Annotated in this window: 53 protein-coding genes and 1 tRNA gene (1 of these 54 running past the window's edge); 25 read left to right on the top strand and 29 right to left on the bottom strand. The window is 38.6% G+C overall.

Features of this window, described 5'->3' with window-relative positions; translation table 11 throughout:
* Window positions 1–696, top strand: partial view of a sodium-dependent transporter gene (locus tag JEP36_RS05505; RefSeq protein WP_198620140.1) — the 3' portion only. Its footprint begins 621 nt before the window's first position; only the last 696 of its 1,317 coding nucleotides appear in the window; its start codon lies beyond the left edge, outside the window; the stop codon is at window positions 694–696.
* Between the two features lie 87 nt (window positions 697–783).
* On the opposite strand, the gene JEP36_RS05500 is transcribed toward JEP36_RS05505, so the two are convergent.
* From JEP36_RS05500 to JEP36_RS05485, 4 genes are all read right to left on the bottom strand, one after another.
* Window positions 784–2,154: a class-II fumarase/aspartase family protein gene (locus tag JEP36_RS05500; RefSeq protein ID WP_198620141.1), complete on the bottom strand. Its 1,371-nt coding sequence runs from the start codon at window positions 2,152–2,154 to the stop codon at window positions 784–786.
* 11 nt (window positions 2,155–2,165) lie between these two features.
* The gene (locus tag JEP36_RS05495; RefSeq protein ID WP_109374183.1) at window positions 2,166–3,722 is read right to left on the bottom strand and encodes a PTS transporter subunit EIIC; all 1,557 of its coding nucleotides are present in this window, start codon (window positions 3,720–3,722) and stop codon (window positions 2,166–2,168) included.
* Between the two features lie 334 nt (window positions 3,723–4,056).
* On the bottom strand, window positions 4,057–4,797 hold the full coding sequence (locus tag JEP36_RS05490; protein ID WP_109374182.1) for a MurR/RpiR family transcriptional regulator: 741 nt from the start codon (window positions 4,795–4,797) through the stop codon (window positions 4,057–4,059).
* A gap of 198 nt (window positions 4,798–4,995) precedes the next feature.
* Window positions 4,996–5,241, bottom strand: coding sequence for a DUF2543 family protein (locus tag JEP36_RS05485; RefSeq protein ID WP_198620143.1), 246 nt, complete (start codon window positions 5,239–5,241; stop codon window positions 4,996–4,998).
* A gap of 125 nt (window positions 5,242–5,366) precedes the next feature.
* On the opposite strand from JEP36_RS05485, the gene JEP36_RS05480 reads away from it, so the two are divergent.
* A complete protein-coding gene (locus JEP36_RS05480; RefSeq protein ID WP_198629960.1) occupies window positions 5,367–6,083 on the top strand; it encodes an RluA family pseudouridine synthase in 717 nt (238 codons plus the stop codon).
* 10 nt (window positions 6,084–6,093) lie between these two features.
* Here JEP36_RS05480 and JEP36_RS05475 read toward each other — a convergent pair whose 3' ends face one another.
* Both JEP36_RS05475 and JEP36_RS05470 read right to left on the bottom strand, forming a co-directional pair.
* A complete protein-coding gene (locus tag JEP36_RS05475; RefSeq protein ID WP_109374180.1) occupies window positions 6,094–6,576 on the bottom strand; it encodes a cold-shock protein in 483 nt (160 codons plus the stop codon).
* 101 nt (window positions 6,577–6,677) lie between these two features.
* Window positions 6,678–7,211 (bottom strand): DUF2058 domain-containing protein, encoded by a 534-nt coding sequence (locus JEP36_RS05470; RefSeq protein ID WP_196533887.1) that lies wholly within the window; start codon window positions 7,209–7,211, stop codon window positions 6,678–6,680.
* Window positions 7,212–7,393: 182 nt separating this feature from the next.
* Here JEP36_RS05470 and yajD point away from each other — a divergent pair, with 182 nt between their 5' ends.
* Entirely contained in the window at window positions 7,394–7,741 is a 348-nt protein-coding gene (gene yajD / locus JEP36_RS05465; protein WP_006534437.1) for an HNH nuclease YajD, read from the top strand.
* 97 nt (window positions 7,742–7,838) lie between these two features.
* Window positions 7,839–8,201 carry a YibL family ribosome-associated protein gene (locus JEP36_RS05460; RefSeq protein ID WP_198620146.1) on the top strand — a complete coding sequence of 121 codons (363 nt, stop codon included), beginning with the start codon at window positions 7,839–7,841 and terminating at the stop codon, window positions 8,199–8,201.
* A gap of 183 nt (window positions 8,202–8,384) precedes the next feature.
* Here the strand turns inward: JEP36_RS05460 and JEP36_RS05455 are convergent, their stop codons facing one another.
* From JEP36_RS05455 to JEP36_RS05395, 13 genes are all read right to left on the bottom strand, one after another.
* On the bottom strand, window positions 8,385–9,419 hold the full coding sequence (locus tag JEP36_RS05455; protein WP_198620147.1) for a virulence RhuM family protein: 1,035 nt from the start codon (window positions 9,417–9,419) through the stop codon (window positions 8,385–8,387).
* A gap of 1,413 nt (window positions 9,420–10,832) precedes the next feature.
* Window positions 10,833–10,988: a hypothetical protein gene (locus JEP36_RS05450; RefSeq protein WP_198629959.1), complete on the bottom strand. Its 156-nt coding sequence runs from the start codon at window positions 10,986–10,988 to the stop codon at window positions 10,833–10,835.
* Window positions 10,978–11,205, bottom strand: a complete 228-nt coding sequence (locus tag JEP36_RS05445) for an ogr/Delta-like zinc finger family protein (protein ID WP_198629958.1) — start codon at window positions 11,203–11,205, stop codon at window positions 10,978–10,980. The genes JEP36_RS05450 and JEP36_RS05445 overlap by 11 nt, the downstream gene beginning before the upstream one ends.
* A gap of 287 nt (window positions 11,206–11,492) precedes the next feature.
* Complete coding sequence (locus JEP36_RS05440) at window positions 11,493–14,195, bottom strand: DUF927 domain-containing protein (protein ID WP_198629957.1); 2,703 nt, start codon at window positions 14,193–14,195, stop codon at window positions 11,493–11,495.
* Window positions 14,192–14,422: a hypothetical protein gene (locus JEP36_RS05435; RefSeq protein WP_198629956.1), complete on the bottom strand. Its 231-nt coding sequence runs from the start codon at window positions 14,420–14,422 to the stop codon at window positions 14,192–14,194. The genes JEP36_RS05440 and JEP36_RS05435 overlap by 4 nt, the downstream gene beginning before the upstream one ends.
* Entirely contained in the window at window positions 14,419–14,907 is a 489-nt protein-coding gene (locus JEP36_RS05430; RefSeq protein ID WP_198629981.1) for a host cell division inhibitor Icd-like protein, read from the bottom strand. The genes JEP36_RS05435 and JEP36_RS05430 overlap by 4 nt, the downstream gene beginning before the upstream one ends.
* Before the next feature lie 91 nt (window positions 14,908–14,998).
* Window positions 14,999–15,532, bottom strand: coding sequence for a GPO family capsid scaffolding protein (locus JEP36_RS05425; protein WP_196728487.1), 534 nt, complete (start codon window positions 15,530–15,532; stop codon window positions 14,999–15,001).
* The gene (locus JEP36_RS05420; protein ID WP_072068656.1) at window positions 15,529–16,545 is read right to left on the bottom strand and encodes a P2 family phage major capsid protein; all 1,017 of its coding nucleotides are present in this window, start codon (window positions 16,543–16,545) and stop codon (window positions 15,529–15,531) included. The genes JEP36_RS05425 and JEP36_RS05420 overlap by 4 nt, the downstream gene beginning before the upstream one ends.
* A 17-nt stretch (window positions 16,546–16,562) precedes the next feature.
* Entirely contained in the window at window positions 16,563–17,429 is an 867-nt protein-coding gene (locus JEP36_RS05415) for a hypothetical protein (protein ID WP_198629955.1), read from the bottom strand.
* A 50-nt stretch (window positions 17,430–17,479) separates the two neighbouring features.
* A complete protein-coding gene (locus JEP36_RS05410; protein WP_135092153.1) occupies window positions 17,480–17,689 on the bottom strand; it encodes a helix-turn-helix transcriptional regulator in 210 nt (69 codons plus the stop codon).
* 115 nt (window positions 17,690–17,804) lie between these two features.
* The gene (locus JEP36_RS05405) at window positions 17,805–18,725 is read right to left on the bottom strand and encodes a hypothetical protein (protein WP_198629954.1); all 921 of its coding nucleotides are present in this window, start codon (window positions 18,723–18,725) and stop codon (window positions 17,805–17,807) included.
* Window positions 18,726–18,888: 163 nt separating this feature from the next.
* Window positions 18,889–20,100: a tyrosine-type recombinase/integrase gene (locus JEP36_RS05400; RefSeq protein ID WP_198620151.1), complete on the bottom strand. Its 1,212-nt coding sequence runs from the start codon at window positions 20,098–20,100 to the stop codon at window positions 18,889–18,891.
* Window positions 20,101–20,274: 174 nt separating this feature from the next.
* Window positions 20,275–20,369: transfer RNA gene (locus tag JEP36_RS05395), tRNA-Sec, on the bottom strand.
* Window positions 20,370–20,610: 241 nt separating this feature from the next.
* Between JEP36_RS05395 and prlC the strand changes: the two genes are divergently transcribed.
* Complete coding sequence (gene prlC, locus JEP36_RS05390) at window positions 20,611–22,653, top strand: oligopeptidase A (protein ID WP_198629953.1); 2,043 nt, start codon at window positions 20,611–20,613, stop codon at window positions 22,651–22,653.
* 3 nt (window positions 22,654–22,656) lie between these two features.
* Window positions 22,657–23,403: a 16S rRNA (guanine(1516)-N(2))-methyltransferase RsmJ gene (gene rsmJ / locus JEP36_RS05385; protein ID WP_198629952.1), complete on the top strand. Its 747-nt coding sequence runs from the start codon at window positions 22,657–22,659 to the stop codon at window positions 23,401–23,403.
* A gap of 76 nt (window positions 23,404–23,479) precedes the next feature.
* On the opposite strand, the gene gdhA is transcribed toward rsmJ, so the two are convergent.
* Together gdhA and uspA are read right to left on the bottom strand one after the other, a co-directional pair.
* A complete protein-coding gene (gene gdhA, locus JEP36_RS05380) occupies window positions 23,480–24,820 on the bottom strand; it encodes an NADP-specific glutamate dehydrogenase (protein ID WP_198629951.1) in 1,341 nt (446 codons plus the stop codon).
* Between the two features lie 257 nt (window positions 24,821–25,077).
* Window positions 25,078–25,509: a universal stress protein UspA gene (gene uspA / locus JEP36_RS05375; protein WP_023583131.1), complete on the bottom strand. Its 432-nt coding sequence runs from the start codon at window positions 25,507–25,509 to the stop codon at window positions 25,078–25,080.
* Between the two features lie 406 nt (window positions 25,510–25,915).
* On the opposite strand from uspA, the gene uspB reads away from it, so the two are divergent.
* The gene (uspB, locus tag JEP36_RS05370; protein ID WP_160230819.1) at window positions 25,916–26,248 is read left to right on the top strand and encodes a universal stress protein UspB; all 333 of its coding nucleotides are present in this window, start codon (window positions 25,916–25,918) and stop codon (window positions 26,246–26,248) included.
* Window positions 26,249–26,314: 66 nt separating this feature from the next.
* On the opposite strand, the gene pitA is transcribed toward uspB, so the two are convergent.
* Window positions 26,315–27,814, bottom strand: a complete 1,500-nt coding sequence (pitA, locus tag JEP36_RS05365; RefSeq protein WP_198620170.1) for an inorganic phosphate transporter PitA — start codon at window positions 27,812–27,814, stop codon at window positions 26,315–26,317.
* A 309-nt stretch (window positions 27,815–28,123) separates the two neighbouring features.
* Here pitA and JEP36_RS05360 point away from each other — a divergent pair, with 309 nt between their 5' ends.
* A complete protein-coding gene (locus tag JEP36_RS05360; protein WP_198629950.1) occupies window positions 28,124–29,332 on the top strand; it encodes an NAD(P)/FAD-dependent oxidoreductase in 1,209 nt (402 codons plus the stop codon).
* Between the two features lie 542 nt (window positions 29,333–29,874).
* Window positions 29,875–30,576 carry a pirin family protein gene (locus JEP36_RS05355; RefSeq protein ID WP_198629949.1) on the top strand — a complete coding sequence of 234 codons (702 nt, stop codon included), beginning with the start codon at window positions 29,875–29,877 and terminating at the stop codon, window positions 30,574–30,576.
* Window positions 30,577–30,748: 172 nt separating this feature from the next.
* On the opposite strand, the gene pckA is transcribed toward JEP36_RS05355, so the two are convergent.
* From pckA to umoB, 4 genes are all read right to left on the bottom strand, one after another.
* Complete coding sequence (gene pckA, locus JEP36_RS05350) at window positions 30,749–32,368, bottom strand: phosphoenolpyruvate carboxykinase (ATP) (protein WP_198620156.1); 1,620 nt, start codon at window positions 32,366–32,368, stop codon at window positions 30,749–30,751.
* 204 nt (window positions 32,369–32,572) lie between these two features.
* On the bottom strand, window positions 32,573–33,457 hold the full coding sequence (gene hslO / locus JEP36_RS05345) for an Hsp33 family molecular chaperone HslO (protein WP_198629948.1): 885 nt from the start codon (window positions 33,455–33,457) through the stop codon (window positions 32,573–32,575).
* A gap of 26 nt (window positions 33,458–33,483) precedes the next feature.
* On the bottom strand, window positions 33,484–33,897 hold the full coding sequence (hslR, locus tag JEP36_RS05340) for a ribosome-associated heat shock protein Hsp15 (RefSeq protein WP_100158535.1): 414 nt from the start codon (window positions 33,895–33,897) through the stop codon (window positions 33,484–33,486).
* 71 nt (window positions 33,898–33,968) lie between these two features.
* Complete coding sequence (gene umoB, locus JEP36_RS05335; RefSeq protein WP_109374168.1) at window positions 33,969–36,077, bottom strand: flagellar biogenesis regulator UmoB; 2,109 nt, start codon at window positions 36,075–36,077, stop codon at window positions 33,969–33,971.
* A 353-nt stretch (window positions 36,078–36,430) separates the two neighbouring features.
* Between umoB and nudE the strand changes: the two genes are divergently transcribed.
* The gene (gene nudE / locus JEP36_RS05330) at window positions 36,431–36,979 is read left to right on the top strand and encodes an ADP compounds hydrolase NudE (protein ID WP_109374167.1); all 549 of its coding nucleotides are present in this window, start codon (window positions 36,431–36,433) and stop codon (window positions 36,977–36,979) included.
* Between the two features lie 51 nt (window positions 36,980–37,030).
* Here the strand turns inward: nudE and mrcA are convergent, their stop codons facing one another.
* Complete coding sequence (gene mrcA / locus JEP36_RS05325) at window positions 37,031–39,565, bottom strand: peptidoglycan glycosyltransferase/peptidoglycan DD-transpeptidase MrcA (RefSeq protein WP_198629947.1); 2,535 nt, start codon at window positions 39,563–39,565, stop codon at window positions 37,031–37,033.
* Between the two features lie 115 nt (window positions 39,566–39,680).
* Between mrcA and JEP36_RS05320 the strand changes: the two genes are divergently transcribed.
* From JEP36_RS05320 to trpS, 11 genes are all read left to right on the top strand, one after another.
* Entirely contained in the window at window positions 39,681–40,505 is an 825-nt protein-coding gene (locus JEP36_RS05320; RefSeq protein ID WP_198629946.1) for a hypothetical protein, read from the top strand.
* Complete coding sequence (locus JEP36_RS05315; protein ID WP_198620159.1) at window positions 40,493–41,062, top strand: fimbrial assembly protein; 570 nt, start codon at window positions 40,493–40,495, stop codon at window positions 41,060–41,062. Before JEP36_RS05320 ends, JEP36_RS05315 begins: the two co-directional genes overlap by 13 nt.
* Window positions 41,059–41,589 carry a hypothetical protein gene (locus tag JEP36_RS05310; RefSeq protein ID WP_198629945.1) on the top strand — a complete coding sequence of 177 codons (531 nt, stop codon included), beginning with the start codon at window positions 41,059–41,061 and terminating at the stop codon, window positions 41,587–41,589. Before JEP36_RS05315 ends, JEP36_RS05310 begins: the two co-directional genes overlap by 4 nt.
* A complete protein-coding gene (pilQ, locus tag JEP36_RS05305) occupies window positions 41,586–42,689 on the top strand; it encodes a type IV pilus secretin PilQ (protein ID WP_198620161.1) in 1,104 nt (367 codons plus the stop codon). The genes JEP36_RS05310 and pilQ overlap by 4 nt, the downstream gene beginning before the upstream one ends.
* Window positions 42,690–43,268: 579 nt before the next feature.
* Entirely contained in the window at window positions 43,269–43,790 is a 522-nt protein-coding gene (aroK, locus tag JEP36_RS05300) for a shikimate kinase AroK (RefSeq protein ID WP_129586866.1), read from the top strand.
* A 54-nt stretch (window positions 43,791–43,844) separates the two neighbouring features.
* Window positions 43,845–44,939, top strand: a complete 1,095-nt coding sequence (aroB, locus tag JEP36_RS05295; protein ID WP_198620162.1) for a 3-dehydroquinate synthase — start codon at window positions 43,845–43,847, stop codon at window positions 44,937–44,939.
* A gap of 170 nt (window positions 44,940–45,109) precedes the next feature.
* A complete protein-coding gene (locus JEP36_RS05290; protein ID WP_109374160.1) occupies window positions 45,110–46,051 on the top strand; it encodes an SPOR domain-containing protein in 942 nt (313 codons plus the stop codon).
* An 82-nt stretch (window positions 46,052–46,133) separates the two neighbouring features.
* Window positions 46,134–46,949, top strand: a complete 816-nt coding sequence (gene dam / locus JEP36_RS05285; RefSeq protein ID WP_160230824.1) for an adenine-specific DNA-methyltransferase — start codon at window positions 46,134–46,136, stop codon at window positions 46,947–46,949.
* 44 nt (window positions 46,950–46,993) lie between these two features.
* Window positions 46,994–47,665, top strand: coding sequence for a ribulose-phosphate 3-epimerase (rpe, locus tag JEP36_RS05280; protein WP_109374158.1), 672 nt, complete (start codon window positions 46,994–46,996; stop codon window positions 47,663–47,665).
* The gene (locus JEP36_RS05275; protein WP_198620164.1) at window positions 47,665–48,354 is read left to right on the top strand and encodes a phosphoglycolate phosphatase; all 690 of its coding nucleotides are present in this window, start codon (window positions 47,665–47,667) and stop codon (window positions 48,352–48,354) included. Before rpe ends, JEP36_RS05275 begins: the two co-directional genes overlap by 1 nt.
* Before the next feature lie 21 nt (window positions 48,355–48,375).
* Window positions 48,376–49,404, top strand: a complete 1,029-nt coding sequence (gene trpS / locus JEP36_RS05270) for a tryptophan--tRNA ligase (protein WP_196533871.1) — start codon at window positions 48,376–48,378, stop codon at window positions 49,402–49,404.
* Between the two features lie 110 nt (window positions 49,405–49,514).
* Here trpS and yiiM read toward each other — a convergent pair whose 3' ends face one another.
* The gene (yiiM, locus tag JEP36_RS05265) at window positions 49,515–50,189 is read right to left on the bottom strand and encodes a 6-hydroxyaminopurine reductase (protein WP_198629944.1); all 675 of its coding nucleotides are present in this window, start codon (window positions 50,187–50,189) and stop codon (window positions 49,515–49,517) included.
* A 115-nt stretch (window positions 50,190–50,304) separates the two neighbouring features.
* Entirely contained in the window at window positions 50,305–50,928 is a 624-nt protein-coding gene (sodA, locus tag JEP36_RS05260; protein WP_075672604.1) for a superoxide dismutase [Mn], read from the bottom strand.
* Between the two features lie 372 nt (window positions 50,929–51,300).
* Here sodA and acs point away from each other — a divergent pair, with 372 nt between their 5' ends.
* The 4 genes from acs to JEP36_RS05240 all read left to right on the top strand — a co-directional run bounded on the left by acs (window position 51,301) and on the right by JEP36_RS05240 (window position 57,399).
* Complete coding sequence (gene acs, locus JEP36_RS05255; RefSeq protein ID WP_198629943.1) at window positions 51,301–53,259, top strand: acetate--CoA ligase; 1,959 nt, start codon at window positions 51,301–51,303, stop codon at window positions 53,257–53,259.
* Between the two features lie 158 nt (window positions 53,260–53,417).
* Entirely contained in the window at window positions 53,418–53,729 is a 312-nt protein-coding gene (locus JEP36_RS05250) for a DUF485 domain-containing protein (protein ID WP_196533867.1), read from the top strand.
* Window positions 53,726–55,381: a cation acetate symporter gene (locus JEP36_RS05245; RefSeq protein WP_198629942.1), complete on the top strand. Its 1,656-nt coding sequence runs from the start codon at window positions 53,726–53,728 to the stop codon at window positions 55,379–55,381. The genes JEP36_RS05250 and JEP36_RS05245 overlap by 4 nt, the downstream gene beginning before the upstream one ends.
* 434 nt (window positions 55,382–55,815) lie before the next feature.
* A complete protein-coding gene (locus JEP36_RS05240; protein ID WP_198629941.1) occupies window positions 55,816–57,399 on the top strand; it encodes a phosphoethanolamine transferase in 1,584 nt (527 codons plus the stop codon).
* Window positions 57,400–57,671 lie beyond the last annotated feature (272 nt).

Genomic DNA, 57,671 nt, shown 5'->3' with positions numbered 1-57,671 from the left:
ACCCCTCAAGGCGTATTAGATGCGTTAGGGTTAGCCTTCTTCTCACTGTCTATCGGTTTAGGTATTCACATCACTTACAGTGCTTATTTAGCGGATAATAAAGGTATCGCTAACTCCAGTATGTGGGTGGTTATTCTGTCTTGTATGGTATGTGTACTTGCCGGATTAATGATTTTCCCTGCATTATCTGCCGCAGGCTTAGAGCCTAATGCGGGCCCAGGTTTAACCTTTATGACCATGCCAGTTTACTTTGCTAACTTACCTGGTGGCAATATTTTAGCCGTGACGTTCTTTGTCTTGTTATTAATGGCAGCGTTAACTTCTGCAATTTCATTACTGGAACATATCGTCGCTTACGTACAGATGCGTTTTCAGTGGACACGCCGTCGTGCAGGGTTAGTCGTAACCGCATCGATTATGTTGATGGGTATTCCAGTGTCATTATCTTTTGGACCGATGAGTGACGTGACGCTGGGGGGCAAAACAGTCTTCGATTTGTTGGATTACCTGACTTCTAATATTTTGATGCCACTGTTTGGTATTGCAATGTGTTTAATCTTTGGTTGGTCACGTAGAGCGAATGCCTTTATTCCTGAAAATATCACAGGATTAAAACGTCAAAGCTTATTATTGGTATGGCGTTATATTGGGCCAATTTGTATCGGGATTATTTTAGTGCATGGTTTGATTGGTTAGTCATCAGCAAAAAGAGCCACTCAAAATGAGTGGCTCTCGACTTAACTGATAATGATTTATTGATGGATACTTGATAACTTTTACGACTTATTTATAGCTTTGCTTAATTTCTTGAGCCGCCACTAATCCACGTTTTGCTTCTTTTTCAGCAAGTTCAACAGATAAACCGATATAAGAACGAGGATCAAGCATTGCCTTAATTTCATCTGCATTAAATGCCGCTGTAATGGTTTCATTCTTCATCAGATTAGTGTAAAAATCTTCACCATCTGCCGCCGTTTTAATGGCTTCTTCATATAACAATGAATGCGCTTTATCTTTGCCTAATTTTTCTGCCATTTTCATCATAACGTATTCGGTATTATCTAAACCCTTATTTCTCATCACGTTATGTAGCATTCTCTCTTCATGAGGAACGATGGTTCTTGAAAGCTCTTCCGTTCTTAGCAAAATTTCTGTTGTTAATTCTAATGCTTCTTCAATTAAGCCATCGAATAACATATAAGAGCTGCTATCGCCCTCGTATGGTCTTACTGCGGAATACATGCCCACATTCGGTAATGAGTAAAGTTTTTGTGAGTTAGCGATAATTCCTTTGGCTAATTTTGGATTAATTTTATGAGGCATCGTGCTACTACCCACAGTGCCTTTTGTAAATCCTTCAGAAACTTCAGCAATTTCTTCTAACGTGGTGCTATACACTTCTTCACCCATTTTATGGCAGATATTTGCCATCAATGCCAAATTCATCATGTACTCTAATTTATGCGTACTTAGGTTACGTGATGGGACTTCCATTGCTTGCATACCCACTAATTCAGCAACGCGTTTTTGTACTTTCATCCCCACTTCAGGCATGGAGTTAAAAGCACCTACTGCGCCCCCCATCATGATAGTGAATACACGCTTTTCACACTCTTTCATACGCTGGTAGCAATCAATAAAATCACTGATCCAAACAGACACTTTATAACCATAAGTAATTGGAATAGCATGGCGACCGTGTGTTCTACCTGCCATCACCATATGTTTGGTTCTTTCAGCGAGATTTGATAAGTTTTCGATGATCTCGCTTAACAACAACATAAATTTGTTGTGTACCGTTTTCATCATATACAGCTGTGAACTTTGCTGTATATTTTGAGTGGTAATGCCGTAGTGCACATATTTACCACTCTCTTCAGAGCATGCATTCACCAGTACTTTTAAGAAAGGCACAAAGCCATGACCGATTTTTTGATAAATACGGTTCATCTCTTCGAAATCGATATTCTCAATAATCGCCTTTTCTTTAATTTCATCTGCGGCAGACTGTGGAATAAAACCGTATTCAGCTTGTGCTTGCGCTAACATGGCTTCAAACATCAACCAAGTTGAATATTTCGCTTCATTGGACAGCAGATTTTTTATACCGCGATCGTCGATTGTTTTACTTTTAGAATCGTATAACGCTCTCATCATGTATCCTTTTATTTCTTCATTGCTTCATCAACAGCATTGCGAACAAATTCGACTTTAGGGCCATAAACGACATGGACATGGTTTGCTGCCGGAAAGAAGAATGCTGTACAGCCAGACTCTAACATTAACTCTTTATCTATTTGATTAACTTCATTAATATCGATACGTAATCGTGTAATACAGTTATCAACATTACGAATATTTTGTTTGCCACCTAACGCTTGAATAAGAATTTCTGCAATTTCGCCATAACGTTTTTCTTTGATTAACGTATTTTTCATATTGCTTGATTCTTCTCTACCTGGTGTTTTGATATCAAATTTGACGATAGCCCAGTAGAAAATAAAGTAGGTCACAACAGCCAGTGCGCTACCAATCAACACTAAGAAGATCCAGTTAGTATGTTCGTACAGTAAACCAAAGATGGTGAAATCAAAGACTGTGCCTCGAATATAACCAATCGCAACTCCCGCAAAAGAGAGCAGAACAGCGCCAATACCGACGATAATCGCGTAAATTAAGTAGAGTAACGGCGCGATAAAGACGAAAGTAAATTCAAGTGGCTCAGTAACGTTACCTAACATTGCCGTTAAGACCATCGTCACCAGCATCGATTTAACTTCAGCGCGATTTTCTTTCTTCGAGGTTTTATAAATTGCTAATGCAATCGCAGGGAATAGGAACAACGTAACCAACATTTGTTGTTGAGCCATAAAGCGCGTTAGGCTTGGCATCATTGCCCAATATTCACTACTTGGCCCTTGATTAAACAATACTTCGGTCATTGCTGGCACAACACCCACATAGGTTTGACCTTCAATAACATAAGAGCCACCCGCTTCGGTAAATCTAAACAGAACGTTCCAAACATGGTGTAAACCAAATGGAATAAATAGACGTTCACCACCCGCGGTAAAGAAAGGCCCGACAGGGCTTAAGAAGACAGCCGAGAGCTTAGTTAAGCCCATGACTAATACTTCCCAAATAAATGGCAATAATGCGCCTACGCCTATCATCAATCCGACCATAATAATGGCGACAGATTTTTTCCCTGAGAAGAAAGCAAATGCAGTTGGTAATTCCAGGTTATAGAATTTATCCGTTGCCCATGCGGCGATTAATCCCGTGATAATCCCCCCTGCTGCACTGATATTCATGGTTTGGATACCAAGCACCTTGATTTGCCCCACTTGCGTCATAATCGCAGGATCAGCCAATTTTCCTGTCAATACCAGCCAGATATTGATAGTACTTATCAAGGTTAAATAGCCGACAACAGAGGCAAAGACCGCTATCCCCTTATCTTTGTGGCTCATACCATATGCCACACCCATTGCAAATAAGAGAGGGATATTGTCAAACACAACGCCCGCAATAGAACGGATACTCACTAACAATGCGTTGACGGTTTCATTTCCTAAGAAAGGAAAGCGTGCAATCATATAAGACTGAACTAAAGCACCACTGATCCCCAATATCATACCGATTGGTGCCAATACGCCGATAGGTAGAAGTAGGGTTCTACCAAAGCGCTGAATAGATTCGCTGAACTTTTTCCTGGCCATATTTTTTTCCTTATGACTTCTCGAATATAAAAGAATTACAGAGGTACTCTATCTTAGGGATTATAGGAAATGAATGACGCGCTGGTTTTAAATATTATCTCAGGTCATATTTTATGACTTAGGTCTTTTTGTTAATTATCGATGTAATAAAGAACAATGAATAAATCCTTTTATTCTATTAAATAATATTTATTTTAGGGTTGAGAAGTAAGATTGAAAAGAAAAGCTATTTTAGAATAAATAACGATTAATCTAACAAGATATATTAATATTATTCACGCTTTAATAATTAAAAAGAGTATTTAATAAATCATATAAGCTCTATTATCCCTTTTTAAAGTAGATTTTCTAACTCATTAATCAGTAAATCCACCAGCATAAAAAATCCAATTCGTGATTTGGTATCATCTTTTTTAGTATCATGATTATCAGCAAAACAAAATAGAGCATGAGTTGCATAAGTGGTTAATTCATTGGTATTAAATGCTGTCATACTAATGATGTTAGCATCTTTTAGCTGCACGATTTTTGCTGTCTCGATGATTTTCTTAGTGCCACCAGAAAGAGAGATAAAGATAACCGTGTCATCTTCATTAACAAGACGTGTAAACGAATCAGATAAGTTGTAATCATTAATAAAAAAGCAATGCAGACCTAATGCAAACAATAGGTGTTCAAGGTAATACCCTACGGCTTTGCTTGTACCTCTTGCAACAATAAAAATATTTCTAGAATGGCGTAAGGTTTTTGCACACTCCTGAATTTGTTCTTCATTAATTAAGGTAAATGTTTTATGAATATTTTTTTCTAATTGTTTTTTATAAGATGCCGCATTCGTTTTTTCGACTTTATTTTTCGTCAAAATATAATTATTAATTTGGAATTTAAGCTCTTTAAATCCACTAAATCCTAATTTTTGCGATAAATTAATGATAACCGTTTTTGATACAAAGGTTTTGGCGACTAAATCATTAATATTTAAATACGGAATATCCGCAATATTATCGGTGAGATATTTTAATACTTTCTTTTCGCTGATCGTCAAATTGTCATAATTTTTTAAAAAATCCAGCATATCTCACCCAATAAATTAATCTAAAATATCTAATGAAAACAGCAAACATCAAAAAAGCAGTTCGGTTATTTTTTACGAGTTTATGTGAAATAAAGTGCATAACGAGTATACGTTAAATCATACAGTTATGTAGGATCAGAGTGACATTTTGTGAATTAGGATAATATTGAGCCCATTTTTTAATGAGCCCAATACGTATTATTCGTTACCCCAGCGATTAAGAAACATGGCGATATCATCAATGCGTTTTTTATCAATACCCGCTTCTTTTGCCATCTCTTGCTGTGCGTTTTCGCTAATTTCTTCGTTATTCATTAATCGTGTAAGTAGTAACTGGAAGTAGAGAGCCAGCGCATCTGCTTCAGCCTCAGCAACAGGCTCTATCGATTCCATCGCATACTCTTCTACCATGTCATAATATTTAAAATGAATGTCATTGTTCATCGGTTGTCCTCAGGGATTAACGTTTATACTCGTCGTATTCAAATTACTAAGAGTATATCTCTACATTCGCCTGTTAACCTAAAATTCGCTATCATCCATTTCCTTCTTTTTCTGCGGATAAGCTGATGTCTACGATTATCGATACTTTTATTGCCCCACCTTGCCATGATGAAATCGAGATCCTTTATCAAGACGAGCACTTAGTGCTTATCAATAAGCCAACAGGGCTACTCAGTCTGTCAGGAAAGAATCCACAAAACATCGACTCAGTACACTATCGATTAGTGAAGCTATTTCCGGGTTGTACGCTTGTTCATCGACTTGATTTTGGTACATCTGGATTGATGGTTGTGGCACGCAATAAAACAATCAATGCTCTTTTGTGTCAGCAATTTAGCCAGCGCAGTGTAACCAAAGTATACAGCGCGCTACTGTGCGGGCATTTAGATGATAATGAAGGAATAATCGATGCGCCGATTGCAAAAGATACGGCTCTGTTCCCACGTATGTCGATTAGCCCCATTAATGGCAAACCCGCGCGCTCTCGCTACCACGTTATTGAACGTTTTTATCATACGTTAGAAGATGGAACGTTATTGCCTTTAACGCGAGTACAATTTATGCCTGAAACAGGGAGAACTCATCAACTTCGTATTCACAGCCAGTTTATAGGGCATCCTATTTTAGGTTGTGATTTATATGGTGGGTGCGACGGAGATTTAATTGAAGGAATAGAAGGAACTGAACGGACTCCGCGACTTATGCTTCATGCGAGTGAACTTCATTTTGTTCATCCCATTAGCCAAGCACCCATAAAAGCGCGCTGCGAGAGCCCGTTTTAAATATCGATATTTACAGTTTAAGTGCTTTCACAGTTTCATCGATATCAAGTTCATCTTCAGTAAAAACTATTTCTGTTCCGTGCATTGTGGTGATTGCAAGCTTTCTCAACGTACGCATATTATTGGCGTCATCCGCTGATTTTGGTCTGATGCTATTCATTAAAGTACCGACAGAAAGTACGGTGTTTTCTTTATTGATATGCGTATCTGCGGGCACATCTTCACTATAAATTCGAAATGATTTAATGGATGTCAGTTTAACTCGCTCACCTGCAATATAGACATATTTGCTGTCTGGGATCACTTTCACAGCGTAAGCAGATAAACCTTTAGTATTTGTGGTTGGTTCAAACGTGACATTTGCATCTGTTTTTATCAAAGCAGGGTTGGCAACTTTAATCACATGAAAATAACGGTTATCACCGTTTTCATCTTTAATAAATCCAAAACCTTTATCTTCAAACCACTTTGTGATTATTCCGTTCATTGCCATTATCGCCTACTTAATCGTTTATCTACAAAAATTTCCAGATGCAGTATAAAGCACAATGCTTATACAGACTATGTCTTTGAGGTAATAAGCTACTTTGCTTATTACCACATCAAATCATCTGGGATTTTAAAATCAGCATAAGGATCGTCTTCATCTTGTTCTGTTTCGCTAAGTGCGTTATTTAACAAGATACAGTCCACATCTCTTTGTGTAATTTTATCCGCAACACTTGCTGGAATAATCGCATATTCCGTTTTATCTGCACTATCCAGACGCGCAATGGCGAGACGTCCATTAATCAATTGAGATTGTGTCAGTTTGTCCACCACGATATTTTTAATCACATTATTGTCAGTGAAGTTAAAATCAATATCGCCTTTTGCTGGCGTAACTCTATTCATCTCAATAAGTTGCTTAACTTGCGCTTTATACTCTTTAGATAAAGTGGCTTGTTTTTGTTGCTCACTAAGCAGTTTATCGCGTTCAAGTTGGGCTTTTTTATTTTCTTCCACGGCTTCTCTTGCTTCTCGTGCCTGAACGCGTGATTTTTTCGCCGTTCTTTGAACTTTCGCCATTTTTTTACTGGTCACAAGCCCTGCTTTTAACATTTGTTCTTGTAAGGTAAGTTTTGCCATTTTTATGCCTAAATCTGCTAAATAATTTTTGAAATTATACCTGTAATTTCCAAGAGTGCATCAGATTGTGAGTGTGGTTGTTTATTAGAAGAAATAGGCCTTGTGAGATTTGAACCAATGAGTGCATTCAGAGTATATTGGAAAAACTATCGTCAAACTTTCTCTTATAACAGGTAATAACAATGGCTCTGATCCCCAAAAACTATGCACGGTTGGAAAGTGGCTACCGTGAAAAAGCGCTGAAAATCTATCCGTGGGTATGTGGGCGTTGCGCTCGTGAGTTCGTTTATTCCAATCTACGTGAATTAACCGTTCATCATATTGATCACGACCATACCAATAACCCAGAAGATGGCAGTAACTGGGAGTTATTGTGTCTGTTTTGCCATGATCATGAACACTCGAAATATACAGAAGCAGACCAATACGGTACAACCGTTGTCGCGGGTGAAGATGCACAAGACGATGTAGGCGCAGCCACTTATAATCCGTTTGCTGATTTAAAATCGATGCTGAACAAGAAAAAATAATGAATGTGATGTCTGCTTTAATTCGTCCCCCTTTTCATGCTCCTATGCAGAATGGTGTATACTTGCCAACAAGAAATTTGTTCACGGTTAATTAATAATGAAAGAAATCGAAAAAGCAAAAATCAAACTCCTTAGCGACCGTTTAGATCTTATTCGTCACAAAATGGCAAATATCTCGCTGACAGACGAAGCAGAAAAATACGCAGAGTTTGAGAAAGAAAAAGTAGAACTGGAAACTGAAATCGTTCGTTTGAAAGAAGTACGTAGCAATAAACTAAGTAAAGAAGCGCAGAAATTAGAAGATATGCCATTCAAACGCCCCATTACTAAGAAAGAACAAGCTGATATTGGCAAGCTGAAGAAAGCCGTACGAGGCTTGATCATTGTCCATCCAATGACAGCATTAGGCAGAGAAATGGGGCTAGATAGTATGACTGGTTTTTCTAAGACTGATTTCTAGTTAGAAAATTACTCCGACTAAAACCTGCAAAGATCGACTAATACTGGCTGGTTCTTAATATACTTTTCGTTGTTATGAACCGTCAGTAAATAATTCGCCTTCAATATTCGCTACCTCATCTTCTGCCATAAAACTGATCCTGACAATTTAGTTAATATAAAAATTAATAGAATGACTGCTTTTTTATTTACCTCTTTTTAGCAAATCTTTCAGTGCCGCAATATTCGCTCTTGCCCCTTCGATTTCTTTTAATCGACGACGTTTTTGGGCAAAAATATCAAATACTTCTTTAGCTTTTTCATCAGCGGCTTTTTTACTTATTTCACCTGCGCCTTGTAATACTTCACGGTCGTTGAAACTTAAAAACTGATCCAGCTTGGTATCCCAATCCTGTAAGAAAACTTGCTTACGGCGCAGTGCTTGGTCTTCAGCAAAATCGAGCCACATATTGACAATACGGTTTAATTCTTTAAGTTCATTTTCACGCAGATAGTTCTTCGCAATCGTTACATCCGTTTTACGTACTTCATCAAATTTATAGCTGGTTAATCCCATATCTGGCTGACTCGCATCTGCACGGCTGGCAATAAGCTCTGCGGCAGTCATTCCCGTACAGGCAAAATGCAATTTGTTTTGGATGGTTTGGAAGAATCGATTGGTTTCTTTATTTGAAGGTTCGTAGTCTGCTGCCATGGTGAATATCTCTTTCACCCGTAGATAAACTCGTCGCTCACTGGCACGAATATCACGGATACGTTCGAGTATCTCATCAAAGTAATCTGGCACAACAGACTGACCGATAGGCGGGTTCTTTAGCCGTTCATCATCCATCACAAACCCTTTGATCAGATACTGCTCCAGCGTTTGCGTTGCCCATTGGCGGAACTGAGTACCGCGAACTGAACGAACACGGTAACCAACAGCAAGAATGGCGGGTAAACTATAGTGGTCTATATCTCTGGAAACCTGACGATTTCCTTCTAATCGAACTATCCGGAATTTCCGGATGGTTGCATTTTGAGCAAGTTCTCCTTCAGAGAAAATATTAACAAGATGCTCATTAATTGTACGAACATCTTTTCCATACAGCTCAGCAATTGATGATTGAGATAACCACAGCGTATCCGACTCAAAGCGGCATTCGACGTGAGTCTGACCATCTTCACTGCGGAACAAAACAAATTCGCCCTGTGGCGCTTCAGGAAGATTTTTGCTCATCAAATTATCCCCACTCTCTATACGTTATGAATAAACTGTGAACAACAATATACCATGTTTAATAAAAAAATAAGGGCATCAGCCAATAGATAACAAACGTACTATTTTGCTGAAAAACAATATGATAAGAGAATAAAAAGAGGTTTTATTGGAAGATCAGTTAATACAAAGTGGCGGAGATCACAGGAGTCCATATGGACTCCTATTATTTGATTTAAAAGAAAATATAAAATATTAAAATAAGAGTTACACACAATTCTACTCACACGATTAAATCCATGACTCTAAATATGAAGCATTAAAGCCTGTCTTTTATTAAATATTTTCCGTTCTTAATTCATACTCTTTTATAAAACAAACATTGTATAGATAGTCATCAATTAGGCTATTGCTTATCCTTGAATTATCATTTTGTACTGGTTATAATGACAGTGTTCGTTTAATGAAAATATCGGATTACAGAAAAGCCCAACCTTACCAGTTGGGTTTTTCTGTTTTTAAAACATAATATTACAATATTGAAAATATAAAGAATGATCATATAATAATCACAGTCAGTGAGTTGTATCGAGATAATGTCTTACAAAGAAAAAGGATTTTCGTCTTTTCGTTTTCTAAACGAGAAGAGTAGTAAACCCTGAACAAATAACATGTGGTGGTGATTTGTAGCCTAGGACATGAAGCCCGATATTTTCATTAAACGAACTGACTAATGAAAAATCTAACTGGACAGGTAATGTAAAGGCAATAGTTAGATTTATCGGTCTTCCCTTACAGTCAAGGAAGACAACGTATGAATGAAGCTATAAAGCTATTGCAAACTTCAATCATGGTTCTTATTGCGATTAAAGCAAATTTAGAACTGGTTCTACACATTCTTAATCTTATGAATGGCTAATGAATCCGTAATTAAGGCTATCTAGTTACCGCTGGGTAGCCTTTAATAAATCTTCTTAAATTTACTTCTCTCTACGCCTCTCTACAACGTTATTTTCCTCTAACACCACCTAATAGCCATACTTAAAACGCGCTTGTCTACATTCATTACAGCGCCAGCTAGAGCCACGACGTAAAATAAAATATGACGTAAAATGCACTACACCGCACCCGCCTGCACAATTTGGATCTTAAAATTATTTCAGTTTGAATTTTTTACAAAACATATCGCGAGAGCGCATGGTGACTGGGTTCTTTGCGTCAGAGTCAAACTGAAATGATTGAAAAGGATTTCAGGTTATTTCAGTTTGACGAAAAAAAGAGAGAAGCAAGTAGACTTGTAATACTATGAAAATAAAAGAGTTTTCATACTTTACGTGAGAATTATTTTTAATGTAAACCCCACATGAAAAACTGAAAAGCCCAATTCATGCGGGTTCACAGAAAATTCAAACTGAAATCGAATGAAAAAATAAATCAAGGGTGGTATGGTAACAATGGATGTTTTACTCGCTCTGATACAAGAGCCTGAATAATTTTTATTGCATCTTCAGCACTAAATCCAGATAAATTAATCACCATTGAATTTTGATTTACTTCGACAGAAATAGACGGTGTTGTTTTAAATAACATGACTATTTTCTCCTTGTTCAATGGAAGGAAGAGATTGCGTTAATTTACTGGGATTCAATGTGTGTGAAAAAGTGACATCTAAAACAAACGTCATGCCACACTCCAAGTCATTACAAGCACAATACAATTCAGGGTCATTGTTTTCGCCTTTCATTTTAATGTAATGGATCTTCGCTTTTGCTGAACATGCAGGACAAAGCACTTTTATTAATTTCACCTTGTTTCTCCTTATCGGGCGTTATGCCCGCCAGAAAAAAGCCAATTAAATACATCTCTTGCTATTTTGAGGTGTAACAGGTGTAACAGGTGTTACACCGTTGAATTATAAGACTTTATTTTGTTACACTTTCAAAAAACAGAGGTGTAACAGGTGTAACAAATCGGCTGTGTTACACCTTGTTACCCATTTAAAAACAAAAGGTGTAACAGATAAAAACCTTTAAAATCAATCTTGTAACACCTGTTACACCTGTTACACCAAAAACATAAGACGGTCAGTTTTTCTTACTCTATTTCGGAACAGCCTAAAACGTCGCTATTAAAGACATAAACCCGTTTAACGCCTATTTCTGGCAGGCGAATACTGGTTTGCGTTTTTCCATCCTTACCCGTTTCAAGCCACCCTTTTTCAACACACAAACGCACTACTTTACGAGCATCAAATCCTTTACATATTTCTTTCCATGCAGTGGGTAACACATAAAAGGTGATACTGCTTTCACCATTACCCGTGTCTTTTTCAACACGCCTAAAACCCATCATGCTTGCAGGTCGGCTGTATTCATCGTACCAATCCGCAAAACGGCTAAACTGATGTCGAGAAATAAAATCACTGACTTGCTCCAATGCGGTCATATCTTCCTGATTGGCCGTGTGCCCGCGTTCTTTCATCCATGCAGATAAGCATTTCTTAGCCGATATAAACGCTTCGCCTTCTTTCCAGCCTGTAATACCTGCACGTGTGGCCATTTCTCCCGCCATAGCGACTAACGCAAAGCGTGTAATAGCGCGACCCACTTGATTCCCTGCATTTTCAGGCATCAATTTTGTGGTGTACTCTTTCAATAAGGCTTTAGCGGTATTCGACACATCAGATAAATTATTAGTAATGTATTTGAGCCAGTCGCGAAATGGCGTACCGTGATAACGCGTGACCGCATGTTCAAGGTATTCGGCAATCGCTTTACCACTGGTAAAGTGGTGTAAGTCTTCAAAAACACCGTATTTACCGGAATCACTCGGAATTTGTATCATCCGCACTTCAACCCCTGCATAAGTGCGTTCGCCTGCGTTTGAAGCGTGTTCAACAAGCGAGAGTTCCCCTGTTGATAGGAATAAGAGATTCCAACGGTTAGTCTCTCGGACACTGCCGTCCGTTTTAGCGCGGGCTTTTCCTTGTCCGTTTGCCAGCATATAAGCAATGTTACCCGCTTCACGTCCGTCTACTTCCCTGATTTCATCTAACATCAATGTAGCATCATTACGACGGCAAGCTGTTCCTTCAAGGGCATTGCCTGTGGCGCGCCATGTATACCAATAATCCGTACCGCCACACACTGACGATGCCACTTTCATCGTGGTTGTTTTACCGTCTGTGGATTCACCTTTTAAGTGATAACCGCCACCGCCTACACCTGCTAACCGTAATAAAGGAGAAGCAAAGGCAAGGCTCACCGAAAAGGCAAGGCGGGCATTACCGACACAATATTTGCCAATATGTTCACGCCATTGTTCGCTTGTTCCTGAGACTCTAAAGTCTTTACCTTGAACGCTGGATGTTTGTAAAATTACCGAGTCCGCCCCGTTGCCGACCACTTCATCTTGCAGAACGTACACATTGCCATGCCAACCCGTTTTATTTACACAGGTGACTTTTCTTTCTGGACGACAAAGGGAGATATACTCCATTAAATGGGCGCGCGCCTGTCCTGAGATATTGATATAAGATAATCCGTTCACCAAAAGCACACGGCGTAACTCTTCACCACTTCCGCTTAGCATCTCCATCGGCATTGCCCATTTACGGCAATTACCGTAAGTGTCTTCCCATTCCAATAAACGCCCGTAGTTACTCCCATCCGCATCACACGTAATCGCGGTAACTTTTATTGGACTGCTGATTTTGATGTTTCTGACTTCGATATCACCGTCTGACTTGGTGATTTGTTTATCAAACCACAGATATTCTTGCGTGAGACGAAAACCTTGCGGTAAACGGGTACGGTCTTTGCCGTAATACGTCATTTCTTCAAAGAACGCTTCTTTGAGTTTTTGAAGGCTATTTTCTTGTCGGAAATCATCCCAATCGGCTTTATAGTGCGTTGGTGGCAATGTCACCCATCCGTCAACCGCTTTACCTGCACGCTCCGCCCACATTTTGCCCGTGTTGTCTTTACCATCCACAAAGTCATTATCCCCTGCGATAATTATCTTCGCGTCAGGGTATTGCGCCCGTAGCTGTTGAGCGACTTTCACTAAGTTAGTCGCGGAAACACTCGCCACAATCAACGCATCAAGGCATTTTGAGAGACTTAACCCCGTGGCAAAGCCTTCTGTGATAACGATTTGCTCTAAAGGCTTCTTCTCTGGCTGGCGAACGATAATAAAAGAGCCTGAAAGGGTTGAGCCTGATAACAGACTTTTTTCACCGTTTAGGCTAATCAGTTGCCCGCCTTTAATCAGCGAATCAGTACCAACCAACGGAAGCAATAAAGAGCCCACTGGAAAGCTAAACTCACCCTGTGTATACTGTTGGCGAGTTATTAAGCATTGATGGTTGGCTAACCCTTTATTGATTAAATATTGGCTTTCGCCCAAAGAACAAAAGGCTTTTATTTTTTCATAATGTTCAATGCCTTTCTTAGCGCTAACTTTTTTAATCGGGGTTGGCGCTATTTCTTTAAATGCGGGTAATAAAATAATTTTATTCACTTCCTGACACGCTGTTTTCGTCTCTTTCCCTGTTACCAATTTGACTAAATCTAACCCGTCACCGTGCCCACATTGGTTACAAAACCATGTGCCTTTGCCGTTCTTATCATCAAAACGAAATCGGTCTTTACCGCCACATTTAGGACATGCACCGTGTTTATGATTATCAGGTACGGTAATACCGAGATTCGCTAGGATATAGAGCCAGCGCCCTTGTGACGCTTTCACAATGTCGCTGACAGAGGGAGTTTCTACTGAAAAATGAGTCTGAGTCATGACTTGATCTCCTCCGTAATTAAACTGCTTTCTTGAATAATGGATTCCATTTGCTCAGAAAGGCATTCCATCAGTGCGCCCATACCTTCACAAGACACAACTTCGCTTCCTGTCATGCTGTGGCTGACTAAAAGTTCAGAAATAAATGCGGTAACTTGTGCCGTGCGAATGAGTTGCTTTTCACCCGCAGAAGACAGCGTAGTCAATTGAGATAAGCCGTTTTTCATTGTGCATTCCCTCTTGTGTCATGTAAGGGAATTTGTCCTGCAAAATACAAGGCATAATCGGAAGAATATTGTGCGCGGGCCTCTTGCTCGTTAACCGCTGTAATTTCAAGACGACAAGGTTTAGCCTTGCTATCTGTTCGATTAACGCTCAAAAATAAGAATTTGATTTGAATAGAGGTAGGGATAGCCATCATCATGATGATCTCCAGTAACTTAGTTAAGGAGTCACCACCAGAGTTCTCACGCTCTAAAGGGGTGGTGACGCTGACAGGGGTGAGAATACTGGAGTTACTGGAATCCAGCCAACCTTCCGGTTGCCCTATCAACGCCACCATTGAATAAGGACGGTATAATACCGTATTTTTTATCGGTGCGCAGATATGGACACAAAAAAAGACGCTTGGCGCGTCATGTGTCGCCAGTAACTGATTCAGGTTCTCACGCCTGACGTTAGATTTTGCTAACGCGCCAACAATATAGCCCATCCATTTGAAGAGATGCAACACTTTTATGCTCCTTAGAAAATAACCCAAGACGAATAGAGGGGATATTGCCCAGCCGAAACTGGGCATCGTATTAACCCGCAGAGATAGCGGAAAACCAGAGGTTTTTGGCTTGCTTCAAGCCTTTATCTAAATGAAAAACGGAAGGTGAACTTAAACTCAACTTACGTTTTCTTCGGGAAAAATGTGCCCGATTGATACTAAATTGAAGCCTATCCGTTCCTACACTGGCGGGGCTATCAGTGACGGCAAGTCCACCTAAATAAAAAATCCCTCTGCCTTGAAAATCGTCTTCTACTTCGATTGAACAAAAGAGCTTTTGTCCTTTTTCGTTGTAATTCAGTAGTTTTCCATTTGGTCTTAAACGAACATAGAGTTTTGTTTCACCGTCAACGATATCCACTTTGGCATCGAGCACTTCGCCTAGATTATCCAGATTACGGTTATGCTCTTCCCAAATTAACGCGGTGTAATAACTGGGATCGTAATACTCGGCAATATCAGTTAGCCATTCCGCCTCAATTTCACGGTCATCCATACTCGTGAGTCCCGCTGTTGCGACACAAATCCAACCGGTTGTTAATTGTGATGTGCTTTTATCACTCATAAGGAATAGACTCCTTCCTCAATCTCAATGGCACTTTCATCAATCGAAGCATACAAATTGATATCACCTAAGCCATAACCCTCGTTACGTAAATAGCTATGCTCATAGGCTGAACGGTCATCAACAAACTCAGCTCTAAAGCGACGGCTTCCTGTTTGTGTGTAGATATGCAAATTATCAAGACGAGTAACAACAATGCGTCGCCCAGGCATAAAGGGGGGAACAATAGCAAGACGACCTGCAACGGTACTGAGCATTTTTTGACTGGCATTTAAATCGGATGGGCTGTTAGCACCATTAAATAAGGATGTGCGATACATGCCTGCTAATTCAGCGCCCACAAGTACCACTAAGCGAGGGTCTTCGCGGTATTCTTCGGGAATTTTTTGCATAATGAGGTAATTCACCAACGCATCTAAATTAGGAAATTTTCCATCCTTACCTAAGGTAATTTTATCAGTAATAATTTGAGCACCATCATTCGTGGTTTTGGCGATTTCATGCCAACCGATATTGACATCTTGCCCTTTAGGGAATTTTTGCGGATTGGTCGGATAGTTACAAAAGTGACCATTAAAGCCAATACGTAACATATCTAAAGCAACCGCTTTTGACATATAATCGGACATGGATTTATTGATATGGTCATCATCTCCACTGCCACTATTGCAAATTAAAGATAATTGTTGATACGTGAGCGAACAGCAGGTATCCACTTCTTCTAACGCAAAAGGTGTTCCCGCAAAGGCGACATTTTTATAGAAACGGCTTTCAACTTCTCGCCCCGTATGCAGTGAATTATCCCCTAAATTAACGGTATCCCCTTTAGCTTCATCAACATCAGCAAGCGTTAATTGATTAATTAACCAATTGGAATCCATTAACGCCACACGAATTAAATTCGTTGACGGTTCTGATAATGAAAAATAACGACGTGATGAAGATAAATACTTTACGCCACGGGTAAAATTCTCGTGAAAAACCCTTGCGCCTTGAGGTACAATATAAGACATAATTAATTTCCTTATTATTAAATAAATGATTTAGTCATTAAGTATTTTTTATCGTGAACTTCTTTCTCTTGAGTGAGAATATAATTCACATAATCATCTGCACTCAAAATAGTTTTTATAATCCAATCCGTCTGACTGTAATAATATTGATATAACTCAACGCCTCGTTGGTTCTCCCACATTCGCAGTTTGTATCTATCATTAGAGGGTGTGCAGGAATTAAGAATGCGTAAGATATTTTCATTCAGTTTTTCAAAAGATGATTCAATATATTGATACGCATCTTTATATTTCATCGGTTTTCCATAATATACATTTATACGAAATTTATTCCCTTTATATATTTCATCAGGAATGATATTCATCTGTTTTTTGTTAATGTTTTTTATATTTTCTTGTGGAAGAGATTGAATGATTATTCTCAACAATCCAAAAATGCCATTAAAATCATTTAATTGCTCTTTAGCAATAAGTAAATTACTTTCATGCTGACTTACTCTAGCAGAAAGACTTTCTTTCCAAGCCTTTACTGATGGGGCGCTATCAGGTTTTTTAAGTCCACCTTCTTCGGCTTTTTCTTTTATATTTTTAGCTAAATCATAATTCTTTGATAATTCAGTAACGATTTCTTCATTCCGCTTTGAAATAGCGTCCCCTCGTTCAATTAATGCAATAACTTCATCTATTGAAGGTTCGATATTATCTAACGTTAACCCTGTAAGCTTTTGCAATTGTATTAATTGATTTTTAATTTGAGTAAACTTAAATAGTTCAATAACACGAATAATAAAACCATTGTCCTCATGTTTTTCATTAAATGGAATGGCTTTGTAATTTGCAATGGCGTGTAAGTTTTCATCTTTATAAAAAGAAATATTATCCATAATATTTACCTAACATAATTTAATTAATAATAGAATTAATTGAAAAATAATTAATTCATTCTCGAATCAGCAATTTTATTGGCTACCCATGTATCTATTTCTGATTCAATAAAAGCAACCGCACGAATACCTGTTTTTACCTGCTTTGGAAATTGACCACGTTTAATTAATCGGTATATCCACGCCTTGCCGTAACCAGTACGACGTTGAACTTCTGGTAATCGAATGAGGGTTTCTTTTTGTGTTTGGTGAGTAGACACATTTCCTCCTGTTATTCATTCCTTAATACGCCTTAGTAGACGTTCGTAGATGACAGGAGCAATGTACCGATATTTGATAGGCTATATTGTAATATTACAAAAATAGTTCGTAATATTACGAAATAATATCTTTTATCCAGCCAGAAACAGTATTCCCACTCGGCAAAGATAATCCTTCTTTCTCAAAAGCGAGACGTATCACGCCTGCTTTCCCTTCAATATGTCTTCTAGGATTTTCTGCAACATCAATACCGTATTGAGTACGGATTAATCCATAAATAAACTCAGATTGAGCATTTGCTGTTTTAGATGATATTTTCTTCTCTGGCTGGCACCATGAATGAATAAAATCATTAATATCTTCTCTTTTTAACGCTAAATAAGCATTAGGAGGTAATGAAATGCAGGGCATCAGTGATTCATAAGCGCTATTTGCTTCTAATTTATCCCTAATCTCTTTCAATTTAGCAATATGACCATTCAAAAAACCATTATCCGTGATATTTTGCGCTTTAGTCAGTTGGACGAGTTCCATCAATTCTCGCTGAACATCAAAAGGCGTGACGATTTGATAGTATTTATCTAAATCACTCACAATGATCCCTTTTACATCGTAAAGAGAACGACAAGGGGATGATAACTGCTCTTCTTCGCTATATATTCTCTCTGCTTCATGAAGCGTAATACCTACGGGTAATACTGACCATACATCTTTTATACGGATAATATTTTGATTAATAGGTGTGGCGTGTGTGACCAGCGTTTCCGCAATAATGGTTTCTTCACTCAACAAATGGCGATTGCAGGATAATGCCGTTTCTATTTCGGCTAATAAATAGGAAAGAGGTTTTTCTTCCAGTTTGACTTCTCTGGCAAAAACAGGTGTACGGAAGAAAATAGAGGGCTTTATATCCTTATCTGCAATTAACCTTGCCACATCAGATAAGCGGATTGACGCATCCACTTTTTTTTGAAGTAATCGAACAGTTTCCTTTAAATTTAGCCACTTCCTATTTTCTAAAATATCTAAACTCATACCCTTGAGTATCCTCCAGTCCATTGACGTCTACAAAAGCTATTTTAAAATAACTAAGTCAAATAAACAAATAGAAGATAATCATATTTTGATTGAGTTATTGTCACGCAAACAAGAAAAACCAACTATTTACTAACTTACTCTGATTATAAATACTGGTGACTTAAGCACGTTTAAAATTACCATGAACAATATTCTCACCATTCTCTAACGCATCCATATAATCCGCATACCATTGAAGCATCTCTCTGCGACCTTCAATATACTGAGCATGATTATATGTTCCTCTAATCGAGTTTTTATCTATATGAGCAAGTTGGGTTTCAATCCACGAACTATTATAACCTTGTTCATGTAATATTGTGCTCATGGTATGCCTAAATCCATGCCCTGTTAATCTTCCTTTATATCCTAATAATTCAATAACTTGATTAATACTTTCTTTACTAATAGGCTTATTGTGATCGTTCCTACCAATAAATACTAATGGGTAACTTCCACTGATTGGTTTTAGGGATTGAAAAAGTTCAATACATTGAAATGAGAGAGGTACTACATGTGGGCGTTTCATCTTCATAATTTCAGCAGGAATTTCCCATATTCCATTTTCTAAATCTATATATTCCCACTTAGCAAATCTGAGTTCCTGCGTTCTCACAGCAGTTAACATTAATATTTTTGTGGCAGTCTTAGTAATAAAACTCCCCGTATAACCAGATAGATCACGTAAAAAGAAAGGTAGCTCTTTAGCGCTTAAAAAAGGGAAATGTTTTTTCTTTGGCGGGGTAAGCACACTTGCTAAATCTGGTGCAGGATTATACTTTGCACGTCCAGTCACTATGGCAAATTTAAAGACTTCACCGCATCGCTGACGCACTTTTCTCATTTTTTCTAGCGCCCCTCTTGCTTCAATTTTTTTGAGCACTTCCAGTAATTCCAAAGGCTCTATTTCTGCAATTTCTTTGCCACCAATAAATGGAAAAATATCTTTTTCAAATGTATCTATTATTTCATCACGGTACTTTAACGACCATCTATCAGATTTTGCTTTATGCCATTCCCTAGCTACGTTTTCAAAAGAATGAGTTACTTTCCTTTCAATTTTTTCTTTTTTAGCTTTTCTTTCATCGCTGGGATTAATACCTTCCATAAGTAACTTTCTAGCAGCTTCACGTTTTTCTCTAGCCATCAATAAAGTCACTTCTGGATAAATGCCAAAAGAAAGCATTTTAGCCTTACTCTCAAAACGATAACGAAAACGCCAACCTTTAGAACCATTAGGCTCAATTAATAATGATAACCCTTTTCCATCAGCAAGAGAGTATGCCCTATCCTTAGGCTTCGCCTTCTTGATTACCATATCCGTAAGCTTCATAAATACCTCAATTGTGTATAGGAAAAAGTGTATAGAAAATTCTACTCACAAAATTATACACAAATGGTCGTATATTTGGGTAGTCCTCAGAATACCTCAGTATACTTGAATTAGACTAATAACATTGATTTTAAAGGAGAAAGTAGACTTTAATAGACGTTGGTAAACTAGGCGTGGCGGAAGATCACAGGAGTCGAACCTGCCAAGGACCGCTGGCGGCCCCATCTGGATTTGAAGTCCAGCCGCCCCACCGGGGACGATGATCTTCCATTTTTGAATGGGTCAAAAGGAAATAACGGGATGATTATACGCTGAATTATTTTTAATCCCAAGTGCATCAAATCAATAAAAGCTCTTTCAAATAAAATAATCCCATTTTTGAGTAAAACCTCGGATAATTACCGCGATACTATTGAACTTATGCGGTTTCATCCTCATCTTACTCTCTATAACGAATAAACTCAGTGGTGTGTTTTACGCCACTGCAAACCTAAATACAGGATGTTTTTTATGTCAAATCCATTACTTAGCACAACGGGATTACCTGCATTTTCCCTTATCAAACCAGAACACGTTGTTCCCGCTCTTAAAGAAGTCTTAGCAACTTACCGTGAAACAGTTGAAAAATTATTGGCTGATAATGCTCAATTTAACTGGGATAACCTTTGCCAACCGTTAGCAGAAGCTGGCGATAAACTGTCTCGAGTTTGGTCTCCTGTTAGCCATTTAAACTCAGTTAAAAATAGTGCAGAACTGCGTGAAGCCTATGAACAAAGCTTACCGCTATTGTCTGAATTTAGTACTTGGATGGGGCAACACGAAGGTTTATATCAAGCTTATAAATCCATTAAAGAAAGTGCAGATTTCAACACATTAACTCAACCTCAGAAAAAAGCGGTTGAAAATGCACTGCGTGATTTTGAATTATCAGGTATCGGTTTACCAAAAGAGAAACAACAGCGTTTTGGTGAAATTAGTGCGCGTATGTCAGAATTAGGTGCGAAATACGGCAATAACGTATTAGATGCCACAATGGGTTGGTCTAAATTAATTACCAATGTAGACGATCTATCTGGTATGCCACAAAGTGCGATTGATGCAGCAAAAGCAATTGCACAAGCTAAAGAGCAAGAAGGCTATCTGTTAACACTTGATATGCCAAGCTATCTACCAGTTATGACTTACGCAGATAACCGTGAACTGCGAAAAGAGATGAGCATTGCTTATAGTACTCGCGCCTCTGATCAAGGTCCAAATGCTGGTCAGTGGGATAACAGTGAAATTATGGCGGAAATCTTAGCGTTACGTCATGAACTCGCTCAACTGCTAGGCTTTAAAAATTACGCTGAAAAATCCCTTGCTACTAAAATGGCAGAGTCTCCTGAGCAAGTAATTAGCTTCTTAACTGATTTAGCCCAACGCGCTCATCCACAAGGTGAAGAAGAATTAGCAGAACTCACTCAATTTGCAAAAGAACACTATGGTGTTGATAAACTCGAATCGTGGGATCTGGCTTATTACAGCGAAAAGCAAAAACAACACCTATTCTCAATCGATGATGAACAGTTACGCCCTTATTTCCCTGAACAACGTGCTTTAAGTGGTTTATTTGAAGTCGTTCATCGTATCTATGGTTTAACAGCCAAAGAACGTAACGACATCGAAACTTGGCATGACGACGTCCGTTTCTTTGAGCTTTATGATGAAAGCAACACTTTACGTGGTAGCTTCTATCTTGATTTATATGCACGCGAGCACAAACGTGGTGGCGCTTGGATGGATGATTGCGTAGGAAGAATGCGTCATGCTGACGGTTCACTACAAAACCCCGTTGCTTACCTCACTTGTAACTTCAATAAGCCAGTAGGCGATAAACCAGCACTGTTTACTCATAATGAAGTAACCACTCTATTCCATGAGTTTGGTCACGGCTTACATCACATGTTAACTCAGATTGATACGGCAGATGTTGCAGGCATTAATGGCGTGCCTTGGGATGCTGTTGAATTACCAAGCCAATTTATGGAAAATTGGTGTTGGGAGCCAGAAGCGTTAGCCTTTATTTCGGGTCATTATGAAACTGGTGAACCATTACCACAGGCAATGCTTGATAATATGCTTAAAGCAAAAAATTATCAGTCAGCGATGTTTGTGTTACGTCAACTGGAATTTGGTCTGTTTGATTTCCGTTTACACGCTGAATATGATCCATCGAAAGGAGCGCGTATTATGGAAATCTTAAACAGTGTGAAAGAGAAAGTTTCCGTGGTTCCTTCTACACCTTGGGCGCGTTTTCCTCACGCCTTTAGCCATATTTTTGCAGGTGGATATGCAGCAGGTTATTACAGCTATTTATGGGCTGATGTACTGGCAGCAGATGCATTCTCTCGCTTCTCTGAAGAAGGCATTTTTAACCGCGAAACGGGTCAATCATTCCTTGATAATATTTTAACTCGTGGTGGTTCAGAAGAGCCAATGGAGCTGTTCAAACGCTTCCGTGGTCGTGAGCCGAAACTTGATGCTATGCTCAAAGGCTACGGCATTAAAGGATGATATGTGAATATCTGTTTACTTTGTGAAGAAGGCGCTGATAACAGCGCCTTATCTGATTTAGCGCAACGTTGGGGCTTAGTTCACGATGAAACGCAAATTATGGCATTAGTGTTAACACCTACTCACCTTGAATTACGCAAACAAGATGAACCTAAATTGGGTGGTATTTATGTCGATTTTGTGGAAGGCACCATGGCGCATCGTCGTAAATTTGGCGGTGGTCGAGGTGAAGCTGTGGCAAAAGCGGTCGGCATTAAAAAAGACTACCTACCTGATGTAGTTGATGCAACAGCGGGACTTGGTCGTGATGCGTTTGTATTGGGCTCTATTGGTTGTAAGGTGAGAATGGTTGAACGCCACCCTGTTGTCGCGGCGTTGCTTGAAGACGGCTTAAAACGAGCTTATCTTGATCCTGATATTGGTAAATGGATGCAAGAACGTATGACACTGATCCACGCCTCTTCAGCTCAAGCACTGACAGAAATCACACCCGCACCCGATGTAGTTTATCTTGATCCTATGTATCCACATAAAGCGAAAAGCGCATTAGTGAAAAAAGAGATGCGAGTATTTCAGTCTTTAGTAGGTGCCGATGAAGATGCAGATGCACTATTAGAACCAGCAATGACGTTAGCTAAAAAAAGGGTTGTGGTAAAACGCCCTGATTATGCAGAACCATTAAATAATCAGCCCGCACACGCCAATGTAACTACAAAAAATCACCGTTTTGATATTTATCCTTGTGTGTAATCACTTACACATTAGGAAAAAATAAATAAATTTTAAATCTGACGGGTGTTAAACACCCGTTCAGAATAGATAAAATTTACAGAACGCCTTGTGCCAGCATTGCATCAGCGACTTTAACAAAGCCTGCGATGTTCGCGCCTTGGATATAATTAGTTTGCTTACCTTCACCACCGTAATTCACGCAAGCATGGTGAATATCTAACATAATGTGATGTAAGCGAGCATCCACTTTCTCTGCTTTCCAGCTTAAACGTGCCGCATTCTGTGCCATCTCTAAACCAGAGGTTGCAACACCACCAGCATTAGCAGCTTTACCTGGCGCAAACAGGACACCCGCTTCAGTAAAGGCATCCGTTGCAGCAATCGTTGTTGGCATATTCGCGCCTTCAGCAACGGCTTTCACACCATTTTTGATAAGTATTTTAGCCGCTTCCAAATCTAACTCATTTTGTGTTGCACAAGGCAAAGCAATATCAACAGGAATAGCCCAAGGTTGTTGCCCTTCAAGATACGTTAAGCCAAATTCTTTTGCGTACTCTTCAACACGACCATAATTATTTTTAATTTCAGTGAGTCGAGCGAGTTTTTCAGTAGTAAATCCAGCTTCATCAACCACAGTACCACCTGAATCCGATGCTGTTATTACTTTAGCGCCTAACTCTAAACATTTTTCGATAGTGAACTGTGCAACGTTACCCGCGCCAGAAACCGCTACACGCATTCCCTCAAGAGACATACCATGACGTTTAAGCATCGCATTAGTAAAGTAAACTAAACCATACCCAGTAGCTTCTGGGCGGATTAAACTGCCACCAAATGAAAGACCTTTACCTGTAAATACACATTCATTGCTATTAGACAGCTTTTTCATCATGCCTGCCATAAAGCCGACTTCTCGTGCACCCACACCAATGTCACCAGCAGGAACATCCGTATTAGCGCCTAAATGGCGATAGAGTTCCGTCATCAGTGCCTGACAAAAACGCATGACTTCCCCATGACTTTTACCTTTAGGATTAAAATCGGAACCGCCTTTGGCTCCTCCCATCGGCAATGTAGTTAATGCATTTTTAAATGTTTGCTCAAAACCTAAGAATTTTAGGATAGAAAGATTTACTGATGGATGAAAACGCATACCACCTTTGTAAGGTCCAATGGCTGAGTTAAATTGGATACGCCATGCACGGTTAACTTGCACTTGCCCTTTATCATCTAACCAACAGACGCGAAACTGGATAATACGTTCAGGCTCAACTAAGCGCTCAAATAATGATTGTTCACGATATTGTGGGTTTTTCTCTAAAAAAGGCCACAAAGTGGTAAAAACTTCACGAACCGCCTGATGATACTCAGGTTGATGAGCGTTATATTTTTCTACCCCTTCTAAAAACGAAGATAATGAGCCAGATATATTCATTCAGCTATTCCTTTTTTGTGTAATGTGATGTTGGCATAACCTCATTTATTCGGAATATTTTTGGGTTTTGTGAGGTTGATGTTGTTTTGCTTCTTGAATATATCATTAAAATACATTCACACTTCAAGACATTTTTTTCATAATTAGACAAAAAAAAAAGGTTGACTCGGTTTAAAAGCAGGAAAAATAGGAATTTTAGGCAAAAAAAAATACCTGCATAAGCAGGCATTTTTTTTGCTTAAACAAGCAATCGATTATTATTCATCATCTTTCAGAGGAACAATTAGCATATCAACATGCACAGTATTAATTAGTTGGCGTGCTGATGACATCAATTTGCTCCAGAAGTCTTGGTGATGACCACAAACGACTAAATCCATATCGTATTTCTTAATCGCATCAACCAGAACTTGGCCTAAATCACCACTACCACTCAGGGTTTCCTGAATTTCATAACCTGATTTATCAGAGAGGTCTTTTAACGCGTTACGGGTTTCATCAGTAATACGTTGCTGCATATCACCGAGGTTGACATCAATTAGACCGGTATAAAGATCAGAGTAGTTAACATCAACGTGAATTAAGGAAACTTTGGCATTATAGGGTTTTGCCATAGATACAGCTTTCTGTACTAAGACGTTACTCTCAGGGGATAAATCAACTGCCACTAGAATATGCTTATAAGCCATCGTGAACTCCTTCCATAAGCTGATTAATCGGTTGGAAAGGCTGTTAAGCCTAAATCCTATGTATTAAATATAACGTTTTAAGATGAAAATTAGATGTCGCCTTGATCACAACTTATGTCAAATTCATCAAGAAAGCATCTATCGATAAATAACAATATACACCATTTTACATTAGCACGATGTCATTCACCGACAATATCATCATAATAATGAGAATTGAGTATAAAAAACAACAAAAACACCCTTTTAGAGTTATTTTTTATCTTTTTTTCTGAAAAAGGAAACAACTTGAAAAAGTCACTTTTGTTTATTGCTTAATTTCACCTAAACTTAAATTAGAGAAAAAAGTAACCTTTATTGGTAAAGGTTTTCTCATCTCAGAATCTATTATTCTAGGGAGGGGATTATGTTTAATGTCATTGTTGTCTTTTGGGCGCTATGTATTCTTTGCCTGATTAATATGATGCGTTATTTTTCATCTATTCGGGTATTGCTCACGATATTGCGCCAATCTGATCCTTTGCTCTACCAATCTGTGGATGGCAATGGATTTTTTACTATGCACGGACAATTTTCAAAACAACTAAGACTAATTCGCTATATCAACCAACGCCAATACGTCAGTCATCATAATCCTGAAGTCATTATGCGTTGTGAGCGGATTTATCGGCAATTTTATCTTGTTAGCCGTTTTTGTATTTTGGCTGTCGCAAGTTTAATTGCCATGCTTTTTTGGTAGGTAACAAAAATAAAAAACGGTGACTAAAAGTCACCGTTTATAAACAAACTTAGGTAATTATTGTTATCAGCTATTCACAATAAATGTAAGTGATATCCAATAAAGTAAACCTGATAAACCAATGCTAACTGGTAATGTTAAGATCCAAGCCAGTGCAATATTTTTCACCGTCTTCGATTGAACACCACCACCATCAACAATCATCGTACCTGCAACTGCAGATGACAGAACTTGTGTTGTTGATACAGGCATACCCGTATAACTTGCTACACCAATGGATACCGCTGCTGTTACTTGCGCAGAAACCCCTTGAGCATAAGTCATACCTTTCTTACCAATCTTCTCACCAATCGTTACTGCAACGCGTTTCCAACCTACCATTGTCCCGATAGAGAGCGCTAATGCCACTGCGATAATGATCCAAATCGGAGCATATTCCACGGTGTTTAGCAGGTCACGACTCAATGTTTTTAAGAACCGTGCATCTTGGGCGCTAGTTTCTGGTAATTTAGCCACTTCTGTTGCGGTATCAGCGATACACATAAGTAATCGACGCATTTGAGCACGTTGGTCTGCAGTTAGCTCATCATAAGAGCTAATATTTGCAAGCATCTGTTCTGTTTGATTCAGAACAATTGGCGTTCTTGCGCTATTACAATGGAAATCTGTATCACTAGCATCAGCTTGTACTGGTACTACTGGTGTATTATCAATAGCATGCTGTAGTGCTGGCTGATGTTTCTCATAATATTGTTGTAAGTGCACAACTGCATCATGAGTTTTGGTGATATCGTATCCGCTCGCACTCATATTGACGACAAAGCCCGCAGGCGCCACGCCAATTAATACCAACATGATAAGACCGATACCTTTCTGCCCATCATTTGCACCATGAGAGAAACTCACCCCAACTGCAGATAAAATCAGTGCAGTACGAGTCCAAAATGGCGGCTTACGCTTACCATCTTGCTTCTCACGTTCAGCAGGTGTCAGGTGAATACGACGACGTTTTTTCGTACCACTCCAGTAACGGCGCAGTAAGAAAATCATCGCGCCTGCAATAACCAAGCCGATAATTGGTGAAAGAATGAGTGATAGAAAGATACTGATCATTTTTGGTATGTTTAATGCGTCAACGATAGACGAATCTGTCACGATAGCATTTGTTAAACCAATACCAATGATAGCACCTATCAGCGTATGTGAACTTGATGCTGGAATACCGAAATACCATGTACCTAAGTTCCAGATAATGGCGGCTAACAGCAACGAGAAGACCATGGCAAGGCCATGAGCTGAGCTCACATTCAGCAGAAGATCTGTCGGTAACAAGTGAACGATAGCATAAGCTACGCTCAATCCACCGAGCAAAACTCCAAGGAAGTTAAATACACCCGCCATCACGACCGCAAATTGCGCACGCATAGCACGAGTATAGATAACAGTTGCTACCGCATTTGCGGTATCATGGAAGCCGTTAATAGCTTCATAAAATAGCACAAATAACAGTGCTAAAACCAACATCAAACCTGTGTGAAATTCTAGGTCAGTAAACAAATGTAGCATAGACGTTAAGCCAGTTAGTTGGACATGAACGCGGCGCATTATCAGCGACAAATGCGAACGGTGGAAGCGAAATTTAACCTTTTTTTGATTTGATAACCAAGAAAATTAGAACCTTTTTAAGATAATTCCTTATATATCATTTAATTAATAAAAATAAAAAAAAAGTAAATTTCTGACAATTTTTTTCCTTGCTAATAAGAATTTAGGTGAAAAATGCAGATTTCTCCATATAATTTTACAAAAATACTCTGATCTTACGCGAAAATCATTGATTAAGTTGTCAGAGAAAACCAAGAACGAGACATCATTGTGGGATCATACGATACAGTAATTATAGGTGCAGGTGCCGCGGGGCTTTTTTGTGCGTCTTTAGTAGGACAAGCAGGATTATCTGTTTTAGTCCTCGATAATGGCAAAAAAGCGGGCCGTAAAATTCTAATGTCAGGTGGTGGGCGTTGTAATTTCACCAATATGTATATCGAACCTTCAGCGTACTTATCAGAGAATCCTCATTTCTGTAAGTCAGCACTTGCTCGCTATACACAATGGGATTTTATTGAATTAGTGCAAAAACATAACATTGCCTACCATGAAAAAACGCTAGGACAGCTATTTTGTGATGATTCAGCACAGCAAATTGTTGATTTATTACTCACTGAATGTCAAAAAGGGAAAGTAAGTGTTCGCTTACGTAGTGAAGTCACGCAAATCGAGAAAACGGATGTGGGCTTTGCTATTTTTGTTGATGGAAAAACGATCACAACACCTTCGGTGGTCATTGCCAGTGGTGGTCTTTCTATGCCTGGTTTAGGAGCTACTCCTTTTGGCTATAAAGTTGCAGAACAATTTGGACTTTCTGTTTTACCCACTCGCGCAGGTTTAGTGCCTTTTACTCTGCATAAACCCCAACTTGAGCAATTAAGCCAACTATCTGGTGTAGCTGTACCTGCCATTGTGACGGCAAAAAATGGGACAAGCTTTAAAGAAAATATTCTTTTTACACACCGTGGTCTTTCAGGTCCCGCGATTTTACAAATTTCTAGTTATTGGCAAGCTGGAGAGTATGTAAGTATTAACTTACTTCCAAACATTGATCTTGAAAGCCTTCTCCAAGAAAAACGTCAAGAGCATCCGAATCAATTATTAAAAAATACACTTTCTCGCTTATTACCAAAGCGTCTTATTGAAATAATGATAGAAAATAAACAGTTACCTGATATTTCCCTGACCCAACTTAGTAATGAACGTATTACGCAAATTGCAACGTTATTACAAGAATGGCAAGTTCAGCCTAATGGTACTGAGGGATATCGCACCGCAGAAGTCACACTAGGTGGCGTAGATACCCGTGCCCTTTCCTCTAAAACAATGGAAGCCACAAAAGTAAAAGGACTCTATTTTATTGGGGAAGTGGTTGATGTCACAGGTTGGTTAGGTGGATATAACTTCCAATGGGCGTGGAGTTCGGCTTATGCCTGTGCGCAGAGCCTTATTTCAGCACCAAAATCAACAAACTGATAAATTACACATAATAAAAGCCAGCCATCATCAATCAGTGATGGCTTTTTCTTCTTGTATTTCTCGGTAGAGATTAAAAATACCTTATATCCCTTCCTTTCCTCTGGTTCTATGCCACATTTTCTCTTCTTTTTCCTATAAATGACCCCATAAAGAATATTGTTAACTATTTGGTTATATTACTGTTTTAAAAAATTATTAAAATAAAACAACTCTTTAATCAGTGAGTTAAAACTTTTTTAGCGCTTTTTTCTAATTTGCTTAAAAAAAGGGCTTTACAAATGATACTGAGAACTATTATCATCAATAACACTTTCAGATGCACCACCTTCAGGGTCATATGAAAGAACGACATTGCTCACATTGCTTCCAGTGTTTTATTTTAGCCAGCCGGGTGCTGGCTTTTTCTTTTCTAGAACTTATTCGATGTTTTTGTTTTCTCTTATTCAAATTATTTGGATCTTCAGGTTAAATTCCTCCGCTTTTTTACTTTGCGCTATTGAGTAAACTGTGTTCAACAACTTCAGAGAAGGAAACACATTATGATTTATCTACGCAAAGCAAATGAAAGAGGACACGCTAATCATGGTTGGCTAGATAGCTGGCATACCTTCTCTTTCGCAAATTACTACGATCATGATTTTATGGGATTTTCTGCACTACGAGTGATTAATGAAGATCGCGTAATACCCGGTGAAGGTTTTGGTACTCACCCACATAAAGACATGGAAATTTTAACCTATGTGCTTGAAGGTAATATCGAGCATAAAGACAGCATGGGTAATAAAGAAAATGTTCCCGCAGGTGAGTTTCAAATAATGAGTGCAGGTACAGGTATTACTCACTCAGAATATAATCCAAATAGTGATAAAGGACTGCATTTTTACCAAATTTGGATTATGCCAAACACCGTCGGTATCACACCACGTTACGATCAACGTCGTTTTGATACAACAGTGAGCAAACAGCTTATCTTATCGCCAGATGCCCGTGATGGCTCTTTAAAAGTCTTTCAAGATATGACGTTATGGCGCTGGAACCTGAAAAAAGGTGAAGAAGCACAATATCAAGCTGAAACAGGACGCAATGTTTGGCTACAAGTTGTGAAAGGCAAAATAACGATTAATGACATAATTGCGACCACCAGTGATGGTGTGGCTATCGCAAATGAAGATATGATCCGTTTCGTTGGTGATGAGGACAGTGAAATTTTACTGTTTGATTTACCTCCAGTAACAGCATAGTTGGGTTATCACCCTCTAAAGTCACTTTTTCTCTAATAAACAATTTCACTTTATTTTCTTTCTATTCCCTGAAATCTTCTCGCATTTCAGGGATTTTTTTTATCTCAAAGATCTCAAATAAAAAACACCAAACATCCTATGAGTTTGGTGTTTTTATTCATGCTAATAAAAATTAACGTTTTGGCCCAACTTTAGTCAACGCTTGACCCGCTGGGGTGTCCGTATATTTATCAAAGTTTTTCACAAAGCGATCGGCAAGATCGTCTGCTTTGGTATCCCATTGCGTTTTATCAGCATAAGTATCACGAGGATCTAATATTTCACTGTTAACGCCTGGCAGTGCGGTTGGGATCTCTAAATCAAATACTGGCAGTGTTTTCATTGGTGCTTTATCAATATCACCATTTAAGATGGCATCAATAATAGCGCGTGTATCTTTAATAGAGATACGCTTACCTGTACCGTTCCAACCTGTATTAACCAAGTAGGCTTTAGCACCTGATGCTTGCATACGTTTTACCAATACTTCAGCGTATTGTGTTGGGTGCAGAGATAAGAATGCCGCACCAAAACAAGCCGAGAATGTTGGCGTTGGCTCAGTCACACCACGTTCAGTTCCCGCAAGTTTAGCGGTGAAACCTGATAAAAAGTGGTATTGCGTCTGTTCTGGTGTTAAACGTGAAACAGGAGGTAACACACCAAAAGCATCCGCTGTTAAGAAAATAACTTTCTTAGCGTGACCTGCTTTGGAAATGGGTTTAACGATATTATCAATATGATAAATAGGGTAAGAAACACGAGTATTTTCTGTTTTCGAACCATCGTCGAAATCAACAGAGCCATCAGATAACACAACCACGTTTTCTAACAGTGCATCACGTTTAATTGCACCATAGATATCAGGTTCGGCTTCTTTTGATAAGTGGATTGTTTTCGCATAACAACCGCCTTCAAAGTTAAACACACCGTCATCATCCCAGCCATGTTCATCATCACCAATTAGCTTACGCTTAGGATCGGTTGAAAGGGTTGTTTTACCTGTGCCTGATAGACCAAAGAAAATAGCAACATCACCACTTTCGCCAACGTTTGCAGAGCAGTGCATAGAAGCTATGCCTTTAAGAGGAAGGAAGTAGTTCATCATAGAGAACATACCTTTCTTCATCTCGCCACCGTACCAAGTACCACCAATTAACTGAATGCGTTCAGTTAAATTGAAAGCAACGAAGTTTTCTGAATTCAGACCTTGCGCCTTCCAATTTGGATTTGTACATTTCGCTCCGTTCATCACAATGAAGTCTGGTGTGAAATTCTCCAGCTCTTCTTGTTCAGGACGAATAAACATATTTTTAACAAAATGCGCTTGCCAAGCAACTTCTGTGATAAAACGAACTTTCAAACGTGTATCCGCATTCGCACCACAAAATGCATCGACAACAAACAAACGTTTGCCTGATAGCTGATTGGTTACTAATGATTTTAAGTCAGTCCACACTTCTTGTGAAAGTGGCTTATTATCGTTCTTACCTTTACCCTGATCAGCCCACCATACGGTGTCACGAGTAACATCATCACGAACAATGTATTTATCTTTCGGAGAACGTCCAGTAAATATACCTGTATCAACAGCAATAGCGCCTAACGAGGTTTGTGTACCTCGCTCGTAACCTGTTAATCCAGGCTTGGTTTCTTCATTAAATAACAGCTCATAACTTGGGTTATAAATGATTTCACTCGTGTCCTTAATACCGTACTGCTGGAGATCCTTAGGGGTAAGACCTTTAACGCTCATAGTTTCGCTCCTGATAAATAGACCTTTCTACGAATAATATTAAGGTGTTACGAGTAATTAACAGCGATTGTTATCAATATTTTGAAAATTTATAATTTTTTTATGTTAAGAACGAGAGCTAATGCACAAAACTACAGAAAAATTGTTGAATAAAAAAGGACGCAAAATGGCGTCCTTTTGATAAAACTGACTTGCTAAATCGAATCAGTGCAATTCAGAGTCGCTCAACTTATTGATATTATTAATATCATTCTCATTGAAGATATAATGAGTTCCACAATATTCACATTCCATATCAATATTTCCCTGTTCTTGCAACAGGTGAGTTACATCTTCTTTCGACAATGTTACTAATGTATTTTCACAGCGTTCACGTGAACAAGTGCAATGAAATTCAACAGGTTGAGGATCATAAAGAGTGACATCTTCCTCGTGATATAAGCGATGTAAGATCTCTTTAGTATCTAGCGTAAATAGCTCTTCAGCTTTAATTGTGTGCGTTAACTGTGTGAGCAATTCAAAATGTTCAGCAGTATGTTCTGCTGTGAACTCTTCTGATGCAGGCAATACTTGTAATAGCATACCCGCTGCGGCTGGTTTGCCCGCTTGCATACCACTACGAATAAATACGCGTGTAGGTAACTGTTCTGATTGCTTAAAGTAGTTATCAATACATGCTTCAATAGTTTCACCATCAAGAGCAACAATACCTTGATAACGTTCACCTTTTTCAGGCGTTACCGTGATGACCATAAAACCATTACCGATCATCTCTTTTAATGTACTTCCAGCCTTAACATCATCACCTACACGCGCAACACCACGCATTTGTTGATTATTGTTGCCATTAATAACCGCCAATCGTACTGGACCATCGCCTTGTATTTGAACTGTAATATCTCCTTCAAATTTAAGCGTTGCTGTTAACAAACTCGTTGCCACCAACAAATCACCCAAAAGGCATTGAACTGGCTCAGGATAATGGTGATTTTCAAGCATTGATTGATAGGTTTCAGTCACATTGACCAATTCACCACGTACCGCGTTTTTTTCAAATAAAAAACGTGATAAAGCGTCTTTTTTAGACATAACTTTCTCTCATTTCAGGGAATCGGTTAATCCGATTCTTGTAAATTTGTCTGTTTGAAGCGAAGTAAGGTGCGTCTTTCCTTTTTATCAGGGCGACGCTCAGGATGAGGCATTGTTAACGCATTCATTTTTCTTGCTAGAGCAATTTTTTCTCTTTTAGCAATACTCTCTGGTGTTTCACAATAGAGTGTCTGCGCTTGTGTAGCACCTTGTCGCTGTGCACTCACCATGAGAATGGTTACCGTCCGTTCATCATTACCTTGTCGTAGGCGTATTTCTGCGCCTTCTTCAACGATTTTACTTGGCTTGCCTCTCACACCGTTGTAATGGACTTTACCACCTTCAATCATTGTGCGAGCAATGGCACGCGTTTTATAAAAACGAGCGGCCCAAAGCCATTTATCTAAGCGGACACCACTTTCTTGTGATGGTTGACTCATCCCTTTCTCCTTAACTTCAACTTCTTTACGAAGGCGATAGTGTAAACACATAGCCTTCCACAACAAGGGACTTACTGAGGAGGGCGATAAAAACAGTGCTCATAATAGAGACTGATTTTATTCATGCGTTGGTTATTTTGTCGCCGGCGCCGGATGATAAGAAATAGGTTCAATATTAAGAACCCGATAGCAAGAAACAATAATAACGTATTACCGATGTAATATAACATTGTCATCGAGTCTGGCAGGCTATGTAAAAATATCTGTAACGTGCCATTTGCATCGATAACCATGCCTGTTATGACACCTCCGGTATCAAAAGGCGTGTGTAATAAAATATCAGATAAACGTTGTAGTTCTCGCCACTGTTCTAACGGGGTCGGTTCAAATACCGAATTTGAACTTGAAGCGTAATCAACAAGTTGTTTTCTCTCATCACTGATTAACAGCACACCACCTGGTGGAGGACTGTTTAACAGTATTGCGGCTTTATCTATTTCTCGGTAGATAAAAGAAGATGTGGTGGTGTCGATAAGCTTTTCCAAGGCCTCAGCACTCACTGCACGCAATAAAACATTAGTTCCGGTTAATTTTCCACTTTCAGCTCGTTGAACTAATGCAGTCCAATCATTGACGTTACTTAAGTTAACTAGCGCCATTTTTAGCCGAATACATTCATTTTCTCGTGGACATAAATCCTGTGTTTTCAACACAATGCCATCAAAATTATCTAACAAGTTCATCCCAGATTTAGTTATCGCTTGGCCTAAACTTGGGTTAACTCTGTTATTAGAAACAGGGTGTAATTGCTCTTCAACCATATGCAATAAAGCGGCAGCTTTTTCTATCGTGCTCGATTCAGGCATTGGCATTGGATTACTGTTATTCCAATAAATCCCTGAGCAATCAAAAGGTGCAAAAATCGTTTTATTATTCTTACTTGATAAATTAGGTGGCATGTAGCACATCCCAACCCCTTTAGCTTGAATAATATCTCCGACATGCAAATCGGTTGTTTCCAACTCGGTAAAGTTGGTGACTAAATGAGGTTCAGTATCTTTAAGCCATGAAAAGCTGAGTTTCATAGAAAGAGAAAGTGGCTGATAAAGATACAACATTCCAATAATAAACAAACTCCAAAAAACGAAAATAATATTTTTAATATATCGTTTATAAGGATAATTTTTCTCTTCATCATGTAATGAAAGGTAATTTCCTTGTTTTACAACATGATGGTTTGGATACATTTCTAAATAGGTCACCTTATCAATATCGTTTTGGATATAAGGCTCCCAATGAGGCGGGTAAACAAGATCAATCCCCCCTAAAGAAACATTTTTTACCTGCCCATGATCAAAATTACCAAAAAGCCCCCAGCGCTTTAAGCGCCCTTTAAAACAGTGGATTTCTTGTTTACGTGGTTTGATTAAAGGGTTGTGGATCAGAAAAATACCAACAGCAAGAAAAGCACCACCAGTCGCTAGGATCCAAGGAAGAAAAACTTGAGGCATCATTAAAGCTGTTAGACACAACGTAAGCCCTATACAAATAAAAGAGCCATCCCAAAAACCAGATGAGTTATGTAATCGATATTCTTCGTTAGTTTCTTCTCGGATTTGTAATAAGTGAGCCGCATCACCTTCGTTCTTTTGGATAGTTGATGAACCATTTGCCAATATCGGTTCAGACAGCTGTTTTAAACTTAGCGCAGAAAAATGAATTTTTTCATCTTTTAAGAAATGTCCATTCACACCAACAACGATGGGGATCGAAGGGGTACAGACAACATCAAGAACGTTTTCTTGCTGAAGATAAGGAACGAGCAGCGGGGGAATATGAATTTCTACAGCATCAATATAGTAACGCCAATGATTTAATCCTTCACTAGAACCTGCAAAGCGATTAACGATATTTCTTAATGTAGTAACGACTTCGCCTTTAATTGGCATTTCGGGGAAGTTTTGTAATGAATAGCCAGAAGAGAAGTTTGATGTACCAAAATAAGATAAATAATCACTAATAAGCCCATAGTCATCAGAAGTGAGCTTGCGATAAGTAGGTTTAGCGAGAGATGGGAGATGATGTGAGCCATCAAGCCGCCTTCTTTTAAAGAATAGAAAGGCGGCCATTATAAATAGGCTTATCATCAAGATAGCCAATATAATGACTGATAATCTCATTTTTTCCCCATGCTTATACTGATGCTGCGTAGTAACAATAACAAATTTAAAACCCTGCCTAACATAAGGCAATTCCTATTCTTTTGTTCTATTTTTTATTTAAATACAATAGATTATATTTTTGCAGTCGCGTTATAATTTATATCTATAATCAAGTTTATATCCGCTAACAATGCTATCTTCGGGTAAAATAGCGAATCAATAAATAATAATATTCTCAAAAAATCAATAAATAACTAGATTTGATAGCGGAGTGTACTCAATTTTCCTTTAAAAGCTAAATCTAATTGTTAGATTTATTTTGTCATTAATGTGTTAAATTCAGGTTAATCTCTATTCTGCCAGGGACTGTTATGAAAGAACTAAAAAAACCCAATATATTAAACATTGATAACATCGCCCGTTCTCGATTATTTCAGATCCAATCCGTTAATCTGGAGTTTAGCAACGGAGAAAAGCGCACTTATGAGCGAATGAAACCCGCTAATCGTGAAGCTGTTATGATTGTTCCTATTATTGATGACAATCTTATTCTTATTCGTGAATACGCCGTAGGTATCGAAAATTACGACTTTGGTTTTCCCAAAGGCGCCATTGATCCTGGTGAAAATGCCCTACAAGCCGCAAACCGCGAACTAAAAGAAGAAATTGGTTATGGTGCCCACTCATTAATAGAACTCGCAAAGCTTTCTATGGCGCCATCTTACTTTTCTAGCAAAATGAACATTGTCATTGCGCATGACCTTTATCCAGAGCAACTCGAAGGTGATGAGCCTGAGCCACTAATCCAAATACGTTGGCCTATCGCCAAAATGATGGATTTACTCGACCACCCAGATTTTACAGAAGCTCGTAGTGTCAGTGCTCTCTTCTTAGCTCACCGCTATCTATTACAAAAATAAATAGATAAATAAAAAACCGGATTTTAACATCCGGTTTTTATTTTCGATTAATTAGAATAACTCGTTAGATTCGCCATTATCCTCAAAAATCTGTGTTCCTACTTCATTTTTTGCCCTTTCTGTCGGTTGAGTCCCATCAATAAAATATTCTTTCATTGAAGGGCCATCACCTGCCAATTTTCCTGTTCTTCTATCAATTTGAACAGCCACAACACCTTTTGGCACAGGCATCATATTAACAGGGACACCATCCAGAGCCACTTTCATAAAGTCATTCCAAATAGGTTGCGCTGTTTTAGCACCCGCTTCCCCACCACTCGCGGCAGTTCGACCTAAATTGCGGCTACTGTCATCAAAGCCAATCCAAGCTGTGGCAACAATATTGGCACCATATCCAGAGAACCATGCATCTTTAGAACTGTTTGTTGTTCCGGTCTTACCACCAATATCTTGGCGTTTAAGATCACGAACAGCACGCCAACCTGTACCAGACCATCCCGGTTCACCCACAAGGTTTGTCCTTAATGCATCATGCATTAAGTAAGCCAGTGGTGTGCTGATAACGTGTGGTGCATAAGGGCTTTCTTTTACAGTTTCAGCTAACGGCGCTTGTTCTAATTCAATTTCAGGCGTAGCAGTTGCTGGCTGAGATTTATTAGATTGAGCAACGTTTTCCATATAGTCATCAGATAACGCAATAGAACGCATGGTATCGCCGTAAATAACAGGGATATCAGTACAATCCGGGCAAGCTATCTTTGGTTTTGCAGTAAACAGCTCTTCACCATCAGCATTTTCAATACGTTGGATATAGTAAGGCTCAATGAGATATCCGCCGTTTGCCATAACAGCAAATCCTCGTACCATTTGCATTGGTGTAAATGATGGTGATCCTAATGCTAAAGATTCTGTTCTATCGATATTTTGATTAGGGAAACCAAAACGTAATAGATAATCAGCAGCATAATCCACGCCCATCGCGCGCATTGCACGTACCATCACCACGTTTTTAGACTGGCCTAAACCTTGACGTAAACGAATAGGGCCGGCATAAGTTGGTGGTGAGTTTTTAGGGCGCCAATCTGTTCCTGCACCAGCATCCCAGCGGCTAATAGGTAAATCATTAAGCAGTGTCGATAACGTCAATCCTTTATCTAATGCAGCAGCATATAAGAAAGGTTTAATGTTTGAACCGACTTGGCGTAAAGATTGAGAAACTCGGTTAAATTTACTGATCTCAAAATCAAAACCACCAACAAGCGCAATAATCCCTCCATTGATAGGGTCTAATGCAACAAATGCCGCATTAACCCCCGGAAGTTGCGCTAGCACCCAACTTTTTTCGTTATTTTGACGTACCCAAATTTGCTCACCAACATGCACAACGGCATCAACTTTTGTTGGTGTTGCGCCTTGAGAGGTGTCAGAAATAAATTTACGTGCCCAACGAACCGCTTTTAAATCTAGCGTAATGTTGTCGCCCGTTTTTAAAATGACTTTGGCTTCTTTCGCATCAGCAGATAACACAACAGCTGGAATTAAAGGGCCATAAGTTTGGATCCCTTTTAATTTCTTGTTGATAGCTTCGTTATCCCATGGTGTTTGCCCTTCACTCCACAAAACTTCTTGAGCACCACGGTAACCATGACGCATGTCGTAGTCGATAACATTATCACGCAAGGCTTTTTCTGCCGCTAATTGATCTTTACGAACCACAGTGGTGTAAATTTTATAGCCATCAGTGTAGGCATTTTCACCATAACGCTCGTACATCTCCATACGCACCATTTCGGTTAGATAAGGCGCTGAGAAATCAATTTGAGGTGCGTGGTATTTCGCAACAATAGGCTCTGCTCTTGCACTTTCATATTGTGCGCGAGTGATATAGTTCTCTTCATACATACGCTGTAAAACGATATTACGACGTTTTAAGGCACGATCATAAGAATAAAGTGGGTTAAGTGTAGAAGGTGCTTTAGGTAAGCCAGCAATCACAGCCATTTCATTAAGGCTCAGATCGTGAACACTTTTACCAAAGTAAACATAAGCGGCAGCACCCACACCATAAGCACGATTACCCAGATAAATTTTATTTAAATACAGCGCTAAAATTTCATCTTTAGTGAGCTCTTTCTCAATGCGGATCGCCAAAAAGGCTTCTTTTATTTTGCGCATTAATTTCTTTTCAGGCGTTAAAAAGAAATTTCGAGCTAATTGTTGCGTAATGGTACTAGCGCCTTGGGAGGCTTGTCCTGATGTTAATGCCACTACAACAGCACGCGAGATCCCAATAGGGTCAATACCGTGGTGTTCACGAAAACGCGTATCTTCTGTTGCGATAAAAGCATTAATAAGTTGAGGAGGCATCTCCTCCAATGTTAGCGGTAAACGACGTTTCTCGCCGTATTGCGCAATCAACTCTCCGTCTGCACTAAATACCTGCATAGGGGTTTGTAAACGAACATCTTTTAATGTCGCGACATCGGGTAACTGAGGCTCAACATACTTATACATACCGTATATCGAGGCTGCTCCCAAAATTATGCAAGCAAAAACGAAGATGAAAAAATATTTTAAGAACTTCACCTTAAATTTCCCATGTAGTGTGAATTGGGCGGTTTATAAACAAACAGTGCGTAGTATAAAGGTAACGCCTCTTTGAAAATAGGCAATTACTCATCAATAGATATGGATATCATTTATGGAAACACACAATTACCAGATTGGTATTGAAATTAACACTCATCATATCAATGCAGTTTTGGTATTTCAGCAGAATAAACAATGGAAGATCAGTGCATTTTGGCAATTCCCTTTACCTCTTAATGACGATTTAAATGATATAAAATTAAGAAAAATCCTAATGGGTTGGCGTAAAAAATTACCTTCTATTAATAATGTTACGCTTTCTCTACCGGATATTTATGAAAACTATCAAATTATCCCACTGCCTCATGCAGTTTCCCTTACATCAGCAGCATGTTATCGGTTGGCGCAACTACGAGCCACATCTTACACACAAAATACGAAAATCCCTGTTAATTTTGATTATCGGCAAAATAAGGGGAAACTCGCTATTCACCTGTGCCATAAAACGATTTTAGATAAGTATATTGACTTATTTTCTCGAATAAACTTAACAATAACTGCGATTGATACCCCAGCGTGTGCACTACGCTATTTAGCAACTTACCTCGGCATCTCACCTCAGAATCCCCTTTTGTACTGTAAAAACAAAACGCTACTTTGGGTATCATCTGATGAAAATATGCCCCATTACGGCACTCTCACCTATGAAAACCAACAAGAGCAACAAGCTTGTATTTATCAGTTAATAGAAAAATACCATTGGCCATTAAAACAGTGTTATTTAACGGGTGATAATGAAGAATATTTTAGCCAGTTGATGCCTCTTTGGCCCAATCTTTCCCTCGTCTTATTTAAAACAACGTCAGATAAAGATCTCATTCCATTTGTTGCATTAGGTTTGGCATTACGCCCTGAAGAGGTGCTATGTATCAAGTAAATTACCTACCTTGGCGCCACAGCTTATTTAGACAAAAAGCATTGTTATGGCTTTCTCAAACGCTATCATTGGTCACGATCACTTTCGTTATTTGTAGCTATTACACCTACCATTTGGCACAAAAACGATCACTCATAACAGATCAACAACGCCAAACTCAGCAACAAGAAGATTTATTACTAAAACAGATCGATATATATAAAACACAGAAAAAACAAACACTTTTACACTATCAGCACTATTCACTCTATTATCAAAACTGGTTGCGCTATTTACATTACATTCGCTTCTTTCGAGCTATCGAAACCCATCTTCCCTCAACTGGTTGGATTAGCCACTATGGTGAAGCAGATAATCAACGCTCACTGCATCTCACACTCCCCAATACACAATCACTCTCCTTTATTACCAACCTTAAAAGTCACTCTGTTTTAGCCTCTTTAACGTTGAGTTATTTACAACAAAACAAAGCTGATCCGTCTTACACAGAAGTGCATTTAAACGGAAAATCAGAAGAACAAGAGCGATGGAATAAAGAAGATGAGGGAAGCCAATGAAAATAAATGCACAATGGTTGTTACTTATTGCGTTTCTACCTAAGTGGAAACTCACTTTACTGAGCTTAATGATACCTTTTATTACCCTGCTATTTTATTACCTCTTTATCTACACGGACTACCAGCAAGAGATAGCCCAACAACACCTAGAAATAGCACAAAGACTAAAGCGTATTAATCACTATCAAAGCACATTAGACACAATGCCATCTATTAATTCACTAATCACACAACAAATAGATTATGACATTCCATTCGATAACCCACCGGTTAGTGAGCAATTACAACGCTTACTAATGACTTATCATTTTATACCAGAGATTTGGGAAAACACGCCTAACTCTTTATATAAACTCACTTTTACTTTGTCTTACCCACAGTTTTTAACACTATTGGAATACCTCAGTCAAACAAGTTTAGCGCTGATCTCTCTGAATATTGTTCCAATAAAACCCCATCTAATTTCAGTACAAATGAGCTTTACAGAGCTAAGTTATCCTAGTGCAATACAGGGTGATATATCATGAAGATAGGAATTTTAATCGTCATATTATATATGATGACAACCACCATTTGGGCTCACACTCGAGACCCCTTCTTTCCTGAGAATAGCGATGATGAAAAGATATCATCTACCTTTATTGAAGAGCGAACATCTACTACAGAACAACCTGAAGAATTACATCACCAACTTTATCCTTTAAATTATGCTGATGCTGAGAGACTAGGCGAACAACTAAGTGATCACACTATTCCATTACTAAGTCAGCAAGGGCGAGTTATTATTGATAGAGAAGCGAATAGTCTTTCAATAGTTGATAATAGTAAAACACTATCTGAAATTGGGGATTGGCTAAAATTACGGGACACCCCACAACAACAAGTTCATATCACCGCACATATTGTGAGTAGCAGTCAGGATGCTCTAAATGAATTAGGTACTCAATGGGGATTACAAGCATTAAAAACACAAACCGAAGCCGCATCTACAATACCTAATGCTATTTCAACAACCTCCTCGCTTAATTCGGCGCTATCAACGCCTTCACTTTCTGCATTATCACTCCATCAAAACACCAAAAACCCTCTTCACTATATTGCATTTAATATTGCTAGAATTAATGGACGCCTATTAGAGCTTGAATTAAGTGCGTTAGAACAAGAGAAACAGTTATCTATTATTGCCAGTCCGCGGCTAACAACCGCTCATGAAAAAACAGCCTCCATCAAACAAGGAACGGAGATCCCCTATGTCAGTCGAGATAATGAAATCACACGAGTACAATTTAAAGAAGCCGTCTTGGGTATGGAAGTAACTCCCATTATTCAAAGAAATAAAAAGATAAGGTTAATACTTAAAATTAGTCAAAACACACCAGGTATTGCACTTGTTCAAGGCGGAAGTGAACATCTTTCTATTGATAAACAAGAGATCAGCACAGAAGTGACTATTCGCGATGGAGAAACCATTATGTTGGGAGGTATATTTCAGCAAAAGCAACAAGAACACACAGCAAAGATCCCCTTCTTATCCTCTATTCCATTACTAGGCGTACTTTTCAGTCATAAAAGAGATCAACACAGTCGCCATGAATTGGTTATTTTTATTACACCCAAATTAATATAATTTTTTATGTGATAAATATTTTTATTATAAAATACAAAGCACTACATGTTTTTCACTAGAGTTAAACTGAGAGTTATTCATTGTTTTTTCTTATAATCAGTATTTATAGATTTGACGATGAGGACGATTTAGCTTACAAGGGTTAGCTAATTTGAGTGAGCCTGAAACATCACAATAAAAATACGGATACATTTTATGCACTTCCTCTATTCTTGGAGGTAGGGCTTTTTATATGTAATATTGATCGATTGATGACGAAAAAGACAATATTATCAGATGCGGTTTTCCGACTAAATTGTGTTAGAATCTCCGCGTTGCCAACAAAGATAATTACTTTTTTAGTAGTTTTTGTTATGTACTGTGGGCAAAGGGATTTTTATCCTATGTTGTCGCTTATGACAGCATGTGGTTATTTTATAGCGATCTACTGAAAGAACTCAGTCTTATTATGAGAGTAGATAACAAATGTTATCAGGTGTGAATTAGATAAACACTCATAAATTTCAGTTTAGGTCCCGTCGCTGAATGAATTTGGCGGGGCGGGTTATCATTAACGAATATCTTAGTAATACCAAAAACATGGCAGAGAAACGTAATATCTTTCTGGTTGGGCCTATGGGTGCCGGCAAAAGCACTATTGGTCGTCAGTTAGCTCAACAACTTAGTATGGAGTTTTATGATTCCGATCAGGAAATTGAGCGGCGTACAGGTGCAGATGTAGGTTGGGTATTTGATGTTGAAGGCGAAGAAGGCTTCCGTCAACGAGAAGAAAAAATAATCAACGAACTCACTGAAAAGCAAGGCATTGTGTTAGCAACAGGTGGTGGTTCGGTGATATCGCGAGAAACCCGTAACAGATTATCTGCACGCGGTGTGGTTGTTTATTTAGAAACCAACATCGAAAAGCAGCTCGCGCGTACCCAACGTGATAAAAAACGTCCTTTATTGCAAGGTGTTGAACCTGTGCGCGATGTCTTAGAGACATTAGCTGAAGAACGTAATCCTCTTTATGAAGAAATTGCTGACATCACTATTCATACTGATGATCAGAGTGCAAAAATTGTAGCCAATCAAATAATTGAATTATTAGAACAAAACTAATAAATTCAGCTATTTATAAGGTTAAGTAAAGACAATAAAAAGAAGGCCACTGTTATGGAAAAAATCACTGTCACATTAGGTGAAAGAAGCTATCCCATTACCATTGCTTCTGGCCTTTTTCATCAAGAAGATACCTTTTTACCTTTAAAATCAGGGCAGCAAGTTATGATAGTCACAAACGTGACACTTGCTCCACTCTATTTAGAAAAGGTAACGGACACCTTAAAAAAACAGGGTGTTTTGGTTGATAGCGTAATTTTGCCTGATGGCGAACAATACAAATCGCTTGAAATCATGAATGATGTCTTTACTGCATTATTAGAAAAAAATCACAATCGAGATACAACACTTATCGCATTAGGCGGTGGTGTTATTGGTGATCTAACTGGTTTTGCCGCAGCAAGCTATCAACGTGGCGTTCGCTTTATCCAAGTACCAACAACACTATTGTCACAAGTCGATTCTTCTGTTGGTGGAAAAACCGCAGTTAATCATCCTCTTGGCAAAAATATGATTGGTGCGTTTTATCAGCCCGCTTCTGTTGTTATCGATCTCGATTGTCTTGCCACATTACCGCCTCGTGAACTTTCATCGGGTTTAGCTGAAGTTATTAAATATGGCATCATTTTAGATAAAGACTTTTTTATCTGGCTTGAAAATAATATTGATAAACTCTTGGCTCTTGATCCTAAAGCCATGGCATTTTGTATCCGTCGTTGCTGTGAGCTAAAAGCTGACGTCGTTGCTGCTGATGAAAAAGAAACAAGTGGCTTACGCGCACTACTCAACCTTGGCCATACCTATGGACATGCCATTGAAGCCCATATGGGATATGGTGTTTGGTTGCATGGTGAAGCCGTTGCCGCAGGTATGGTAATGGCGGCAAGAACATCTCAAGCACTTGGTCAATTCACTGAAGAAGAGACTCAACGTGTTATTCAATTGCTTGAGAGAGCCAATCTCCCCATCAATGGTCCTATTGAAATGACACCTGATGACTATTTACCTCATATGATGAGAGATAAAAAAGTATCTGGTGGCAAATTACACCTTGTTTTACCAAAAGGTATCGGTCAATCCGAATTACGTGCCGATATTACTCGCGAACAAGTCCACAAAGCGATAACATCTTGCATTAATGCAAATTAAGCTCCCCATTACCTGACAAGCAATAAACTAGAATATTCATTTAAGGAAAATTCTGGTTAATATTGTCAAATGCAACGTTTCAGAAAAAGCGTTTCATCCTTATACTATGAGGTAATGGCTAAGGCTGAATAGAATATTTTTCGCTTTTTGACGCTCTGACGGAGGGCATAATGGACGAGTTCAAACCTGATAATGAAACCAAGGGTGATAATTCACTCAAACCTGATACTTCGGATAGACCTGAACGTCGAACCAACCGACCTCGTAACAATCCATTAAAAAACGCACGATTCTCTGTATCCCGTCAACAGATGATGATTGGTGCAGGTGTTTTAGTCCTTATTCTGCTAATTATCGCAATAAGTTCAGCATTAAAATCACCAGAAACAACTGAACCTGCACCTTCGACCAATACGGAAAGAAATATCGACCTATCTCAACAACCGTCATCCGTTACGCCTTCAGAAAATGGTCAGCCATCGACACCTCAATCTATTTCTGGGCAAGAGATACAGCCTGCAACACCACCTTCACAAAATTTACCTCCAATGATTGATTCGCAAGGTCAACGTGTTGAGATCCCTGGAGATATCGTTGATTCTTTAAATCAACAACAAGCAGGTATTAATCAAGCCACTAATCAGCAGCAATTAAATGCTCAACAGCCACAACCCGTGCAGCCTGTCACGCAACCACCTGCAACTAAACCAGTGCAACCCGTACAAAAACCGGCTGAAGTAAAAACACCACCAACAAAACCAGTAACACCACCAGCAACAACGCAACCTAAACCTGCAACGACTAAACCTGTTGTTTCAGGCTCATTATCAGCAAGTAATTTAAGCACTATCCCTGCTACTAACTATACTTTGCAATTAAGTGGTGCAAGTCGCCAAGATACCTTAGAGGCTTTCGCTAAAAAGAACCTCAATGGAAACTACACTATTTACAAAACGCAGCGTAATGGTAATCCATGGTATGTACTCATCTATGGAAATTATCGTAATATAAGTGAAGCCAAGCAGGCTGTTTCTTCTTTACCTGCGCCAGTACAAGCCAAACAACCTTGGGTTAGACCGATGAAACATGTTCATCAGGATCTAAAAAAATAATTAAGACGAAGTTCACCGCTGATATGCTGTCTGAAACAGAGTACAATCGGCGACTCTGAAACGATTGAGAAATTTGGACGGCATGAAAAAAAAACGCGCATTCCTAAAATGGGCTGGTGGTAAATATCCTTTGGTAGATGACATTAAACGTCATCTGCCTGAGGGTAATTGTTTAATTGAACCTTTTATGGGTGCCGGTTCTGTTTTTTTAAATACAGAATACGATTCATATATTCTTGCCGATATAAATAGTGATCTAATTCATCTCTATAATACGGTAAAGCAACATCCTGAAAAATTTATGAAGGATGCTCGCTTATTATTTACCCCTCAAATGAATATCGCAGAAGAGTTCTATCAACTACGACAAGAATTTAATCGTTCAACGGACGCTTATCAGCGTAGTGTGTTATTTCTCTATCTTAACCGTCATTGCTACAATGGGCTGTGTCGTTATAATTCAAAAGGTGAATACAATGTCCCTTTTGGTCGTTATAAAAAACCTTATTTTCCTGAAGCAGAGCTAATTTGGTTTTCTGAAAAAGCACAAAAAGCCGAATTTGTTTGCCAAAGCTATTCATCAACGATGACAAATGCAAAAAAAGGCGCCGTTGTTTATTGCGATCCTCCTTATGCACCGTTATCACCGACTGCAAATTTTACGTCATACCATACAAATAGCTTTAGTTTTCAAGAGCAGGAACATCTGGCTCAACTTGCCTCAATGCTGGCTTACGAGAGACAGATACCCGTGTTAATATCAAATCATGAGACTGCGTTAACAAAAGAGTGGTATGTAGACGCAAAAGAGCTACACAGTGTGAAAGTCAGAAGAACAATCAGTAGCAACACACTTGGTCGTAGCAAAGTGAACGAATTACTTGCCTTATATAAATAATCGTTAACACCTCCCGACAATGGGAGTGTTGTCTGGAGAATGCGATGAAAGATTTTCTGATTGCCCCTTCTATTTTATCCGCTGATTTTGCTCGCCTTGGCGAAGACACTGAAAAAGTGCTCGCAGCTGGCGCAGATGTTGTCCACTTTGATGTTATGGATAACCACTATGTACCGAACCTAACGTTTGGTGCGCCAATTTGTAAAGCTCTGCGCAACTACGGTATTACAGCGCCCATTGATGTTCACCTAATGGTTAAACCCGTTGATCGCATCATTCCTGATTTTGCAGAAGCTGGCGCAACATATATCTCATTTCACGCTGAAGCCAGTGACCACGTTGACCGTACAATTCAACTAATAAAAGATTGTGGTTGTAAAGCAGGCTTAGTGCTTAACCCAGCAACCCCATTAAATTATCTTGATTATGTAATGGATAAATTAGATCTTATTCTGCTGATGTCTGTTAACCCAGGCTTTGGTGGTCAATCATTTATTCCTAACACCCTCGATAAATTACGCCAAGTTCGTAAAATGATCGATGATGGTGGTTATGACATTCGTTTAGAAATTGATGGTGGTGTTAAAGTCGATAATATCGCTGAAATTGCCCAAGCAGGTGCAGATATGTTCGTTGCTGGCTCAGCTATTTTCAATCAACCAGATTATAAGCATGTTATTGACAATATGCGTCGCGAATTAGAAAAGGTATCGTAATGATAGACAAAAAACTCAAAGGCATTCGTGCTATCGCCTTTGATCTTGATGGCACACTCACTGACAGCGCTGTTGGACTAACAGAAGCAACAGATTACGCATTAACATCAAAAGGTTTTGCACCTGCTGGTAAACATAATGTCACAATTTGGGTGGGTAATGGCGTTGATATGCTACTTACGCGCGCTTTACATAACGCTGGCGTAGAAGATGTCACAGAAACCTTATTAAAAGAGATGCGTGACCTTTTTGATGAACATTATGCAACATCGGTCAAAACAGGCAGTGATTTATTCCCACACGTCAAAGAAACGCTTGAAGTATTAGCTTCACATAACATTCCATTAGGTATCGTTACCAATAAGCCTTCACCTTTTATTGCACCACTATTACAGCAACTGAAAATTGATAAATATTTTTCCTTAGTACTAGGGGGAGATGATGTCAAAGAAAAAAAACCACATCCAGCACCATTATATTTAACAATGGGTACATTTGGTGTTAAAAAGGAAGAACTCCTTTTTGTTGGGGATTCTCGCAACGATATTATTGCAGCACAAGCGGCCGAGTGCCCTTGCGTAGGTTTAACCTATGGCTATAACTATGGCGTCTCTATTGCAGACAGCAAACCTGATTATACACTCGATAATTTTGCTGACTTGCTATCAATCCTCGACATCACGCAATGACAACTGTGGAACAGAATTAAGATGACGACTTCAGTAGAAAAAACGGCACAAAAGCCAATTGTATTCAGTGGTGCACAACCTTCTGGTGAACTCACTATTGGTAACTACATGGGTGCATTACGTCAATGGGTACAAATGCAAGATGACTATGATTGCATTTACTGTATCGTTGACCAACACGCCATTACAGTTCGTCAAGATCCAAAAGAACTTAGAAAAAGAACCTTAGATACGCTGGCTCTTTATCTTGCTTGCGGTATTGATCCAGAAAAAAGCACTATTTTTGTTCAGTCACATGTTCCACAACATGCACAATTAAGCTGGGCACTTAACTGCTATACCTATTTTGGTGAATTGAGCCGAATGACTCAATTTAAAGATAAATCAGCGCGTCACTCTGAAAATATCAATGCAGGGTTATTCGATTATCCTGTATTAATGGCGGCAGATATTCTGATTTATCAAACAAATCAAGTCCCTGTTGGTATCGACCAAAAACAACATCTTGAATTAAGCCGTGATATTGCTCAGCGCTTTAACGCTATTTATGGCGATATCTTCACCGTACCCGATCCTTTTATTCCAAAAGGCGGTGCTCGTGTTATGGCTCTGCAAGATCCGACCAAGAAAATGTCCAAGTCTGATGATAACCGTAATAACGTTATCGCATTGCTTGAAGATCCAAAAGCAGCAGCCAAGAAAATTAAACGCGCAATGACAGATTCTGAAGAACCACCTCGTGTTATTTACGATCTTGAAAATAAAGCAGGTGTGTCTAACTTACTCGATATCTTAGCGGGTGTTACAGGTAAAACTATTCCTGAATTAGAAGCTGAATTTGAAGGCCAAATGTATGGTCATCTAAAAGGTGCTGTCGCTGATGCGGTATCTGAAATGCTAACCAACATTCAAGAACGTTTTAACACATTCCGTAATGATGAAGCATTGCTTAATAAAATCATGAAAGAAGGTGCTGATAAAGCCAAAACTCGTGCTCAAGCAACCTTAGACAAGGTTTATGATGCGATTGGATTTATCGCACATCCGTAATTTTTCGTTAATACATAAAAAAACACCCCAAAGTTGGTGTCCAACTTTTGGGGTGCAGTTCATGTTTAGGGAGGTGTTTTAATACCATTAATTATCAATTAGATAACTATTTATCTCTTAAACAGCCGTCTATCAAAGCTCTCAATAGTTTGATTTTGCAGTCTTAGCTGCATGGTTTTACTCCAACTCGCTGATAATCCTGCCGCACTTAATAAACGATGATAAAGCTCTTCATCAAAAGGCATATGAAAAGCAATAGAAATAGCTTCTTTAACAGAGACATCACTGTTTCTTGAAACCAACACAAGAGGATGATGACTGCCTGTTTCTCCTGCACTCACAACACGATATAACCAACCACAATAACCACTATCTTGCATAATTTGCGAAAAGTTACTGACTTCTGTCACTGTGTTAAGTTTGTAGCAAGGAGAGCGAGGTTGAGTCACTTGAATTAATGCAGTTCCCCATTGATAAATATCCCCAATAAAAACATTCTCTTCCGTCATGCCTGTTGTTGAGATATTTTCACCAAATGCGGGAGCATGAAAAAAATCCATCAATTGAGGGAATTGCTCAGCCCAATAAAGATAACGTTCGTTAGGATAGTGACAAAGGGCGCGATCAGAACCACCGTGAAAACTCTTTTCTGCTTGCTCATCACCTTCTAATCCTAGTGATGTCAATTTGATAGTGCCATCCACCAGCCTTTTGGTGATCGCACTGGTAAATCCATTAGATGTTGTTGTGATATTACCGATAAAAACACTAGGAAAATAACGCATAGCTCACTACCTAAACAGAAAAGAATAACTCATAGTAAAGATAGTGTTCAAAAGAAACAATGCCGACAAATGTCGGCATTGAAAATATAAAAAAGAAAGGATGTTATCTGCTCAATTATGCTTTGCTCTGAAAACGTTTTTGCGCTTCGTCCCAGTTAACGACGGACCAGAACGCTTTAATATAATCAGGGCGGCGATTTTGATATTTCAAGTAGTAAGCATGTTCCCACACATCTAACCCTACAATTGGGTAACCTGATGCGCCAGCTAACTCTTCACCCATTAATGGGCTATCTTGGTTTGCAGTAGAAACTACCGCAAGTTTGCCATCGTCTTTTAATACCAGCCAAGCCCAACCTGAACCAAAACGGCTCGCAGCCGCTTTTTCAAATAACTCTTTAAAGGCATCAACGCTACCAAAATCGCGCTCAATCGCATCTTTTAGTGAACCTTGTAATTGAGTACCTAGCTTCAAACCTTTCCAGAATAATGAGTGGTTAGAGTGACCACCAGCGTTATTACGTAAAAAAGTACGTTGATCAGCAGGCACTTTATGAAGATTTTTAACTAATTCATCAATCTCCAAGCCAGCAAGCTCAGGTAATTTTTCTAATGCTGTATTGGTATTATTCACATAAGTTTGATGATGCTTAGTATGGTGAATTTCCATTGTACGCTCATCAAAGTGAGGCTCTAATGCATCATAAGCATAAGGCAGTGCAGGTAATGTATAGCTCATATTAATCTCCAGTGCTGTTTTATCTTGGATCACATCATGTGATTTATCTTTTCATTTCATTATAGTGAAAAAAACGTTAATGAAAATCATTATCATATCCATATTATTTTTGTGGTTTTTTTATCCAGCACGGTTAAATTAATTTTCACAGTATATTATTTTAATTTAAAAGCATTCTATTAAACGATGATCCTATTAAACAAGAAAATAGTAGATAAATAATGCCCTGCTAGCTTTAGCACTAATTGAACATTCCATGAAAAGCATTTCCATTAATTCGTGATCTTCTGCGCAAAAAAGAAACAATCTTTATTTACCCTCTTTTGTTAACGACTTTTTGACATAGTATTAACAAGAGTGAGGAGAACTATTATGACAAAAATAAACCAACATCATATTCCTGCAAGCATTGCAGAACACGCCCTGATCAATAAAGAGCAATACCAAAAAGATTATGAATTATCCATTAAAAACCCTGAGGCCTTTTGGGCAGATAAAGGGAAAATCATTGACTGGATAAAACCATATACTGTGGTAAAGAATACTTCTTTTGACCCAGGCCATGTACGCATTCGCTGGTTTGAAGATGGTCAGCTAAATATCAGTCAAAACTGTCTTGATCGCCACCTTAAAACACGAGGTGATCAAACCGCCATTATTTGGGAAGGCGACTCACCTAATGAGTCGAAAAAAATCACTTACAGACAACTCCACCAAGATGTTTGCCAATTCGCTAATGTATTAAAAAACTTAGGTATTAAAAAAGGCGATGTTGTGGCGATTTATATGCCGATGGTACCAGAAGCGGCAGTCGCTATGCTCGCTTGTACTCGTATTGGTGCTATCCATTCTGTTATTTTTGGTGGTTTCTCTCCTGAAGCTGTCGCAGGCAGGATCATTGATTCAAAAGCTAAATTAGTGATTACAGCTGATGAAGGATTACGTGCAGGTCGCGCTATTCCTTTAAAGAAAAATGTTGATGATGCTTTAAATCACGCTGATATCCCCCCTATTAATCATGTAGTAGTATTTCGTCGAACAGGACATACCGAACAATGGATTGAAGGACGCGATGTTTGGTGGGATGAAATCACCCAAGGTGTAAGCTCTGAGTGTGATGTTGAAGTAATGGATGCAGAAGATCCTCTCTTTATTCTGTATACATCAGGTTCAACAGGCAAACCAAAAGGTGTACTGCACACAACGGGAGGTTATCTCGTTTATGCTTCAATGACCTTCAAATACACCTTTGATTATCATGAAGGTGATATTTATTGGTGTACTGCTGACGTGGGTTGGGTAACAGGACATAGCTACTTACTGTATGGCCCTCTGTCAAATGGTGCGACTACTGTTATGTTTGAAGGTGTCCCTAATTATCCATCTGTTAACCGCATGGCTCAAATTGTTGATAAACACCAAATCAATATCTTATATACAGCACCGACTGCAATCCGTGCATTAATGGCTGAAGGCGATAAAGCGATTGAAGGTACTCAACGCACCTCTCTGCGCATTCTAGGCTCCGTAGGTGAACCCATTAATCCAGAAGCATGGGAATGGTTCTATCAGAAAATGGGACGTAGCCAATGTCCTATCGTTGATACATGGTGGCAAACAGAAACTGGTGGTTTCATGATAACACCATTACCGGGTGCAATGGATCTAAAACCTGGCTCAGCAACACGCCCTTTCTTCGGTGTTCAGCCTGCAATTGTCGATAATATGGGCGAAGTACAGCAAGGGGCTTGCGAAGGAAACTTAGTGATTACTGATTCTTGGCCGGGTCAAGCAAGAACACTTTTTGGTGATCACGATCGTTTTGAGCAAACTTATTTTTCAACCTTTAAAGGGATGTATTTCTCTGGTGACGGAGCTCGCCGAGATGAGGATGGTGACTATTGGATAACAGGGCGTGTTGATGATGTCTTGAATATTTCAGGTCATCGTTTAGGAACAGCAGAGATTGAATCCGCTCTTGTTGCACATCCTAAGATTGCAGAAGCCGCAGTAGTTGGTATTCCTCATAATATTAAAGGACAAGCTATTTATGCTTATGTCACTTTAAATCACGGTGAAGAGCCAACTCCTGAACTTTATACAGAAGTTCGCAACTGGGTACGTAAAGAAATTGGGCCAATAGCCACACCAGATATCCTACATTGGACAGATTCCTTACCTAAAACACGATCAGGGAAAATTATGCGCCGTATCTTGCGTAAAATTGCCTCTGGAGACACAACTAACCTCGGGGATACCTCAACACTCGCTGATCCGGGTGTTGTAGAGAAACTGTTAGAAGAAAAACAGTCTCTATCACTCACTGCTTAATACACAACAAATAACTGTCATTCAAAAAACGTAATACGACAAAGCAAAGGCATGAAAATGCCTTTGCAGGGCTCTCTTACCTGAAAATCATGGAATGCGGGGGATTTAAGCCTCTAAATCAAGTGATAAACCAAACAATTATATAGAGGAGAACTCTGATGAATTCCAATATTTATCAAGAGATAGAAAACAACCCTCGCTTTAAAGAACTGGTTAATAAACGTAGTCGTTTTTCATGGACACTTTCAATTATTACGCTCGTTATGTACGTCTCATTTATCTTACTTATTGCGTTCTATCCACAATGGTTAGGTACACCATTATATGAGGGCAGCTACATTACACGAGGTATTCCTATTGGTATGGGTTTAATCATCGCCTCATTTTTATTAACGGGCGTTTACGTTATTAAAGCCAATACAGAGTTCGACAAACTTACCGCTGAAATTATTGAAGAGGTAGAAAAATGAGAAAGTTACTTTATGCAATAAGCTTATTTTTCCTCTCCTCAACGGTTGCTTACGCTGCCGCAATAACTGAAGGAGGTGAGAAACAACCTATGAATATTCAGGCCATCATCATGTTCCTAATATTTGTAGGATTAACACTTTACATCACTTATTGGGCTTCTAAACGTACCCGCTCTCGTGCTGATTACTATACTGCCGGAGGGAAAATTACTGGCTTCCAAAACGGAATGGCAATCGCCGGTGATTTTATGTCTGCCGCATCCTTTTTAGGGATCTCCGCACTGGTTTATACCTCGGGTTATGATGGACTTATTTATTCAATTGGATTTCTGATTGGTTGGCCTATCATTCTTTTTATCATTGCTGAACGCTTACGTAATTTAGGACGCTATACCTTTGCTGATGTTGTCTCCTATCGCTTAAGCCCTAAACCAGTGAGAACACTCTCCGCTATTGGATCACTGGTTGTTGTCGCTCTTTATCTGATTGCACAAATGGTTGGTGCCGGTAAATTAATCGAACTCCTTTTCGGCTTAAACTACCATATTGCCGTTGTGCTCGTCGGTATTCTAATGGTGCTATATGTTTTATTTGGAGGCATGTTAGCCACCACTTGGGTTCAAATCATTAAAGCTATTTTATTACTTGCAGGTGCAAGTTTTATGGCTGTTATGGTGATGAAAGCTGTCGATTTTAATTTCAATACCTTATTTAAAGAAGCCGTTAGTGTTCACTCAAAAGGGTTCTCTATCATGAGTCCTGGTGGATTGGTTTCTGATCCTATATCTGCTCTCTCTTTAGGTCTTGCACTAATGTTTGGTACGGCGGGACTTCCTCATATCATCATGCGCTTCTTTACTGTTAGCGATGCAAAAGAAGCCCGTAAGAGTGTTTTCTATGCAACAGCTTTTATCGGTTATTTCTATATTCTTACTTTTATCATTGGTTTCGGCGCTATCTTACTCGTTAGCCCTAATCCTATGTTCAAAGATGCCGCTGGCGCTTTGATTGGTGGAACCAATATGGCGGCTGTTCACTTGGCGGATGCCGTTGGCGGTAACTTCTTCTTAGGCTTCATTTCAGCCGTTGCCTTCGCTACTATTTTAGCCGTTGTTGCAGGACTAACTTTAGCGGGCGCATCTGCGGTATCACATGATCTCTACGCGAATGTAATTAAAAATGGTCACGCAGATGAAAGACAAGAGCTAAAAGTATCCAAAATTACTGTGGTTATCTTAGGTATCGTCGCTATCGGTTTAGGTATTTTATTTGAAAAACAAAATATTGCCTTTATGGTGGGGCTAGCTTTCTCAATTGCAGCAAGCTGTAACTTCCCAATCATATTGTTATCAATGTATTGGAAAGGGCTGACAACACGAGGTGCAGTCGCAGGAGGATGGTCTGGTTTATTAGTTGCTGTCACGTTGATGATCTTAGGGCCAACAATTTGGGTAAGTATTTTAGGTCATGAAAAACCCATCTATCCTTATGAATATCCAGCATTATTCTCAATAATCATTGCTTTTGTTGTCTCATGGCTTTTCTCTGTTACTGATAAATCATCTTTAGGTGAGCAAGAAAAAGCAAAATTCCAAGCACAGTTTATTCGTTCTCAAATTGGCTTAGGTATTGAACAAGGTAAACAGCACTAACAGTCTGAAATAATGTTATCTTTCTAAATAAAAATAACCCTAAAGTGAATTTCAACTTTGGGGTTATTCATTTTCAATGATTTTTATCCATTATCATAAAAATCTTGATCCTATTTCTATTATTTACTTATTTAGAATACTTTTAAGCTTTAACTACATATCTATACGATTATTTAAATAACTTATTATTAGTTATTCTACTGTTATAAAAATAAAAACAAATTAAATTGAAATCAATTAATTACAAATAAAAAGAAACATAACTTATTTTCTACAAGGCTTATTAATAAAGCCAAATAGCTCAAAATAGTGAGGAAGAAGCATAGTAATATCAATTTCAGACACACTTCAGCCAAACAAGGCTTGTATTGTCAAAAAGTAAATGGTTAACTTTTTATTCTGTATAAAAAGAGGTGGTAGTTTTTAAATAGATTATGTCTCAATTAACTCATTACGCACTTTTATTTTTCTTATCTATGGCACCTGCAATATTGGGTGGTTCAACACTGCATATAGAACAAAAAATCTATATTGTTCTTATTGGTTGGCTACTTATACTGATATGTAGTGGCATTTATCGTTCTGTTTTTGGAAAAATAATAACCTTTATTACTAGTGCGCTATGGTCTTTAAACCTGTCTATTTCTCTATTTTTCTATCGTGAACACGATATTGCTTTTTCATCATCCATTGCTGAAACTTTTATTAATACCAATGGCAGCGAAACTGTCGGTATGCTCTCTTATAATAAGTATTATGTCTTATTTTACCTATGTGCTTTTGCCATTTACTATTTTTTCATCCATAAAGCAGCTCAAGTATCTGATCTAAAAACGACAAAAAAAAGTGTGACTGCTTTTGTTATATTAATAGCCATCATTCCAATTTATAAAATCTTAGCATTGAAAAACGATGACAACAGTAAATTACTTGCAGAATATACCCTTCTGAACACACCTTTTTATAATGCAGCAGCACTTGTCCGAACCTTCCATGAAAATCGCCAAATTAGAAGAATTGCCTCTCAAAAAGTTGAGTTTCAATATAATAAACATAATGATAATACAGAAATTTATATCCTTATTCTTGGAGAATCCGTTCGCAGAGATCATCTAGGAATTTATGGCTATCAGTACGATACAACACCTAATCTAATGAAAGAAAAGAGTAATCTTATCCTATTCAATCAAGTTTATTCTCCTGCACCAGTAACTATTCTTTCTGTACCAATTTCACTCTCAAATATAGGATTGGAACAGTTACAAGATAAAAGTCATTACGCTGATAATATTGTTTCTCTTGCCAATCATGCTGGGTTTAAAACATATTGGTTAAGTAATCAAGGTGAAGGTAATCAGAAAACTAGTGTTATTTCTGTCATTGCTAATATGGCTCAAAATAAAAAGTGGAATGAATTTATCGGTTATGATGAAGAGTTGCTTCCTTATTTAGACAGAGCTCTCAATGAGCCATCTGAAGAGAAAAAACTAATCATCTTACATACATATGGTAGCCATGAGCCGGCCTGTAATCGATTTCCAAGTCAGTATTTAAAGAAATTCACGCAAGAAGATGATGATAACTGCTATGACAGCTCTATCGCTTATACAGATAAATTAATTAATAACATCATCGAGAGAGTCAAAGATAAACCAGCTTCTATTCTCTACTTTGCAGATCACGCTTTACAGCGTCTCGATAAAAATAGAGAGGTTCGTTATCATCATGGTGTAAATACGCCACGAAAAGAAGCTTATGATATCCCTTTGTTTATTTGGTATAGCCCATCATCTATTAAACCTACTATCAATAATGATGCATTGAATAAGCCTTATTCAACAGTAAATAACTATTGGCTACTAAGTAGTTGGCTTGGAATAGAACATAACTCCCCTCAACAGTGTCACTCACCATTAAATGAGTGCTATCAGCCTAAATCACCAATCACTGTTATTGATGGTAATAAAAATATCTTAAACTATGATTTACTGCGTTCAGAAGAGCAGGAGCCTCAATAACATTCTCATTAAAAGATATCTAAATAAAAATAGACTCAGTAATAAAGAGTGTATTTTTACATTTACACCATCTGCTTTTAATAAGATCCATCAGAGATAACAAGAAATAAAAGATCAGAACACTAGGCATTAAATTAATGTGATATTAGATGCTTGATACGGGGATCATTTTACTAATGAGTTGCCATAAATAGTGTTTAACGGCATGAAGATTGGCTATTTTATTGAGGAATGTAACCATAGTTTCTAATTAACGACTAACATATAAACTG

Origin of the sequence: Proteus sp. PR00208 (assembly GCF_016238545.1) — a bacterium.
In the GTDB taxonomy this organism is placed as follows: Bacteria; Pseudomonadota; Gammaproteobacteria; order Enterobacterales; family Enterobacteriaceae; genus Proteus.
Note: the sequence above shows the minus strand (reverse complement) of the source record. Positions and strands in the feature narration are given on the sequence as shown.

Excerpts from the sequence above, each read along its gene's own strand:
- JEP36_RS05500 (WP_198620141.1), bottom strand. The coding sequence starts at position 2,154 with ATGAGAGCGTTATACGATTCTAAAAGTAAAACAATCGACGATCGCGGT.
- JEP36_RS05495 (WP_109374183.1), bottom strand. The coding sequence starts at position 3,722 with ATGGCCAGGAAAAAGTTCAGCGAATCTATTCAGCGCTTTGGTAGAACC.
- JEP36_RS05490 (WP_109374182.1), bottom strand. The coding sequence starts at position 4,797 with ATGCTGGATTTTTTAAAAAATTATGACAATTTGACGATCAGCGAAAAG.
- JEP36_RS05485 (WP_198620143.1), bottom strand. The coding sequence starts at position 5,241 with ATGAACAATGACATTCATTTTAAATATTATGACATGGTAGAAGAGTAT.
- JEP36_RS05480 (WP_198629960.1), top strand. The coding sequence starts at position 5,367 with ATGTCTACGATTATCGATACTTTTATTGCCCCACCTTGCCATGATGAA.
- JEP36_RS05475 (WP_109374180.1), bottom strand. The coding sequence starts at position 6,576 with ATGGCAATGAACGGAATAATCACAAAGTGGTTTGAAGATAAAGGTTTT.
- JEP36_RS05470 (WP_196533887.1), bottom strand. The coding sequence starts at position 7,211 with ATGGCAAAACTTACCTTACAAGAACAAATGTTAAAAGCAGGGCTTGTG.
- yajD (WP_006534437.1), top strand. The coding sequence starts at position 7,394 with ATGGCTCTGATCCCCAAAAACTATGCACGGTTGGAAAGTGGCTACCGT.
- JEP36_RS05460 (WP_198620146.1), top strand. The coding sequence starts at position 7,839 with ATGAAAGAAATCGAAAAAGCAAAAATCAAACTCCTTAGCGACCGTTTA.
- JEP36_RS05455 (WP_198620147.1), bottom strand. The coding sequence starts at position 9,419 with ATGAGCAAAAATCTTCCTGAAGCGCCACAGGGCGAATTTGTTTTGTTC.
- JEP36_RS05450 (WP_198629959.1), bottom strand. The coding sequence starts at position 10,988 with ATGTTATTTAAAACAACACCGTCTATTTCTGTCGAAGTAAATCAAAAT.
- JEP36_RS05440 (WP_198629957.1), bottom strand. The coding sequence starts at position 14,195 with ATGACTCAGACTCATTTTTCAGTAGAAACTCCCTCTGTCAGCGACATT.
- JEP36_RS05435 (WP_198629956.1), bottom strand. The coding sequence starts at position 14,422 with ATGAAAAACGGCTTATCTCAATTGACTACGCTGTCTTCTGCGGGTGAA.
- JEP36_RS05430 (WP_198629981.1), bottom strand. The coding sequence starts at position 14,907 with ATGGGCTATATTGTTGGCGCGTTAGCAAAATCTAACGTCAGGCGTGAG.
- JEP36_RS05425 (WP_196728487.1), bottom strand. The coding sequence starts at position 15,532 with ATGAGTGATAAAAGCACATCACAATTAACAACCGGTTGGATTTGTGTC.
- JEP36_RS05420 (WP_072068656.1), bottom strand. The coding sequence starts at position 16,545 with ATGTCTTATATTGTACCTCAAGGCGCAAGGGTTTTTCACGAGAATTTT.
- JEP36_RS05415 (WP_198629955.1), bottom strand. The coding sequence starts at position 17,429 with ATGGATAATATTTCTTTTTATAAAGATGAAAACTTACACGCCATTGCA.
- JEP36_RS05405 (WP_198629954.1), bottom strand. The coding sequence starts at position 18,725 with ATGAGTTTAGATATTTTAGAAAATAGGAAGTGGCTAAATTTAAAGGAA.
- JEP36_RS05400 (WP_198620151.1), bottom strand. The coding sequence starts at position 20,100 with ATGAAGCTTACGGATATGGTAATCAAGAAGGCGAAGCCTAAGGATAGG.
- prlC (WP_198629953.1), top strand. The coding sequence starts at position 20,611 with ATGTCAAATCCATTACTTAGCACAACGGGATTACCTGCATTTTCCCTT.
- gdhA (WP_198629951.1), bottom strand. The coding sequence starts at position 24,820 with ATGAATATATCTGGCTCATTATCTTCGTTTTTAGAAGGGGTAGAAAAA.
- uspA (WP_023583131.1), bottom strand. The coding sequence starts at position 25,509 with ATGGCTTATAAGCATATTCTAGTGGCAGTTGATTTATCCCCTGAGAGT.
- uspB (WP_160230819.1), top strand. The coding sequence starts at position 25,916 with ATGTTTAATGTCATTGTTGTCTTTTGGGCGCTATGTATTCTTTGCCTG.
- pitA (WP_198620170.1), bottom strand. The coding sequence starts at position 27,814 with ATGCTACATTTGTTTACTGACCTAGAATTTCACACAGGTTTGATGTTG.
- JEP36_RS05355 (WP_198629949.1), top strand. The coding sequence starts at position 29,875 with ATGATTTATCTACGCAAAGCAAATGAAAGAGGACACGCTAATCATGGT.
- pckA (WP_198620156.1), bottom strand. The coding sequence starts at position 32,368 with ATGAGCGTTAAAGGTCTTACCCCTAAGGATCTCCAGCAGTACGGTATT.
- hslO (WP_198629948.1), bottom strand. The coding sequence starts at position 33,457 with ATGTCTAAAAAAGACGCTTTATCACGTTTTTTATTTGAAAAAAACGCG.
- hslR (WP_100158535.1), bottom strand. The coding sequence starts at position 33,897 with ATGAGTCAACCATCACAAGAAAGTGGTGTCCGCTTAGATAAATGGCTT.
- umoB (WP_109374168.1), bottom strand. The coding sequence starts at position 36,077 with ATGAGATTATCAGTCATTATATTGGCTATCTTGATGATAAGCCTATTT.
- nudE (WP_109374167.1), top strand. The coding sequence starts at position 36,431 with ATGAAAGAACTAAAAAAACCCAATATATTAAACATTGATAACATCGCC.
- JEP36_RS05320 (WP_198629946.1), top strand. The coding sequence starts at position 39,681 with ATGGAAACACACAATTACCAGATTGGTATTGAAATTAACACTCATCAT.
- JEP36_RS05315 (WP_198620159.1), top strand. The coding sequence starts at position 40,493 with ATGTATCAAGTAAATTACCTACCTTGGCGCCACAGCTTATTTAGACAA.
- JEP36_RS05310 (WP_198629945.1), top strand. The coding sequence starts at position 41,059 with ATGAAAATAAATGCACAATGGTTGTTACTTATTGCGTTTCTACCTAAG.
- pilQ (WP_198620161.1), top strand. The coding sequence starts at position 41,586 with ATGAAGATAGGAATTTTAATCGTCATATTATATATGATGACAACCACC.
- aroK (WP_129586866.1), top strand. The coding sequence starts at position 43,269 with ATGGCAGAGAAACGTAATATCTTTCTGGTTGGGCCTATGGGTGCCGGC.
- aroB (WP_198620162.1), top strand. The coding sequence starts at position 43,845 with ATGGAAAAAATCACTGTCACATTAGGTGAAAGAAGCTATCCCATTACC.
- JEP36_RS05290 (WP_109374160.1), top strand. The coding sequence starts at position 45,110 with ATGGACGAGTTCAAACCTGATAATGAAACCAAGGGTGATAATTCACTC.
- dam (WP_160230824.1), top strand. The coding sequence starts at position 46,134 with ATGAAAAAAAAACGCGCATTCCTAAAATGGGCTGGTGGTAAATATCCT.
- rpe (WP_109374158.1), top strand. The coding sequence starts at position 46,994 with ATGAAAGATTTTCTGATTGCCCCTTCTATTTTATCCGCTGATTTTGCT.
- JEP36_RS05275 (WP_198620164.1), top strand. The coding sequence starts at position 47,665 with ATGATAGACAAAAAACTCAAAGGCATTCGTGCTATCGCCTTTGATCTT.
- trpS (WP_196533871.1), top strand. The coding sequence starts at position 48,376 with ATGACGACTTCAGTAGAAAAAACGGCACAAAAGCCAATTGTATTCAGT.
- yiiM (WP_198629944.1), bottom strand. The coding sequence starts at position 50,189 with ATGCGTTATTTTCCTAGTGTTTTTATCGGTAATATCACAACAACATCT.
- sodA (WP_075672604.1), bottom strand. The coding sequence starts at position 50,928 with ATGAGCTATACATTACCTGCACTGCCTTATGCTTATGATGCATTAGAG.
- acs (WP_198629943.1), top strand. The coding sequence starts at position 51,301 with ATGACAAAAATAAACCAACATCATATTCCTGCAAGCATTGCAGAACAC.
- JEP36_RS05250 (WP_196533867.1), top strand. The coding sequence starts at position 53,418 with ATGAATTCCAATATTTATCAAGAGATAGAAAACAACCCTCGCTTTAAA.
- JEP36_RS05245 (WP_198629942.1), top strand. The coding sequence starts at position 53,726 with ATGAGAAAGTTACTTTATGCAATAAGCTTATTTTTCCTCTCCTCAACG.
- JEP36_RS05240 (WP_198629941.1), top strand. The coding sequence starts at position 55,816 with ATGTCTCAATTAACTCATTACGCACTTTTATTTTTCTTATCTATGGCA.